The sequence below is a fragment of the Streptomyces hebeiensis genome (genome assembly GCF_052983195.1).
On record NZ_CM129812.1, the window covers coordinates 1,607,350 to 1,665,020 of the forward strand.

The window sequence follows — 57,671 nt, forward strand, 5'->3', positions numbered from 1 at the left end:
GGTCGCCGCGCCACCGCCGGTTCGGCTGGGCCTCGGCCCGCCTCGACGACCTCGCCGGATGGCCGGGCGCCCGGCTGACGGCCGCCCTGGCCGTGGTGGCGGGCGGCGATCCGCGCGGCGCGCTACGGGCGCTGCGCACGGACGCGCACCGTCACCCGAGCCCGAACGCGGGGCCGGTGGAGGCGGCGTTCGCCGGCGCGCTGGGCGTACGGCTCGGGGGCACCCTGGCGTACGCCGGGCGCGTGGAGCACCGGCCCGTCCTGAACGGCGAGGGGCGGCCCGTCGAGGTCTCGGACATCGAGCGGGCCGTGCGGCTGTCCGGCCGGGTGTCCGCGCTCGCCCTGGTGACCTGTGTCGCGGGGCGGTTCGCGTACGGCGCGCTGCGGCGCGCCGCGGAACGGCGTACGACGTCAGCGGGGAAGGGGCGCGGGGAATGAGCCGGAACGGGCGGGGGCGCGGGGGCGGGTTGCTGATCGCCGGGACCACCTCCGACGCGGGCAAGAGCGTGGTGACGGCGGGAATCTGCCGCTGGCTCGTGCGCCGGGGCGTGAAGGTGGCCCCCTTCAAAGGGCAGAACATGTCGCTGAACTCGTTCGTGACCCGTGAGGGCGCGGAGATCGGCCGGGCGCAGGCGATGCAGGCACAGGCGGCACGGGTGGAACCGACCGCGCTGATGAATCCCGTCCTGCTGAAACCGGGCAGCGACCGCAGCAGCCAGGTGGTACTGATGGGCCGTCCGGTGGGCGAGCTCAGTGCCCGCGGTTACCACGGCGGGCGGCAGGAGGCGCTGCTCGGGCCGGTCCTGGAGTGCCTGGAGGAGCTGCGGAGCAGCTACGACGCGGTGATCTGCGAGGGAGCGGGCAGCCCGGCGGAGATCAATCTGCGCCGTACCGACATCGTGAACATGGGCATCGCGCGGGCCGCGCGGCTGCCGGTGGTCGTGGTCGGGGACATCGACCGCGGCGGGGTCTTCGCCTCCTTCTTCGGGACGACCGCGCTGCTGAGCCCCGAGGACCAGGCGCTGGTGGCGGGTTATCTGGTCAACAAGTTCCGGGGGGACGTGTCCCTGCTGGAGCCGGGGCTCGACATGCTGCGCGCGCTGACGGGGCGGCCCACGGTGGGCGTCCTGCCGTGGCGGCACGGCCTGGGCATCGACGAGGAGGACGGCCTGCGGGTGTCGCTGCGCGGGGCGGTGCGCGAGTCGCGGCCGGCGGCCCCGTACGGCGAGGACGTGCTGCGGGTCGCGGTCTGCGCCGTACCGCTCATGTCCAACTTCACGGACGTGGACGCGCTGGCCGCCGAACCGGGGGTCGTGGTCCGCTTCGTGGACCGGCCGGAGGAACTGGCGGACGCGGACCTCGCCGTGGTGCCGGGCACGCGCGGCACGGTGCGGGCCCTGGAGTGGCTGCGCGAGCGCGGCCTCGCCGACGCGCTCGCCCGACGGGCCGCCGAGGGGCGCCCGGTGCTGGGGATCTGCGGGGGCTACCAGATCCTGGGCGAGCGCATCGACGACGAGGTGGAGTCACGGGCCGGCACGGTGACCGGGCTGGGACTGCTGCCCGTACGGGTCCGGTTCGCGCGTGAGAAGACGCTGGCCCGGCCGGCCGGTGTGGCGCTCGGCGAACCTGTCGAGGGGTACGAGATCCACCATGGCGTCGCCCGGGTGCTCGGCGGCGAGGCGTTCGCCTCCGACGAGGCGGGGCGCGCGCTGGACGGCTGCCGGGTGGGGTCCGTGCAGGGCACGCACTGGCACGGGGCGCTGGAGAGCGACGCGTTCCGGCGGGCGTTCCTGACGGAGGCGGCGCGGGCCGCGGGCCGGCGTTTCGTACCGGCGCCCGACACGAGCTTCGGCGTGCTGCGCGAGGCACAGCTCGACCTTCTCGGTGATCTGGTCGAGGAGCACGCGGACACGGACGCGCTGTGGCGGCTGATCGAGGAGGGGGCGCCCGGGGGACTGCCGTTCGTCCCGCCGGGGGCGCCGTCGTGACCTCTCGACATCCGCCCCGGCCCGACCGACCCGCCCACTCTGCCCGTTACACCCTCTCCACCCGTTCTGCCCTCTCCATCCGTTCCGCCCGCTCCGTCCACCCTGACCGCCGCACCCAAGCTGCCGTACGCGAACCCCTCGAAGGAGCGATCAGCATATGAGCACCCCTTTCCCGTTCACCGCCGTGGTGGGGATGGACGATCTGCGGCTCGGCCTGCTGCTGAACGCGGTCAGCCCGGCGGTGGGCGGAGTCCTGGTCCGGGGCGAGAAGGGCACGGCGAAGTCCACGGCCGTGCGCGCCCTGGCCACGCTGCTGCCCGAGGTGTCGGTGGTCGGCGGGTGCCGGTTCAGCTGTGATCCCGCCGCGCCCGATCCGCGCTGCCCGGACGGACCGCACGAACCCGGGCGCCCCGGTGCGGCCCGGGCCGCCCGGATGGTCGAACTGCCGGTGGGCGCGTCGGAGGACCGGCTCGTCGGCGCGCTGGACATCGAACGCGCCCTGGCGGAGGGCGTGAAGGCGTTCGAGCCGGGGCTGCTCGCCGAGGCGCACCGCGGGGTGCTGTACGTCGACGAGGTCAACCTGCTGCACGACCACCTGATCGACTCGTTGCTGGACGCGGCGGCCATGGGGTCGTCGTACGTCGAGCGCGAGGGCGTCTCCGTACGGCACGCCGCGCGTTTCCTGCTCGTCGGGACGATGAATCCGGAGGAGGGGGAGCTGCGGCCGCAGCTGCTCGACCGCTTCGGGCTGACGGTGGAGGTCGCGGCCTCGCGCGAGCCGGACGAGCGGGTGGAGGTCGTACGGCGGCGGCTCGCGTACGACGACGATCCGGCCGGGTTCGCCGCACGCTGGGCCGACGAGGAGGACGCGCTGCGGACGCGGATCGTCGCCGCGCGCGCGTTGCTGCCGGAGGTACGGCTGGGGGACACCGCGCTCCGGCAGATAGCCGCGACCTGCGCCGCGTTCGAGGTGGACGGGATGCGGGCGGACATCGTGATGGCGCGGACCGCCGTGGCGCTGGCCGCGTGGGCGGGGCGCACGGACGTCACGGCGGCGGACGTACGGCAGGCCGCGCTGCTGGCGCTCCCCCACCGGCGGCGGCGCTCGCCCTTCGACGCGCCGGGGCTGGACGAGGACAAGCTGGACGAGACGCTGGAGGAGTTCGCCGGGGACGACGACCCGGGCCCGGAGGACCCGGACGGCGGTCCGGACGGCGGCGGCCCCGGCCCGGACGGCCCCGGGGACGGGGGCGGGGGCGGGAACGGCGGTCCCGCGGACGGGGACGGCCCGCCGCCGCAGGCCGGTCCTCGGGAGCCGGCCGCGCCCGGACAGGACGAGGCACCCGGCGAGGACGGTACCGCGCCCGGCACCGCGGAGCAGCGGCCCGGTCAGGAACGGCCCCGGGCCCCGGGCGGCTCGGGCCCGGCGGCCGGGCCCGGAGCCGGGGAACGGTCCGCCGTACGGGCCGGGGAACCGTTCCGTACGAAGACGCTCAGCGTGCCGGGGCTCGGCGAGGGCGCGGCCGGGCGCCGCTCCCGGGCCCGTACGGAGCACGGCAGGACGACGGGGTCCCGGCGCCCCCGAGGCGTCCTGACGAAGCTTCACCTGTCGGCCACGGTCCGGGCGGCGGCACCGCACCAGCGGGCGCGCGGGCGCTCCGGCCCCGGGCTGGTGGTCCGCCGGGACGACCTGCGGCAGGCGACCCGGGAGGGCCGCGAGGGGAACCTGGTGCTGTTCCTGGTCGACGCGTCCGGGTCGATGGCGGCCCGACAGCGGATGAGCGCGGTGAAGGGTGCGGTGCTCTCGCTGCTGCTGGACGCCTATCAGCGGCGCGACAAGGTCGGCCTGGTCACCTTCCGGGGGAAGGAGGCGGCGCTCGCGCTGCCGCCGACGTCGTCGGTCGACGCGGCGGCCGCCCGGCTGGACGCGCTGCCGACGGGCGGGCGGACACCGCTCGCCGCCGGGTTGCTGAAGGCCCATGACGTCCTGCGGGTGGAGCGGCTGCGGGATCCCGTGCGGCGCCCGCTGCTGGTGGTCGTGACGGACGGGCGGGCGACGGGCGGCGGGGACCCGCTGGGGCTGGCGACGCGCGCGGCGCGGCTGCACGCGGTGGAGGGGACGGCGGCGGTGGTCGTGGACTGCGAATCGGGGCCGGTACGGCTCGGGCTGGCCGGAACGCTCGCGGGCGCGCTGGGCGGTACGGCCGTCACCCTGGACGAACTGCGGGCCGACAGCATCGCCGGGCTGGTCAGGGACGTCCAGGGCGAATTCGGAACGCGAGGGGCCGGAGCCCGGGGTGCCGGGCGCCGGGGGGCCGACGGCAGGAAGGCCGGCGTACGGGTTCCCGGGGCGGCTTCCGTGTCCGCCGCCGCGACGGGCGGGACCAGGACAACCGACCGGACCGAGAAGACCGGTGGGACCGGTAAGACCGGTAAGACCGTCAAGAACACGACCAGGAGGGCCGCGTAATGCCGAAAGGACAACCGGAGACCGTCCCGGACGACGGACTGACGACCCGTCAGCGCCGCAACCGTCCGCTGGTCCTCGTCCACACCGGCACCGGAAAGGGCAAGTCGACGGCGGCCTTCGGGCTCGCGCTGCGGGCATGGACCCAGGGCTGGCCGATCGGTGTGTTCCAGTTCGTGAAGTCCGCGAAGTGGCGGGTCGGCGAGGAGAAGGCGCTCACCGTGCTGGGGGCGAGCGGCGAGGGCGGCAGCGTCGTCTGGCACAAGATGGGCGAGGGCTGGTCGTGGGTGCAGCGCGACAGCCAGCTCTCCAACGAGGAGGCGGCGCGCGAGGGCTGGGAGCAGGTCAAGCGGGACCTCGCGGCCGAGACGCACAAGCTGTACGTGCTGGACGAGTTCGCGTATCCGCTGCACTGGGGCTGGGTGGACACGGACGAGGTGATCGAGGTGCTGCGGGACCGCCCGGGCGGCCAGCACGTCGTGATCACCGGTCGCAACGCGCCGGAGAAGCTCAAGGGCTTCGCGGATCTCGTCACGGAGATGACGAAGATCAAGCACCCGATGGACGCGGGCCAGAAGGGGCAGAGAGGCATCGAGTGGTGAACGTCCCGCGCCTGGTCGTCGCCGCGCCCTCCTCCGGCAGCGGCAAGACCACCGTCGCGACGGGCCTGATGGCGGCCTTCTCGGAACGCGGTCTGGCCGTCTCCCCGCACAAGGTGGGGCCGGACTACATCGATCCGGGCTACCACGCGCTGGCGGTGGCGTCCGGCTCGCCGGTTCCGTCGGCGTCCGGCGGGTCCGGGGCGGCGACCGGGTCCGGGCCGCGGCCCGGCCGGAACCTCGACGCGTACATGTGCGGTCCCGGTCTGATCGGGCCGCTGTTCGCGCACGGGGCCGCGGGCGCGGACCTGGCGGTCGTCGAGGGGGTCATGGGGCTCTACGACGGTGCGTCCGGGCAGGGGGAGCTGGCCTCCACCGCCCAGGTCTCGAAGCTGCTGCGCGCGCCGGTGGTGCTGGTGGTGGACGCCTCGTCCCAGTCCCGTTCGGTCGCGGCGCTGGTGCACGGTTTCGCGTCGTGGGACCCGGAGGTGCGGATCGGCGGGGTGATCCTCAACAAGGTCGCCACGGACCGGCACGAGCGGCTGCTGCGGGACGCGCTGGACGGGTCGGGCGTACCGGTGCTGGGCGTGCTGCGCCGGACCGACCGGTTGGGCACGCCCTCCCGGCACCTGGGACTGGTCCCGGTCGCCGAGCGGCACACGGACGCGGTGCGGTCGATGCGTGCGCTGGCCGACCGGGTGCGGGCGGGCTGCGACCTGCCCGCGCTGCTGGCGCTGGCGCGCAGCGCGCCGCCGCTGGACGCGGTGGCGTGGCAGCCGGGGATCGAACCGATCGCCGACGCGGACCGCGCGGGGCGGCCCGTGGTCGCCGTCGCCGGCGGTTCCGCGTTCACGTTCTCGTACGCGGAACACACCGAGCTGCTGACGGCGGCGGGCGCCGAGGTCGTGCCGTTCGACCCGTTGCGGGACGAACGGCTGCCGGAGGGCACCAAGGGGCTGGTCATCGGGGGCGGCTTCCCCGAGGTGTACGCGCCGGAGCTGTCCGCCAACGAGCCCTTGCGCGCGGCCGTCGCCAAACTGGCGCACGCCGGTGCGCCGGTCGCGGCGGAGTGCGCCGGGCTGCTGTATCTCGCGCGCTCCCTGGACGGGAAGCCGATGTGCGGGGTGCTGGACGCCGACGCGCGGATGTCGGAGCGGCTGACGCTGGGCTACCGGGAGGCGGTGGCGGTCGGTGACAGCGCGCTCGCGGCGGCGGGGACCCGGGTGCGCGGGCACGAGTTCCACCGGACCGTGCTGGAGCCGGCGGCGGGGCCGGAGGCGGCATGGGGAGTGGTGCACCCGGCCCGTCGGCTGGAGGGGTTCGTCCGGGGCGGCGTGCACGCGAGCTATCTGCACACGCACTGGGCGGCGACTCCGCACATGGCGCGGCGGTTCGTGGAACGGTGCGCGGCGTGAGCCGGCGAGGGGACGAGGACGGGGCGGCGGCCCGTCGGGCGCGAATCCGTCCGGTACGGGCCTGCCGGGCGCGGGCCTACGGGGCGCGGGCCCGTGGGGCGCGGGTGGGATCCGTACCGTGTCGTGTGCGACGCGGTGGCTCAGCCGGCGACGCCCACCACCAGCCAGATGAAACACACTCCCAGGACCGTGCACAGGAGGGTGGAACGCGCCGGGTGCTCGTGGTGAGCCTCGGGCAGGATCTCGGCGGCGGCGAGATAGAGCAGGGCGCCGCCGAAGAAACCGAGGTAACTGCCGAGCGCCTCTTCGGGGAGGGTGAACAGCAGTGTGGACGCGGCGCCCGCGACCGGCGCGACGGCGTCCGCGAACAGCATCGCGATCGCCTTGCGGCGGCGGTTCCCGTACAGGCTCGTGATCGTGTACGTGTTGAATCCGTCCGCGAAGTCATGGGCGATCACGGCGAGGGCCACGGCGATGCCCATGCCCCCGCCGACCTGGAAGGCCGCGCCGAGCGCGATGCCGTCCATCACGCTGTGGCCGACCATGGCGGCGGCGGCGGTCAGACCGACCTGCGGCACCCGTTCGACGGCGACGGGGGGCGCGGCGTGGTAGTGGGTTCCCGCGGCGCGACTGCTCGTGGTGTGACCGCCCTGGTGATCGGTGCTCCTGCCATCGGTGCTCCTGCCATCGGCGCGCCTGCCATCGGCGCGCCTGCCATCGGTGCCGATGTGATCTGCGCCTGTGTCATCGGTCCGAGTGTCGTCGGTGCCTGCAGGACGGCCGCCCGAGTGAGGGGGCGGCCCCTCCGGGGCACCGCCGTGGGCCGCCTGCCGGCCGGCGAGCAGCCGTTCCACCAGATGGGCGATCAGGAAGCCGCCGACGAAGAGCAGCAGCGCCTGCGGTACGCCGAAGATCTCCTCACCCGCCGCGCTCAGTGCCTCCGGCAGCAGATCGAGGCCGACGACGCCGAGCATCAGCCCTCCGGCCAGGCCCAGCACGAGGTGCCGGCGGTCCGTGACGCGCTGCGCCGTCCAGCCGCCGAACAGCGTCATGAGGAACGCGCCGAGCGCGACGAACACCGCCATGGGCCCCTGCATAGCCCATCGCGGCCGCGTTCCGCACGTTCGGCGGGTGAGTTGGTGGTCGGTATCGGCGCGCGCCGGGGCGTCTCGGCGGAAGACGTGTCCGCGCTGGTCGCGGCGACCCTGCGGGGCGCCGGGCTCCCGCCGCTCGCGGTCGTCGAGCTGGCGACCGTGGCCGCGAAGGCCGCGGAGCCCGGGATCCTGGGAGCGGCGGAGCGGCTCGGGGTGCCGGTACGGGGGTACGCGGCCGAGCTGCTGGCCGGCGTCCGCGTACCGCACCCGTCGGACGCTGCCCTGGCCGCGGTGGGCACCCACTCGGTCGCGGAGGCGGCCGCGCTGGTCGGCGGAGGCGTGCTCCTCGTCCCGAAACGGACGGCGCGGAGCGGGGGCGGTCCCGGGACGGTCACCTGCGCCGTGGCGTGCAGGGGCCACCCGGAAGGCGATCCGGAGTGGAACCGGTCCGTATGGACATGATGTCGATATCGGCAGGAAGAACAGGAAACACAGGGGGCACACGCGATATCGCGTGTGCCGTGGTGACAGGGCTGCGGTGGTTCCGGAGCCTCAAGGGAGGGAGCACGGTGAACCGCCTCGTCGTCCCGTTGTTCGTCGAGCGCGTGGCCCGTCCGGTCCACCGGCACGGCCCCGTATCCGGAATACCCGGTCACGACCCGCGCGACGGCCATGTACGCGCACGCTGACGGCCACGATCTGCGCCACCACGGTGACGCCGAGGTGCGCGACGGCGCGGCCGGGCTGGTCGACCTCGCGGTCAATGTCCGTACGGGCACACCGCCGGACTGGCTGTGCGTGCGGATCGCCGAGTCGCTGACGGGGCTCGCCGCGTACCCCGACGGCCGGGTGGCGCGGGCGGCGGTGGCGGCGCGGCACGGTCTGCCGGCCGAGCGGGTGCTGCTGACGGCGGGGGCCGCGGAGGCGTTCGTCCTGCTGGCCCGGGCCCTGCCGGAGGGCAGCCGGCCGGTCGTGGTGCATCCGCAGTTCACGGAGCCGGAGGCGGCGCTGCGGGACGCGGGGCACGAGGTGCGGCGGGTGCTGCTGCGGGAGGAGGAGGGCTTCCGGCTGGATCCGGCGGCCGTGCCGGAGGACGCGGACCTGGTGGTGCTGGGCAATCCGACCAATCCGACCTCGGTCCTGCATCCGGCCGGGACGGTCGCGAAGCTCGCCAGGCCGGGCCGGACGCTGGTGGTGGACGAGGCGTTCATGGACGCGGTGCCGGGCGAGCCGGAGGCCCTGGCGGGGCGGGTGGACGTGCCCGGGCTGGTGGTGCTGCGCAGTCTCACGAAGACCTGGGGGCTGGCCGGCCTGCGGATCGGCTACGTACTGGCGGAGCCGGAGACGGTGGCCGCTCTGGAGCGAGCCCAGCCGCTGTGGCCGGTGTCGACCCCGGCGCTGGCCGCCGCCGAGGCGTGCGTGTCGCCCGCCGCGCTGGCGGAGGCGGAGGAGGCGGCGCGACGCACGGCGGTGGAGCGGGCGCATCTGCTCGCGGGGCTGGCGGAGTTCGAGGAGGTGCGGACGGTGGCGGCGGCGCGGGGCCCGTTCGTCCTGCTCCGCACGGCCCGCGCCGACGCGGTCCGCGCCCGCCTGCGCGTCCTGGGCTTCGCCACTCGCCGGGGCGACACGTTCCCGGGCCTGGACGCCCGGTGGCTGCGCCTGGCCGTGCGGGACCGTGCCACGACGAATCGATTCCTCCAGGCCCTGGACCAGTCCCTGACGGCGGTCGGCGAGCCCGGGGGCGGGACCACCGGGGGCTGACGCGGCGGAGCGCCCCGGAACGTGACGCGGATCGTGCCCGGCGCGACGGCCGGAAACGGCCGCGCGTCACCGCCCCCCGGCTCCGGTGGCCGCGTCGTCAGGCGACCACGCGGCCGTTCAGGACGATGCGGCGCGGGGACGTCAGGGTGCGGACGTCCGCTCGGGGGTCCTCCTCGTACACCACCAGGTCCGCCGGGGCGCCCTCCTCCAGGGCCGGTCGGCCCAGCCAGGCGCGGGCGGACCAGGTGGCGGCCGAGAGGGCCGCGAGCGGCGGCAGGCCGGCCGTGACCAGTTCCGCGACCTCCGCGCCCACCAGGCCGTGGGCGAGGCCGCCGCCCGCGTCGGTGCCGGTGAAGACCGGGATGCCCGCGTCGTACGCCGCGCGGACGGTGTCGTAGCGGCGGGCGTGCAGCCGGTTCATGTGCGCCGACCAACGCGGGTACCTGGCCTCGCCGCCCGCTGCGAGCCGCGGGAACGTCGCGATGTTGACCAGCGTCGGCACGATCGCGACGCCGCGCTCGGCGAAGAGCGGGATGGTCTCCTCGGTGAGGCCGGTGGCGTGTTCCACACAGTCGATCCCCGCCTCCACGAGGTCTCGGAGCGAGTCCTCGGCGAAGCAGTGCGCGGTGACCCGGGCCCCGAGCCGGTGCGCCTCCGCGATGGCCGCCTCGACCGCACCGCGCGGCCAGCAGGGGGTCAGATCACCGGCCTCCCGGTCGATCCAGTCGCCGACGAGCTTGACCCAGCCGTCCCCGCGCTTCGCCTCCCCGGCGACGTAGGCGACGAGGTCCTCCGGTTCGATCTCGTGCGCGTAGTTGCGGATGTAGCGGCGGGTACGGGCGATGTGGCGGCCCGCCCTGATGATCTTCGGCAGATCGGCACGGTCGTCGATCCAGCGGGTGTCCGCGGGCGATCCGGCGTCGCGCAGCAGCAGCGCGCCCGCCTCGCGGTCCTCGATCGCCTGCTTCTCGCTGGTCGCCGCGTCGACCGCGCCGTGCCGGTCGAGCCCGACGTGGCAGTGCGCGTCGACCAGACCGGGCAGCGCCCAGCCCTCGACCGTACGGACGTCACGGGCGAGGGAGGGCCGGTCGTAGGTGATCCGGCCGCCCACGACCCACAGCTCGTCCCTGACGTCCTCCGGGCCGACCAGGATCCGTCCCTTCACCCGGAGCGCCACGTGTCCGTCCGCGTGCCTGTCCGCACGCCCGTCGGCGAGTCCGCCCACGTCTCCGTCCGCACCGCCGAATTCCCTCATGAACAGCACTCTACGAGGCCGTGGGTACCCTCGACGAGAGTCCGAACACGGGACCGAACAGCCCGTTCGGGCGGTCCGGCCGGGCACCGTCGGCGGGGCGGTCGGCGCATGGCACCCGCTCGCGGGCACCCGCCGTCCGGCACCCGTTGTCCGGACACTCCCGCCCGGGGCGTCCCGTCCCGGAACCCCGTACGTCCACACCTCGCCGAGGAGACCCCACCGTGCCCCATCCGCTGCTGGACCTGCCCCCGCTGACCGCCGACCGCTTCGCCGCCGTCGAACGCCGGGTGGCCTCGCTCCTCGCCACCGAGAACGATGTCGTGATCATGCAGGGCGAGGCCCTGCTGCCGCTGGAGGGCTGTATCCGCGGTGGCGCGCGGCCCGGTTCCACCGCCCTGAACGTGGTCACGGGACCGTACGGGCAGACCTTCGGCAACTGGCTGCGTGACTGCGGCGCGACCGTCGTGGACCTGGAGGTGCCGTTCCACACCGCCGTGAGCGCCGACCGGATCGAGCGCGCCCTGGGCGCCCACCCCGAGATCGACTTCGTGTCGCTGGTGCACGCCGAGGCCGCGACCGGGAACACCAATCCGGTCGCGGAGATCGGCTCGGTGGTACGGGCGCACGGCGCGCTGTTCATGGTGGACGCCGTCGCCTCCGTGGCCGCCGAGCCGCTGTACACCGACGCCTGGGGCGTGGACCTGTGTGTGATCGGCGCGCAGAAGGCGATGGGCGGCCCGGCCGGGGTCTCGGCGGTGTCCGTGAGCGAGCGCGCCTGGGCGCGGTTCGCCGCCAATCCGCGGGCGCCCCGCCGCTCGTACCTCTCCCTCCTCGACTGGAAGGAGCGCTGGATCGACACGGGCCGCCGGGCTCTGCCGCACGCCCCCGCACAGCTGGAGATGCTGGCCCTGGAGGCGTGCCTGGACCGCATCGAGGCGGCCGGCCTGGCGGCCGTGACCGCCCGGCACGCCGCGACCGCCGCCGCCGTGCGCGCGGGCGCTCTGGCGCTGGGCGGCGGCCTGGAGCCGTACGTCCACGAGGCGGCCGAGGCAGCCCCCGTGGCCACCACGCTCCGTACGCCCGCCGGAACCGACGCCACCGAGCTGGTCGCGAAGGCTCTGGCCGCCGATCCGTCGCTGCCGCTGGTCGCGGGCGGGGGCGCACTGGCGGCGGAGATGATCCGGGTCAACCACTACGGCGCCGCCGCCGCTCCGGACGTCGTACACGCCTGTCTGGGGGCGCTGGGCACCGCCCTGGAAGAGGCGCTCGGCGGAACCGGTCGGCCGGTGGACCAGGAAGCCGCCCGGCGCGCGGCGGACGAGGCGTGGCGCGAGAGCCTGTCGGACGCGGCCACGGACCGGCCGCGTCACGACGGCTGAGCCCCGCTCCGGCGCGACGCGCCCGCGAATCAACAAAGAGAACAAGAGAACATGAATTAATGAATACGGGAAGCTGCTTTATTCCAAGCAGCTTCCCGTATTCTTCTGCCCGCTTTCCCCACCCCTAAACGCATGGGTTTCAGGTGGCTCACCAGCGGCGATTACCCGAGATCTCGATGGCGTTACGGATATGTGACCGGACCCACAAACCTGACCGTTTTGTTCCAACATTTCCACACATGTCCTCCCGCTACTGACCGGTACCGCATGGGCGCACGGGCGCGCGATAACACATACCGCTCCTTCTCCCAACCCCTGACCGAGATGCATCTTTCCAATTTGCTGGGTAAATTCAATCTCCATGACCGCCGCACAAGCAGACCTTGCAGGCGCCCGAAGCGAATTCGCCCGATCCTTCACGATCGACGCCCCACGAGTGGAGGACGGAGCCGCGATCTGGCGCATCGCCCGCGACTCCGAGGTCCTTGACCTCAACTCCTCGTACAGCTACCTGCTCTGGTGTCGTGACTTCGCGGCCACGTCCGCCGTCGCCCGTGACGACGACGGCACGCCGGTCGCCTTCGTCACGGGATACATACGGCCCGAACGTCCCGACGCGCTGGTCGTCTGGCAGGTCGCCGTCGACGGCGGCCAGCGCGGCCGCGGCCTCGCTGGAGCGCTCCTCGACGAGCTGACCGCCCGGGTGGCCCGCGACCTGGGCGTCACGGCCGTCGAAACGACCGTGACGCCGGACAACACCGCCTCGGACCGGCTCTTCACCGCCTACGCCGCGCGCCACGACGCGGTCCTGGAACGCGAGGTCCTCTTCGACGGTGGGCTGTTCCCCGACGGGGTGCACCAGCCGGAAGTGCTGTACCGCATCGGCCCGCTCTCATTCTGAGTCGTCGTGTCCGGTCGTGACCCGTCGCGACTCGTCCGTACCGCCCCCGTCGCGGTACGGACGCCCCCGTGGCACCCCGTACCGACCAGTTCGGGCCCCGACCCGACCGATTCGGACTCGACCCCGAACTGTTCGAGGCCGGTTCCGACTCTTTCCGACTCGATCCGAGCAGCTGAGCGGTCCGGACGGCCCGAACGCTCCCCGCACACGGCCTCCCAGCACACTCCCGCTCCCTCACTCGCACACCCCCATCGGCAGGAGAAACCCGTGACCATCACCCCGCCCGCACTGAGCGTCTTCGAGACCCTGGAGTCCGAGGTCCGCAGCTACTGCCGCGGCTGGCCCGCCGTGTTCGACCGTGCGCAGGGCGCACGCCTCACCGACGAGGACGGCCATACGTACCTCGACTTCTTCGCCGGCGCCGGCTCACTCAACTACGGCCACAACAACCCGGTACTCAAACGCGCCCTGCTCGACTATCTCGAGCGGGACGGCATCACCCACGGCCTGGACATGGCGACCACGGCGAAACGCGCCTTCCTGGAGGCGTTCCAGAACGTGCTGCTCCGGCCCCGTGACCTGCCGTACAAGGTCATGTTCCCCGGCCCCACGGGCACCAACGCGGTCGAGGCCGCGCTGAAGCTGGCCCGTAAGGTCAAGGGCCGCGAGTCGATCGTCTCCTTCACCAACGCGTTCCACGGCATGTCGCTGGGCTCGCTGGCCGTCACCGGCAACGCCTTCAAGCGCGCCGGCGCGGGCATCCCGCTGGTGCACGGCACGCCCATGCCGTTCGACAACTACCTCGACGGCCAGGTCCCGGACTTCCTCTGGTTCGAGCGGCTGCTGGAGGACCAGGGCTCCGGCCTGAACAAGCCCGCCGCGGTGATCGTCGAGACCATCCAGGGCGAGGGCGGCATCAACGTGGCCAGTCCCGAGTGGCTGCGCGCGCTGGCCGATCTGTGCCACCGCCGCGACATGCTGCTGATCGTCGACGACATCCAGATGGGCTGCGGCCGGACCGGCGCGTTCTTCTCGTTCGAGGAGGCGGGCATCCAGCCGGACATCGTCACGCTCTCGAAGTCCATCAGCGGATACGGCCTGCCGATGTCGCTGTGCCTGTTCAACCCGGAGCTGGACGTCTGGGAGCCGGGCGAGCACAACGGCACCTTCCGGGGCAACAACCCGGCGTTCGTGACGGCCACCGCCGCGCTCAACACGTACTGGGCCGACGGCCAGATGGAGAAGCAGACCATCGCCCGCGGCGAGCAGGTCGAGCGCGCGCTGACGGCGATCCGTGCCGAGAGTCCCGGTACGCCGCCCGACGTCCGGGGCCGCGGCCTGGTCTGGGGCGTGGAGTTCGAGGACAAGAACCGCGCGACGGCCGTCTGCGCCCGAGCCTTCGAGCTGGGGCTCCTGCTGGAGACGTCCGGCCCGCAGAGCGAGGTCGTCAAGCTGCTGCCGCCGCTGACCGTGACCCCCGACGAGCTGGACGAGGGCTTGCGCACGCTGGCCCGCGCGGTCCGCGAGACGGCCTGACCGCCTGATCGCTCGCTCCAGCCGCACCGCCGCACCGCGGCACCGGCCATGCGGACACCACGCACCGCGTGACACGAGCTGAACATCGCGCCCGCCGCCCCGGAGCCCCGACGGCATCCGCGGGTGAACGGCACCACTCCGGCGCGTACGGGGTACGGGGTACTCGACACGGGGGCCGGGGCACCGCCCGACAGAACGGACGGCCGAGCCTCCTGCCCCCTGTCCCGTACCCCGCGCCCCGTACGCGGACGGACACCGGACCATCCACAGGAAAGCGCACGCATAGCGACCGCACAGAAGAGAAAGGCGCCAGCCACCGTGATCGTCCGATCATTCAAGGACATCGAGAACACCGACCGCCATGTGAAGTCGGCCTCGGGCACCTGGGAGAGCAAGCGCATCGTGCTCGCGAAGGAGAAGGTCGGCTTCTCCCTTCACGAGACCGTGCTGTACGCCGGCACGGAGACGTCGATGTGGTACGCCAACCACATCGAGGCCGTTCTGTGCGTGGAGGGCGAGGCCGAGCTCACCAACGACGAGACCGGTGAGACCCACTGGATCGAGCCCGGCACGATGTATCTGCTCGACGGGCACGAGCACCACACGCTCCGCCCGAAGACCGACTTCCGATGCGTCTGTGTCTTCAACCCGCCGGTGACCGGACGGGAGGACCATGACGAGAACGGCGTGTACCCGCTGCTGACCGAGGAGGGCTGATCATGACGACCGCACCCGCACGTACCGACCTTTACCCGACCCGTGGTGCCGCCGAGGTTCTCACCCCGCGCCAGGACCCGGTCGTCTGGTCCGCGCCCGACGCTCCGGGCCCCATCGACCCCGTCGATCTCGGCGCCTTCGAGCGGGACGGCTTCCTCACCGTCGACCAGCTGATCGGCGCGGACGAGGTGGCGCTGTACCGCACCGAACTGGACCGGCTGGTCTCGGACCCCGCGGTACGGGCCGACGAGCGCGCGATCATCGAGCCCCAGTCCCGGGACGTCCGGTCGGTCTTCGAGGTCCACCGCATCAGCGAGGTCTTCGCGAACCTGGTGCGGGACGAGCGGGTGGTGGGCCGGGCCCGCCAGATCCTGGGCTCGGACGTCTACGTCCACCAGTCGCGGATCAACGTCAAGCCGGGCTTCGGCGCCACGGGCTTCTACTGGCACTCGGACTTCGAGACCTGGCACGCCGAGGACGGTCTGCCGAACATGCGGACCGTGTCGGTCTCGATCGCGCTGACCGAGAACTTCGACACCAACGGTGGTCTGATGATCATCCCCGGGTCGCACAAGACGTTCCTCGGCTGCGCGGGCGAGACGCCGAAGGACAACTACAAGCGGTCGCTCCAGATGCAGGACGCGGGCACGCCGTCGAACAGGGCCCTCGCGGAGATGGCCGACAAGGCCGGCATCAAGCTCTTCACGGGCAAGGCGGGTTCGGCGACCTGGTTCGACTGCAACTGCATGCACGGCTCGGGCGACAACATCACGCCGTACCCGCGCAGCAACGTCTTCATCGTGTTCAACAGCGTGGAGAACACGGCCGTCGAGCCGTTCGCGGCGCCCACGCCACGACCGGACTTCATCGGCGCCCGGGACTTCACCCCGGTGCGCTGAGCCGGCCGATCCGCTGAGCGGGATGTGAGCGGGGCGGCACACACGGACGCGGGGCCGGTCGGATCGGACGGCCGGCCCCGCGCCGTACGCGTGGCCGGCCCGGACCCCGAAGGCCCGGGCCGGGCGGTTCAGTCCGCGAGCACGTCCAGCGCGCGGTCCACGTCGGCGGTCGAGTTGTACAGGTGGAACGAGGCCCGTACGTACCCGGCCCGTACCGAGACCGCCACCTTCGCCCGCCGGAGGTCCTCGTGCCGGTCGGCCACCCCCAGGACGGACACGATCGGCGTGGTCCCGGGCACCGCGTCGAGGCCGAGGGCCAGCAGCCCGTCGCGGAAGCGGGCGGCGAGAGCGGTGCCGTGGTCGCGGATCGCGTCGACGCCGATCTCCTCGATCAGCGCGAGGGACCGCTCGGCCGCCTCGTACGAGAGGAAGGACATCGGTTCGTCGTAGCGGCGCGCGGTGGAGGCGAGCCGCTCGACGGGCCCGTAGGTGTTCGCCCACAGCTCCTCGCCGGTGATCCAGCCCGCGTGCGCCGGCACCAGCGACTCCTGCGCCTCCTCGGTGACGGTGAGGAAGGAGGTGCCGCGCGTGCAGAGCAGGTACTTGTACGCACCGGTCACGGTGTAGTCGAACGCCCCGGCGTCCAGCGGCAGCCAGCCCGCCGCCTGGGTGGCGTCCACCAGCGTCCGGGCTCCGTGTGCCGCCGCCGCGGCCCGGATCGCCTCGTCGTCGGCGACCCTGCCGTCCGCGGACTGCACCACGGAGAAGGCGACCAGGTCCGTGCCCGGCCGTACCGCCTCGGCCAGTTCCTCCAGCGGCGCGAACCGCAGCTTGAGATCGCCCCGGACGGCGAACGGATTGACGAGGGAGGCGAAGTCCCCTTCGGGCACGAGGACTTCGGCTCCGGCGGGCAGCGAGCCGGCGATCAGCCCGACGTGCACGGCGACCGAACCGCCCACGGCGACCCGTTCGGCGGGGACCGAGACCAGCCGGGCGAAGGAGGCTCGGGCCCGCCCCACGGTCGCGAAGCTCTCCTCGTCCACCCCGCGCCGCCCGGTGGCGTTCGCCTCGGCCAGCGCCTGTACGGCGGTGACGGACCTGCGGGGCAGCAGGCCGCAGGAAGACGTGTTCAGATACGTCATGTCAGGCGCGAACTCGGCGCCTCCCAGGGAGTCCATGGGTCAACCCTGGAACCGCCGCACCCATACGTCAATCGCCACTCTCCGAAGGGCGGGTCCAAGCGATCCTTATGAGTGCGCCGCCGCATCGGCCGCACGGTCCCGCCACGCCCGTTCCAGCGCCTGGGTGAACACCTCGGCGGGCTGCCCGCCGGAGACCCCGTACTTCCGGTCGAGGACGAAGAACGGTACCCCGTTCGCGCCCAGTTCGGAGGCCTCGCGTTCGTCGGCCCGCACCTCGTCCGCGTAGGCCTCCGGATCCGCGAGCACGCTCCGTACCTCCTGCTCGTCCAGACCGGCCTCGACCGCGAGCACCACCAGCGTCTCCTCGTCGAAGAGGGAGCGCTCCTCCGCGAAGTTCGCCCGGTAGGCGAGGTCGAGCAGCTCGGCGTGGCGGCCGCGGGCCCTGGCGAGGTGGAGCACCCGGTGGACGTCGAAGGTGCTGCCGTGGTCGCGCCCCTCCGACCGGTAGCCGAGCCCCTCGGCGCGCGCGTGGGCGGCGACCTGCTCCTCCATGGCGCGGACCTCCTCGGACGTCCGCCCGTACCTGGCGGCGAGCATGTCCGCCACCCGCACGGTGTCCCCCTTGGCCCGCCCGGGGTCCAGCTCGAACGAACGGTGCACGACCTCGACCTCGTCGCGGTGCGCGAAGTCCGCCAGGCCCTTCTCGAAGCGGGCCTTGCCTATGTAGCACCAGGGACAGGCCACATCGGCCCAGATCTCCACGCGCATGGTCGGTTCTTCTCCAGAGTCACGGTCACGGGCTGTCGGTCTGCCGGACGGATACGGCGCTTCCGCGCACGGTGTGTCGTCCGGTGGACGGAGCCGTGCGGTACGGAGGCGCCCTCCGCCGGTACGGGAACGCACCCGGTGTCACACGCATTCCCCGGCCCCGCACGGCCTGTGCCCATGGAGTCCTCGGGGCCGCCCTCAGATCACCTGGCGGAGGTAGAGCGCGCCGCACGTGTGGCAGAAGGGCTGCCCTTCGGGGGTGCCCCAGGCGTCGGGGGTCTGGGTGGCGGCCGCCTCGTCCAGATCGATGCCGCACATGGCCGTGGTCTCGTGGTCACGTGTCATGTGCCAGCACTCGAACCGCGCGCCCGCCTCACGGGGCGAGGCGTCACCCGCGTACTCCGCCCGCATCTCGTACTCCATGGCGTGCCTCCCGGATCCTCCGCGGGTCCTTCATGGGTATGCCGCTGGTCGCTCGTCGTCGGGCCGGCCGGTGCGCGATACGCCCCGATCGACACGAAACACCCTCGGCACGACATTAAGCCCCCGCCCGGGACGGCGCCCCCTTCCCCAGGGGTGCCGGCCGAGGTGCACGCGGCCGACCGGAGACACGGTCCGTGAGGCGGTCGAGGACGGATCGGGCGGGACCGTGTCCGGGAGGCCGATCGAGGCGGGGCGGACGAGGGCGGCCCGCCACGCGTACGACGCACTGCCCCCTCCGGGCCGTACGACCGGAGGGGGCAGGCGGTTCGGCGGCGGCCCGTCGACGGCCCGCGTCGGTCAGGGCCGGGGGCGTGAGGAATCCGGGACCGTGAGGACCGGGGCCGGGGCCGGGGCCGCGAGGACCGGGGCCGGGGCCGCGAGGACCGGGGCCGCCAGGTCCGTCCGTCGGCGTCGGGGCCGCGGCGTCAGTTCTCCCGGCGGCCGTCGACCCGGCGCGGCAGGCCCAGAGGGTTGTCGTCGCGCAGTTCCGGCGGGAGCAGGGCCTCCGGCGTGGACTGGTACGAGACCGGGCGCAGCCAGCGCTCGATCGCCGTGGCGCCGACCGAGGTGGAGGTGGACGTCGTCGCCGGGTACGGCCCGCCGTGGTGCTGGGCGGGTGCGACGGCGACGCCGGTCGGCCAGCCGTTGACCAGGACCCGGCCCGCGAGCGGGGTGACCTCGGCGAGCAGGCCGGCCGCGCCGGAGGCGGCGTCGGCGTCGCCGCCGTCCGTCTCCGCGTCGGCGAGGTGGAGCGTGGCCGTCAGGTTGCCCGGCAGGCGCGAGAGCACGGCGCTGATCTCCTCGGCCGAGGAGTAGCGGGCCACGACGGCCACCGGTCCGAAGCACTCCTCCAGCAGCAGGTCGTGCGGGCCCTCCTGGGTGAGCAGTTCGGCCGGCAGGGTCAGGAAGCCCGCGTTGACGGTGTGCTCGCCGTCCGCGCCCGGGGTGACGGGGGCCTCGACCCCGGGCAGCTCGGCCCGTTCCCGTACCCCCGCGGCGAAGGCGTCGCGCATCCGGTGGTCGAGCATGACGCCCGGGCCGGTCTCGCTGAGCGTCGCCGTCAGGGACTTGACCAGCGCGTCGCCCGCCTCACCGGTCGGGGCCAGGACGAAGCCGGGCTTGGTGCAGAACTGGCCGACTCCCATGGACATCGAGCCCGCCAGCCCGGCGCCGATCTGCTCGGCGCGCTCGGCGGCGGCGGCCTCGGTGATCACGACCGGGTTGAGGGAGCCCAGCTCGCCGTGGAAGGGAATGGGGGTGGGCCGAGCGGCCGCCGCGTCGTAGAGTGCCCGTCCGCCGCGTACGGAACCGGTGAAGCCGGCCGCTGCCACCAGCGGGTGCTTGACCAGTTCGACGCCCGCCTCGAAGCCGTGCACCACGTTCACCACGTCCGCCGGCAGGCCGGCCTCGACGGCGGCCCGGCGCAGCAGGGAGGCGCACAGTTCGGAGGTGGCGGGGTGGTCCGGGTGGGCCTTGACGACGACGGGGCAGCCGGCCGCGAAGGCGCTGGCGGTGTCGCCGCCGGGGACGGAGAAGGCGAGCGGGAAGTTGCTCGCCGCGTAGACGGCGACCACCCCGAGCGGCAGCTTCATCCGGCGCAGGTCGGGCCAGGGCGGGGTGCGGCCGGCATCGGCGTGGTCGATGTGGATGTCGAGGAAGGCGCCCTCGTCGACGACCTCGGCGAAGGCCCTGAGCTGGGCTGTCGTACGGGCGAGCTCGCCGGTGAGGCGGGCGGCGCCGAGGGCGGTCTCCGCGTCCGCGGCCGCGATGACCTCGTCGCCCGACGCGTCGAGCACATCGGCCGCCGTACGGAGCAGGGCGGCGCGGGCGGAACGGTCGGCGAGCGCCGCGCGAGCGGCGTGCGCGGCGCGCACCGCGCGGTCGATGTCGGCGGCCGTCGCCTCGGCCGCCACCTGCTCGCGCTGCTTCCCCGTGCGGGGGTCGACACTCCAGACTGGTACAGCTGCCACCGCGGCTTCCTTCCCGGCATACGGCCTGACGTACGCACGCCCGACGTACGGGCGTACCCACCGAGCCCCCGGGCCGGGGCGTGGAACCGGAGCGTCGCGATCCGGTGCCGCCCTCCGGAGGCGTTCGGTATTCTGAACAAGATTCTCGATAGTGAATCTGTAGGGACTCTATTTCCGCGCGTTCTGTGTGGTCAAGAGTGGTCAAGTGGGCGAGAAGAGGCGAGGGCGATGTCGGCTGCGGAAACCGGTGGGGCGCAGGTCAAGTCCGCGGTACGGACGGTTGAACTGCTCGAGTACTTCGCGGGGCGACCCGGCATGCACTCGTTGGCCGCGGTCCAGGAGGCGGTCGGTTACCCCAAGTCCAGCCTGTACATGCTGCTGCGCACGCTGGTCGAGCTGGGCTGGGTGGAGACGGACGCCACGGGCACGCGGTACGGCATCGGTGTCCGCGCCCTCCTCGTCGGCACCTCGTACATCGACGGTGACGAGGTCGTCGCCGTCGCCCGTCCCACGCTGGACCGGCTCGCCGACGACACCAGCGAGACCATCCACCTCGCCCGCCTCGACGGCACGAACATCGTCTACCTCGCCACCCGCCAGTCACAGCACTACCTGCGGCCGTTCACGCGGGTCGGCCGGCGGCTGCCCGCGCACTCCACGTCGCTCGGCAAGGCGCTGCTCGCGACGTACAGCGACGAGCAGGTGCGCAAGATGCTCCCGGAGACCCTGCCCGCGCTGACGGAGCACACCCTCACCGACCGGGAGAAGCTGATCGAGGAGCTGCGTTCGATCCGTGAACAGGGCATCGCCGTGGACCGCGAGGAGAACACGCTGGGGCTGCGCTGCTTCGGCGTCGCGATTTCCTACCGGACGCCGGCGCGGGACGCGATCAGCTGCTCGGTGCCGGTGGCGCGGCTCACCCCGGGCCACGAACAGATGATCAAGGACGCGCTGTTCGACGCGCGTGACCGCCTGACGCTCGCGACGCGCCGGCTCTGACGGCTCCGGCCGACGACGTACGGGGCGGGGCTTCCTCCCGCCGGGATGAAGAGTTCCTTAAGAAGCCGTTCGAGGGGAACGACGCTTTCGTCCCGTCCGTCCTCTCACCGGGATGAACAAGACGATCAGACACACAGCCGTCATATGTCTGCTCCTGGTGCTCGCCCTGCTGCTCCGGGCGAGCTGGGTACAGACGTACGAGGCCAAGGCGCTCGCGGACAACCCGGACAACCGGCGGAAGGTCATGGCGCGGTACGCGCAGCCGCTGGGCGACATCATCGTGGCCGGTTCACCGGTCACGGGTTCCCGGAAGACGCATGGCGGTGACCTCGCGTACGCGCGCACCTACACGGACGGCGGCCTGTACGCGCCCGTCACGGGGTACAGCTCGCAGGCGTACGGCTCCACACAGCTGGAAGGCATCTACGCGGATGTACTCGACGGCACGGACCCCCGGCTGAAGAACCCGCTCTCCGCGCTCACCGGCGAGAAGGCCGAACCCGGCGATGTCCTGACGACGATCGACCCCGCCGTGCAGAAGGCCGGATACCGTGCGCTGGGCGGCAAGAAGGGCGCGGCCGTGGCGCTCGACCCGTCGACCGGCCGGGTCCTCGGGGTGGTCAGCACCCCGTCGTACGACCCCTCGCGCATCAGCGGGACGACGGACGGCGCCGCCTGGCGGCAGCTGACCGGGGCGGCGGGCAAACCGATGACCAACCGGGCGCTGCGGCAGCCGCTCCCGCCGGGTTCGACCTTCAAACTGGTCGTCGCCGCGGCGGCGCTGGAGGACGGGCTGTACGGCTCGGTGGACGAGGCGACCGACAGCCCGGACCCGTACACCCTGCCCGGCACGTCGCGGCCCCTGGGCAACGAGAACGCCTCGGCCCCCTGCGAGAACGCCTCGATCCGCACCGCCCTGCGCTACTCCTGCAACACCGTCTTCGCGAAGATGGCCGTTCGGCTCGGGCAGGACAAGGTGCGGGCCATGGCGGAGAAGTTCGGCTTCGACGACACCGAACAGGACATGCCGGTGCGGGCGTCGCCGAGCGTGTACCCGTCGGGCATGGACGACGCGCAGACGGCGCTGTCGGGCATCGGCCAGTTCGACGTGACCGCGACACCGCTCCAGATGGCCATGGTCTCCGCCGCGCTGGCCCATGACGGTCTGCTCGCCGCGCCGCACATGGTCTCCAAGGTGGTGAACGCGAAGGGCGACACCCTGGAGGCCCACCCGGACGGGGACACCAGGCGGATCGTCTCCGCCACCACGGCCGAGCAGTTGCGGAGCGCCATGGTCACGGTCGTGACGGACGGTACGGGCTCGAACGCCCGGATCGACGGGGCCGAGGTGGGAGGCAAGACGGGCACCGCGCAGCACGGCGTGGACAACAGCGGCACGCCGTACGCCTGGTTCACCTCGTACGCGAAGGACTCCGCCACGGGCAGGGAGGTGGCCGTCGCGGTCATGGTCGAGGACTCGGACGCCGCGAGGTCGGAGGTCAGCGGCAATGGCCTGGCGGCACCGATCGCACGGCAGATGATGGCGGCGGCACTGGCGTGAGGACGCTCGGTGAGGACTGCCGAGGACGCTCGTGGGGACTGCCGTGAGGGCCGTGCCGGGACTGGCGCGGAGGCGACACGCTTCACCCGCCGACGCCCCCCAACCCGGTCGAATTCGGTCAATGAAGCGCCATTAACCAACATAATCCCTTCTCTTTTCTCCTCTGATAAGCAATGCGTGATCGATGGGTGCCACCATCGGCCGCATTAACACAGCGATCCCCTTCTCTCGCTTCTTTTACCGCGTCGAGGGACACCCGTCGCGTTATCCACAGACGTGACCGGGTCGACGCACAGCGGACGTCCCCGCTGATTACAATGCGGAAGTCCACGTCTCGCGCCTACGCCCCGCACACACAGGCCCGACGCGAGGCAGGCACGCGGGGATGCCGACGAACAAAGGAACGGGGATCTTGCCGAAGGAAGATTTACTGCGCCCGGCCGCAGCGAAAATCAGAACGATCATGTACGACCCCAATCATCTCAGCCTGACGGGACTGTCTTCCATCCTTCAGGAAGAAGCGACCATTCATGTATCGGGCCGCTTCTCCACCGTGGAGAGCTTTATGGAGGCGACAGCCCGCTCCACCGCGAACGTGGCCCTCGTCTGTATCGACAATCTCCCGGCCCCGGGTATCCAGGAGATCATCGGCGGACTGAGCGCACGGAACGGGAGCCGCGCTCCGCATGTGGCGGCGATGTCCATGTCGGCGACGGAAGCGGCGCACCTGGAGGCGCTGAAGGCCGGCGCCCGGGGCGTGATCCTCAAGAGTTACCCGACCCGCCGGCTGGTGCACGCGATCACGACCGTGGCGGACGGCGGGATCGTCCTGCCCCACGCGACGGCGCGGATCCTGTTGGAACGCTTCTCCCCGGAGCGGACGAACCCGTTCGGTGAGAAGGAGAGCGGAGAACTCGGCCTCACCACCCGGCAGCGGGACGTACTGGCACTGGTGGCCCGTGGACTGTCGAACAGCGAGATCGCCCAGTCCCTGTGCCTGAGCCCGTCGACGGTCAAGACTCATGTGTCCGCCATGCTCCGCAGTCTTGACCTGCGGGACAGGACACAACTCGTCGTCTACGCACACCGCTTCTCGGAAGCCAAGCGGGTCCGAGCGGTCCCACCGGCACCGGCGGTGGTGCCAACGGTCCCGGCAGTCTCGACGGTCCCGGCAGTCCCGGCCACCGAGTCGATGGGACGGCGCTGACGGCGACCGCCGTACCGCGCGCGTACGCGGTACGGCGGTCGCCGTCGCACCGGGAAGCCCGCGAGTTTCACCGAGGGCGGGATGTACCACGGCATACGATGCCCGGGGCCGACACCCGGAGCACCTGGAGGATGCCGATGCGGACCGCGCTGATCGTGCTCTCGTCAGTCCTTGGTCTCCTGTTCGTCGTGACGGGTGGGGTCAAGGTGCTGAGGGTCCGCCAGTCGTTGCGGGTCCGCGAGCGCCTCGGCGTCTCGCCCCGGTTGTGGCCGGTGATCGGTTGCCTCGAAGCCGCGGGCGGTGCCGGGCTGTTGCTGGGTATCGCGGCTCCGGCCCTCGGCCTGGCCGCTTCCCTCGGTCTCGCCGCGCTGATGACCGGGGCGGTCGCCGCACGGCTGAGGTCCCGTGAGCCGGCGTCGGCGGTCGTGCTCGACGTCACGGTCTTCGCACTTGTCGCCATGCCCCTGGTCCTCCACGCCACCACCGGATCCTGACGGACGGGTTCTCGATTGCTCCTGAGCTGTCGTAACTCTCGTACTCCTGAGCTCCCGAACTCCTGCGTGAAAGTCCCTGCCCGCCCTCTCCGGTCTGTGCTCCGGGCGAGGGCGCCCGAGCAGCACCCACCCGCTCACACCACGGATCCGTGCGTCACGTCGGCCGTGCCCGTCCGCTGCTCGCCCACCCGTGCGGCCGGGGCATCGTTCTCCCTGATGCCGTACTTCGCGTAGAACCGGCGGAGCGGACCCGGCGCCCACCAGTTGGCCCCTCCGAGGATCTTCATGGTGGCCGGCACCAACACCATCCGCACCAGCGTGGCGTCCACGAAGATCGCGACAGTCATACCGATACCGATGAGCTTCAGGAAGCTCACTCCCCCGGTGGTGAAGGCCGCCACCACGACAATCAGCAGGAGCGCCGCCGAGGTGATGATTCCTCCCGTGCGCTGCAGCCCGACCACCACCGACCTGGTGTTGTCCCCGCTCTCGTCCCACTCCTCGCGAACCCGGGAGAGCAGGAACACCTCGTAGTCGGTGGCCAGTCCGAAGAGCAGCACAAGGATCAGGACGAGGTTGCTGGCCTCCACCGGCCGTTCGGTGAATCCCAGGATTCCCGCCAGATGGCCGTCCTGAAAGCTCCACACGACGGCCCCGAACGCGGCCCCGATCGACACCAGATTCATCAGCACGGCCTTGATCGGCATCAGCACCGACCCGAACGCGAAGAACAGCATCACCAGGGTCACCCCGACCACGACCAGCGCGAGCCAGGGCAGCCCGTCGGCGATGACCTCCATCTGATCGTTGACCTGGGCCGCCAGACCTGAGACATGGAGGGTGACGCCGTCCGGCGCGGCCAGTCCGGTCAGGTCCTCGGCCAGTTCCCGGGTGCCGGGGCCCTGTTCTCCGTCCGAGGACCTGACCTGGAGCAGCGTCGCGTCCGCGTGGGCCACGACCGGCGTCACCGACACCACATGGTCCATGTCCTGGACCGTGGTGCCGACGGCTCGCGCCGCGTCCCGGCCGCCGCCGTCCACCATCAGCAGCAGCGTCCCGTCGGAGCCTCCGGGGAACTCCTCCTTCAGCCGCTCGGAGACGACCCGGCTCTCCGTTCCCACCGGAAGCACCCGCTCGTCCACGGTCTCGAACGTGGCGTGCAGGAACGGTGCCGCGGCCACGGTCAGCACGGCCAGCACACCGACCAGATACGCGACCGGCCTGCGCATCACGGCGGATCCGACACGGCCCCAGACGCCGTGTTCGTCACCGTCCGGCGCGGTGCGCCGCGCGCCGAGGCGGCCGGGCATCCGCAGGGCGTCGACGCGCTTGCCGAGGACGGCCAGTACGGCCGGCAGGACGACCAGCGCGCTGACGACCGCGACGCCGATCGCCGCGCCGCCGCCCAGGGCGATGCCGTGCAGGAAGGGCAGTGGAATGATCAACAGGCCGCTCAGGGCCAGCAGCACCGTCGAGCCGGACACCAGGACGGTCCGCCCGGCGGTGGACATGGTGCGGACGATCGCGGTCCGCTCGTCCGCACCCGCCCTCATCTCCTCGCGGAACCTGCTGATGATGAACAGCGAATAGTCGATCGCGAGACCGAGCCCGATGATCGTGATCACATTGATGGCGAACACGGACACATCGAGTGCGTACGTCAGCAGCCTGGTGATCACAAAACCACCGAGGACCGCCAGAACACCGATCACCAGCGGCATGCAGGCGGCGACCACGCCTCCGAAGATGATCAGCATGAGGATCGTGAGGACCGGGGTCGCGATGATCTCGGCGGTGAGCAGGCCCTCTTCGGTCTTCTCGTTGAATTCGGCGAGTGCCGCCTCCCGGCCGCCGACGAGCGTGGTCGTGTCCGGAACCGGGAGAGCCCGTTTGACCTTCTCGTACTGATCGGTACGCGTCTTCTCGTCGGTGCCGGTCAGGCTGATGGTGGCGAAGGTGGACTGCCCGTCCTCCGACACGAAGGCGGGCGCCTTGGTCGTGAAGTAGGAACGCACCTCGGCGACTTCGGGCCGGTCCGCCAGCTCGGTCAGTGTGTGGGACACCCGCCGGGTGAACTCCGGGTCGGCCACGGTGCCTCGGCCGGCCGCCGCGTAGAGCACCACCACATCGGCGCTCTGGCGGCCGAACTCCTGCTCGATTCGGTGATCGGCCTGGGCACTCGGGCCGTTTGTGGGGTAGAAGCCGCCGTCACTCAGCGAGTCGACGGCCCGCGTCCCCCAGACCGCGCCGAAGGCAACGACCCCGATGGCCAGGGCGATCACCAGCCAGCGCATGCGGACGACCAACTCGCCCAGTCGTGCGAACATCTAGCGGTCCCTTTCCAGTGACAAGCACACCGCGTCGTCCTGGCAAGCGTGTCGCCAGGACGACGGTCGTGCTCCGGTGAACCGGCGCCGGATCACATCAGCGCCGGTAAGTCGTGCCCGTACGCCCAGCCGGTGACTCAGCGCCGGGTCAGGAGTCCGTCGAGCTCCCGGTCCTCGCCGGCCAGACTCTGCTGGACATCTCCGATGGCCGTCTCATAGGCGGCGATCTGCTCGGAGAGGAAGGCCGCGTCGAACACCCCGTACTGCCGCTTGCCGTCCCGGGCCCTGTGCACCCGGTCGGCCAGCTGCCGTTCGGTCCAGAAGGCGGTGTACTGGTCGAGCTCCGTACCGGTGGACCGGGCCGTGTGCTCCGTCATGGCGGCCAGCATCCCCCAGCAGGCCAGCTCGCCCGTGATGTTCGCCAGGATGTGCCTGTTGCGGCGCGCGGTCCGCGTCACCTTGTCCGAGGCCGGCAGCCCGGCCATGAGGTCGACATACGTAGTGCCGAGCAGGTCAAGGGTCGATCGAGCCCCGTACCGGTCGCCGATCAGCTCGGCCAGTTGCCGCGGATCCTTGGCGATCACGGATCCCATGTAGACGGTGAGAGTCTCGGTGGCACCTTCGAAAATCCGCAGCAACCGGATGTCCCGGAAGAGCTTCCCCACGACGTTCGTGTCCAGGTAGCCACGGGCGCCGAGGAGTTGGACGGACCAGTCGGCGACCCGGAAGGCCAGCTCGGTCGAGAGGATCTTGCAGGCGGAGAAGAGTTCCGCCGGCACCTCGCGCCCCGCGTCCAGTTCCTCGGCAACCTGTCCGACCAGGATCTCCACGGCGCGGGTGGCCGCCAGGCACTCGCTGAGAATCTGCTGCGCGCGCCCGTTGTCGAGGAGCTTGCCCGTGGCCACGCTCCGGCGCGCAGCGAATCGGGCGGAGAGTTGCAGGCAGCGCTTCATCACGCCGACGCAGGCGCCGCCCAGCATGCCGCGCCCTCCGTAGAACGCGCTCTGCGCGACCGCCATCCCCTGTCCCTCCTCCCCCAGCAGCGCGTCCGCCGGGAGCCGGAGGTCCTTGATGTCGATCCTGTTCTGCGGAAAGCCCCGCATGCCGAGCGTCACGGCCTCCGCGCCGGGCACGAATCCGGTGCTGCGGCCTTCCACGAGAAAGGCGGAGAGGCCTTTGGCCCGGCCGTTCTCATCGGTCGTCTTCGTCAGGAGATTCACATGGCCGGCCCAGGATCCGAGGCTGATCCAGCATTTGGCGCCGTTCACCACATAGCCGCCGGGCACCGATGTCGCGGTGGTGGAAATCCCCTGCACGTTCGATCCGACGTCGGGCTCGCTGGCCGCGAGCGTGGCCAGGCTCGTCCCCCGTGCCAACTGGGGCAGGACATCGGCCTTCACCCGCTGGTCGGCGAAGGAACGAACCGGGGTCACACCGATCGCGTTGTGCACTCCCACTATCAACGCCAGGTTGGTGTCCATGACGGCGGCCTGCGAGAGCACGCGATAGGTGTCGGCGTGGGTGAGTTCCTGACCGCCGTACTTCCGCTCGATCTGGAGCCCGAACAGACCGGCCTTTCCCAGATCCAGGATCGCTCCCGGAGTCACACAGCGCCGGTCGTCCATCAGCGACGAGTTGACCCTTTCATCGGCGTACTGCCGGATGAACGAGATAAGACCGTCGGCGCGCGCCTCGCTTCCCGAGGATTCATTCTTCGCTTCGCAACCGGTCACGTCGAGTAAATCGGCAGGCAGGAGTGCCTGGTCAATGGACATGCGTTTCCCCCGTGCTCAGGTTCGTCGACCCTCTGTCATCCGTCGCAATCGACGCCTCGAACCTAACAGCCGGGCAGGAAAGGCATCTTCCCCCGCCGGATCGAATTTCTGCTTCATCCCACAGCCGAACGGCTCATCCCGGCGCAGGACCCAACTCAACCACGGGACTACTACCTCAGCGCTAATTCATCTGCTGATCGCCCGTGAGCAGACTCTTCGATCACCCTGACCGCTCAGCACCACTCATGCGCGCGAGGGTCCTTGTCCTCCCCGTGGCTCCGTTGCTCGACGCGGCGACGTTCGCGCCGGCGGCCGGAGTTTTCGCGCTGACACTCGTGCGCTCGTCGTGGTCTCACCGGGCCCGTGCCCACTCCGCCGTGTCAGCCGGTGACCGCTCCCGCCAGCTGCGCCGCGACCGCCGCCAGGTCCCCGTCCGAGGCCAGCCCGGCGTGGTACAGGCGCAGCTCCGTCGCGCCCAGTTCCCTCGCCCGCGCCGCGTCACGGGCGAGGGACGAGGGAGCGCCGCCCATGCCGCCGACGACGTTGAAGTTGGCGGCCAGGACGGAGGAATCCGTGCGGCGATCGGCGAACGGCGGCAGGACCGTGTCCGCCGCGCCGCCGGTGCACGGCAGTACGACGCCGTCCGCCACCCCGAGGATGTGCGCCGGGTCGACGCCCGCGTTGGCTCCGGTGCGGTACGGCGCCGGGTCGGCGTGCAGCAGCACCTGGAAGCCGGGCCCCGCGGCCGCCCGCACCGCCGCGACCGCCGACTCCTGGAAGGCGCGCGCGACCTGGGAGCGCCAGTCGAGGGTCAGCGCCGCCCGGTCCGCGCCCAGCAGCTTCTCGACGGCGCCCCAGCCGCTTGCCGAGGAGCCGCCGGCCCGCCATACGGGCTCCAGCCCCCGCGTCACGGAGGCGGCCAGTTCGTCCGGGTCGGCGCCGAGGCCCGCGTATCCCTCCCGGCAGGCGGAACAGAAGCACAGCGACATCAGGTACTGCGCCGCGTCCCCGAGGGCGACCCCGGCGGTCTTGTCATGAGCGTGCAGGTGGGCGAAGCCGTACCAGCCGCAGGATTCCAGCTCGGTGCCGCGCGCCCCGGGCCGTACGGCGGCCTCGGCCGCCAACTCCACCAGGTAGGCGGCGACGGCGGGGCGCGCGATGCAGGGGGCCCAGGGGTAGCGGTCGCCGTACGCGTTGACGACGGAGGTCTCGGGGTGCTCGGCGCCGAGCCGGGAACTGTGCGCCAGGATCACCCAGCTGTGTACGTCGAGACCCGCGGCCGCGAGCTCGGCCGCCGCCTCGCCGTAGGCGTCTCCAGGCGCCCAGTCGCCCGCCGGGTAGGGGCGCGGCTCGCGTCCCGCCCAGCGGCCGGCGTCCGGCGGGTACAGAACGGCCGCGTGTTCGGCGGTGACGACGCGGTGGCGCGGATGGCGCGGGGTCAGCGCCCGGGTGGAGTGGTAGGCGGCGGCGAGGGTGACCTGCCGGACGCCGAGGTCCACGATCCGGGCGGCGGCGCCGGGGTCACCGATGATGTCCCAGGGGTAGAGGAAGACGGATGTCCTCACGCGCTCTCCTGCCTTTCCGTCGCGCGGTTCTCCTCCGCGCGGTTCCCGTCCGCGCCGCTTCCCGTCGCGCGGCCGGCCACCAGGGCCCGGCCGCGCTCGATGATGCCGACGAGCTCCTCCAGGTGCGCGGCGGCAGGCTCGGTCAGGGGCGTCCGTACCTCCCCCACGTCGAGCCCGCGCAGCCGGACACCGGCCTTGACGAGCGAGACGGCGTATCCGTGTCCCTTGGCGCGCAGTTCGACCAGGGGACGGTAGAAACCGTCCAGCAGGCGGTCGACGGTCGCGTCGTCGCCGGTGGTCAGGGCCCGGTGGAAAGCACCGGCGATCTCCGGCGCGAAGCAGAAGACGGCGGAGGAGTAGAGCGTGATGCCGATGCCCCGGTAGGCGAGGCCGGTGAGTTCGGCGGTGGGAAGACCGTTGAAGAAGAGGAAGTCGCGGCCGGGCAGTTCGGTGCGCACGGCGCTGACGATGCGCTGGATCAGTTCCAGGTCACCGCACCCGTCCTTGAGCCCCACGATGTTCTCCACCCGGGCGAGTTCGACCACGGTCTCGGGGGTGAAGACCACGTTGTCGCGCTGGTAGACGATCACGTCGAGGGTGGTGGCGGCGGCCAGCGCGGCGTAGTGGCGTGACAGTCCCTCCTGCCCCGCGCGAACGAGATAGGGCGGGAGGGCGAGGAGCCCGTCGGCGCCGGCCTCCTCGGCGATCCGCGCGTACTGGACCGCCAGGGCCGTGCCGTAACCCGCGCCCGCCACGACGGGCACCCGACCCGCGGTCTCCTCCACGGCGGCGGCCACACAGGCGCCGAACTCCTCCTGGGTCAGGGCGTGGAACTCGCCCGTACCGCAGCAGGCGAAGACCGCGGCGGCGCCCGCGTCCACGCCTTGGCGGACGTGCGCGCGGAAGGCGTCCAGGTCGAGGCCGCCGTCAGGGCCGTACGCGGTGACGGGGAAGAACAGCGGACCGGCCGCACCACTGAGGCGGGTGACGAGCGGGGCTGAGGTCACGGGGGTGCTCCCTTGGCCTGGTACCGGGCAGTGAGCGGCCGGCACCCGGCGCTCGTGCGCGGCCGCGACGCGTGCACAGCCACGAGGTCGTGCACAGCTATGATCGGCGTCTGTATTTCTGAACAACGTCACGCTAAGGGAGCACTGGTTCACCGTCAACACCGCGCACCTCTTGACGCTCCATCGCCGCAGTCCTTAGCGTGTCCGCGCTTGTGAATCATGTCCACGCACATGCGCCTGCCCCAGGACATGAAGGACGAGGACACGAGCCGACCCGCGCCGCAGCCGGCCCGGTCGGCACCGCGACACCGCGACACCGCGACACCGCCGATCAGCACCGCCACACCGCCCGAGTCGAGGGGACCCCGCCCATGCCCGCACCCCGTACCGTCCTGCTCACCGGCGCCGCCGGCGGTGTCGGCACCCTGATGCGGGACCTGCTGCCCGCGTACGGTTACGAACTGCGGCTGTTCGACGTCGCGCCGGTCGACGGCGAACCGGACGCCATCACCGCCGATCTCGCGGACAAGGCGGCCCTGCGCGAAGCCGTCCGGGGCGTGGACGCGATCATCCACCTCGCGGGCATCTCACTCGAAGCCTCCTTCGACAAGATTCTGCGCGCCAACATCGAGGGCACGTACAACCTGTACGAGGCGGCGCGCGAAGAGGGCGTACGGCGTACCGTCTTCGCCTCCAGCAACCACGCGGTGGGCTTCACCCCCCGCCCCCAGGGCGACGATCCGCTGATCCCCGTCGACACGCCACGCCGCCCGGACACCTACTACGGGCTCTCCAAATGCTTCGGAGAGGACCTGGCCCAGCTCTACTGGGACCTGCACGGTCTGGAGACCGTGTCCGTACGGATCGGCTCGTGCTTCCCGGAGCCGACCACGGTCCGCATGCTCTCCGTCTGGATGAGCCCCGAGGACGGCGCCCGGCTCTTCCACGCCGCGCTGACCGCCGAGAACGTCGGCCACACCGTGGTGTACGGCTCCTCCGCCAACACCCGGCTGTGGTGGGACCTGTCGAGCGCGCGGGCGCTGGGCTACGAACCACGGGACGACTCCGAGGTCTACGCGGCGAAGCTCGTCGCGGAGCAGGGCGAGCTGGACCCCGGGAACCCGGAACACGCGCATCTGGGCGGCGCGTTCACCACGAACCCGCCGCGCTGGCCCCACTGACCGGACATGCCTCTTTTCCGGACAGAAGACCCGGAAAAGCAGACGGGCGAAAGAGGGAATGGTAAGGGAACGGCAAAGCCGACCCGTTCGTTACGCCTGGCATGACAGCTATGACCCCCGGCTCGAATCTCCCCCTGCCCACCGCCCAGGTGACGGTGGACGTCGCCGCACCCGTGCGGCTCGACGTGTCGGGCCTCCTGCTCACCGCCGACGGCAAGGTGCGCTCGGACGACGACTTCATCTTCTACAACCAGCCGAGCGGTCCCGGCGTCAGCCACCGCTCGGGCGGGGGTGCCTCGCCCGACGCGATCACGGTCGACACCGCCGCCGTCCCGGCCGCCATCGAGAAGATCGTCGTGACCGCGAGCCCGGACGCGGCGGGGCAGACCTTCCAGGGCATCGAGCCCACCGCCACCGTCCGCGACCCGGCGGGCGGCGCGATCGCCACGTTCACCCCGCCCGGCCTGGGCGCGGAGACCGCCCTGGTGATCGTGGAGATCTACCGGCGGAACGGGGCGTGGAAAGTCCGCGCGGTCGGCCAGGGGTACGCGAACGGGCTGGCGGGGATCGCCACGGACTTCGGCGTATCGGTCGAGGAGCCCGCACCGGCCCCGGCCCCTCCGGTGGCGGCCCCCGCACCGGCCGCGGCCCGGGCGCCCGGCATCACCGACCCGCGGACCTCCGTTCCCCCGGCGCCGCCCGCCGCGCCGCCCGCGCCGACGACCCCGCCCGGAGGCGGCAAGATCAATCTGGACAAGGGCCGGGTCAGCCTCCAGAAGAACCAGACGGTCTCCCTGGTCAAGGGCGGCCGTCCGCTGCTGTCCCAGGTCAAGATGGGCCTCGGCTGGGAGCCGGCGTTCCGTGGCAAGGACATCGACCTCGACGCCTCGGTGATCGCCTACGGGCCGAACCGCAACCACCTGGACAGCTGCTACTTCGGCAAGCTGTCCATCCTCAACGGAGCGATCAAGCACTCCGGTGACAACCTGACGGGCGAGGGCGCCGGCGACGACGAGGTGATCGTCGTGGACCTCGGCAGGCTGCCGGCCGAGGCGACCGGCCTCGTCTTCACGGTCAACTCCTTCTCGGGCCAGAAGTTCACCGAGGTCGCGAAGGCGTACTGCCGGCTGATCGACGCGGCCACGGGCGAGGAACTGGTGCGGTTCGACCTGACCGGCGCCGAGCCGCAGACCGGCGTGATGATGGCCAAACTGATCAAGCAGTTCTCGGGTGAGTGGGAGATGACGGGCATGGGCGAGTTCGTCAAGTCGCGTACGGTACGGGGCATGGTGAAGCCCGCGGGGAAGGCGCTATGACGTAGCGAGGGGCGGAGGCGGCGGGGCGGCAGGCGGCGGGGCGGCCGGGAACACAGCAGCTGTTCGACGGGAGCGGCCGCCCCGAGCGCGTCAGCCGTTCTTGTGCGCGCGCCGCCACGGTCCGGTGATGGCGACCATGATGCCCGGCTCCTGGATGTTCGCGTACAGCGTGCGGCCGTCGGGCGAGAAGACGACACCCGTGAACTCGCTGTCGTTGAGGTCGTTCCGGGCGATCGGGTACGTGCGGCCGCGCTCCGTCGCGCCGAACAGGTGCTGGAGCCCCTCACCGTCCTCCGCGATGACCAGTCCGCCGTACGGGGAGACCGTGATGTTGTCGGGGCCGTCGAAGGCCCCGTCCTTGTCCGGGGCGGGGTTGACGCCCAGCAGCACCTTGAGCGTCAGCGTGCGCCGCCTCGGGTTGTAGAACCACACCTGCCCGTCGTGCGGGGTCCCGGGGCTCTCGTCACGCGCGTAGGAGGAGACGATGTACGCGCCCCCGTCCGCCCACCACATGCCTTCGAGCTTTCTGGCCCGGGTGATGTTCTGGCCCTCGAACTGCTCCCGCACGGCGACGGTCCGCGCGTCCCGGTCGGGAACGTCCACCCAGTCCACGCCGTAGACGGTGCCGGTACGGGTGGCCCGCGAGAGGTCGTCCACGAACCGGCCGCCCGCGTCGTAGCAGCGGGGTGCCTGGAGGACGCCCGCGTCGGCGGCGAGGCGGCGCAGCTGCCGGCGGCCGTGCTTGAAGCCGTGCGGCGGAACCCAACGGTAGAAGAGCCCGTTGGGCTTCGAGTCGTCCTCGGTCAGATAGGCGTGACCGGTACGCGGGTCGATGACCACGGCCTCGTGGTCGAACCGCCCGAACGCCTTGACGGGCCGGGGGTCGCGGTTGGCCTCACGGTCGTAGGGGTCGACCTCGAAGACGTAGCCGTGGTCCTTGGTCATGCCGTTCTGGCCCGCCCGGTCGGAGTTCTCCTCACAGGTGAGCCAGGTGCCCCACGGAGTACGCCCGCCGGCGCAGTTGGTGGACGTGCCGGCGATGCCGACCCACTCGGCGGTACGCCCGTCCTGATGCGCCTCGACCACCGTGCAGCCACCGGCGGCGGCCGGATCGTAGACAAGCCCCTCGGTGAGCGGCACCGGGTGCTCCCAGTCGGCCCTCGGGCCTTTGAGCTCATGGTTGTTCACCAGGAACGTGACACCGCGCGGGCCTTCGAAGGTGGCCGTGCCGTCGTGGTTGGAGGGTGTGTACTCGCCGGAGTCCAGCTTGGTGACACCGCTGTGCGTCACGATCCGGTACGTGAAGCCGGCGGGCAGCGCGAGCACGCCGCGCGGATCGGGGACGAGCGGCCCGTAACCGGGCTCGGGCACGGACCCGCCGACGGCCTCGGGGGTGTCCTGGGCGGCGAGCGCGCCGGGGGCGGTGGCGAGGGCCCCGGCGGCGCCGGTGAGCACGAGGCCCGCGCCGGCGGCGGACCTTCCGGTGAATTCTCTGCGGGTCAGCGTCATGATGCACTCCACGGGGCAGGGACGGGGCGGCGTCGGGGCGCTCCCCGACGTGTCCCGGTGATGTTCCCGGCCGCGCCTGAACACCGGCTGAACGGTGTCCGAAAGGGAGCGACCGCGTTGCCGTGAGCATCTTGGAACAACCGGTGACGGCCCGGGCGGCGCTGTCGCCCCGCTGCCCCGCGCGAACTCGCCTCGCCCCGGCCCACGGGCCCACGTCGCCGGGCCGAACGGCAGCCGCGCCCGTCCCGCCTGTCTCCCTGTCCGCCGATCCCGCCGATCGCCGATCCCGCCGCGGACGGCGCTACGCGCGGGAGCGGGCCTTGAACGCGGCCTTCCGTGCCTCCTTGGCCGCGCCCCGGTCCCGCAGCAGCCGCCCCATCGCCTCCAACACCTCCGCCGTCGCCGGGTGCCCCACCCGCCACGCCGCGTCGAAGAAGCCGCCGTGCTGACCGACCAGCCCCTCGACCAGTTCCTGGAGCTCTTCCGGCTCCCCCTCCGCGTGGAGTTGCGCGGCGATCGTGTCGATGGCCAGCCAGAAGATCATCGACTCGGGTGGCGGCGGCACGTCCGTCGCGCCGAGTTCGGCGAGCCAGACCCGCGCCAGCCCGCCCAGCTCGCCGTCGTCCAGGACCTCCCGTACCGCCGTCTCGGCCTCCGGGCCGACGAGCGAGAGTGCCTGCTGGCAGTGGAGACGGCGCAGCGGTGCCCCCGGGTCGGTGCCGCGCGCGGCGGAGAGCAGGTCGCGCGCGGCCTCGGCGGGGGCCCGTCGGGCCAGCCACTGTTCCGTCTCGGCCCGCGCGGACAGCTCCGGGAAGTACGCGACACCGGCCAGCAGCGCGTGCGCGTCCTTCTCCGCGAGGTCACCGACGAGCGGCGCGTCCGCCCCGGCCTCCAGGAGCCGGGCCCGGATCCCGTAGAGCCCGAGGGGTGTCAGCCGGACCATGCCGTAGCGGGCGATGTCGTCCTCGTCCATCGCGGCCGGCGGGAGCGCCCCGGTGTCCCCCGCCCCGCCCGCGCCCCGCGCGGCGTCCGTGACCTCCGGGCCTCCGGCCCCGCCCGTGTACCCGTCCTCCTCCGCGTCCTCCGTCATCAGCGTCTCGTCCACCGGTACGTACGAGACCAGCCCGATGGACTCCAGCAGCCGGAACTGGTCGTCCAGCCGCATCATGGCCTCGGACACCTGCTCGAGCACATCGTCGGTGGGTTCGCCCATGTCGTCGGGCACGATCACGGACGCGGCGAGGACCGGCAGCGGTACGGGCACCTCGGCGCCGCCCCCGTCCGCCGCGGCGAGGAGGTAAAGGTTGCCGAGAACACCCTCCAGGAACTCCGCCTCCGCCTCCGGGTCCCAGTCCAGCGACGCGAAGTCGATCTCGCCGTCCTCGCCGATGGCGTCGGCCAGGTCGTCCAGGACCGGTGTGGCGGCGTCCGCGAGGGCCACGTCCAGGGCCTCCGACCACAGCGCCAGGACGTCCTGCGGGGATCCACCGCTGACCACCGGGAGCTGCTCTCCGGGCGTGACCCGGCCCTGGTGGTCCTCGTCCGCCCCGTCCGGCGCCTCCGCCGACTCCTCGACCTCGACGAGTCCCGTGTCCACGGCCACCCGCCACGCCTCGCTGGCGTACGCCTCGCCCTCGCCCTCCGCCCGCTCGTCGTCGAAGCCCAGCGCTTCCGCCGCCGCGGGCAGTTGTTCGTCGGCCAACTCGCCGCCCACGCCCACCCGGGTCCCCGGCCCGGCCCAGCGGGCGAGGCGCACGGCTCGGGCGAGCAGCGGCGCGGCGAGCGCGTCCCGCGCCAGCTCCGCGTCCGAGGGCAGTCGCACCGGCGGCAGGGTGGGGCCGTCTGCTGTCATCGGGGAAGTCTCCTTGCGGTCACGAGGTCGAGACGGCCTCCAAGCCTAGACGTATCGGACCTGTTCCACCGGGTTCATGTACCCGACAACGCGTGTGCCCGCCCCGCCCGCTGTCCCGGCCTCGCCCTCGATGTCCACCACCACGGCGCGGCCCGGCGCCGGCCGATCGTTTCCGGCCTCCCCGTCCCCGGCCGGCCGTACCCCACGGCGGTACAACTCGTACGAACGCGCCCCGAAGCGCCCGGCACCTCGGCGGCGGTCTCCGTCACGCGCGCGTCCCGAAAGGTGCGGAGGAAGTCCTGTCACCGGGCGCGGGCGAGGGCCTCGACGGCGGACGGCTGCCGCTCAGGGTGCCGACACGCCAGGTGCTGGCCGTGACGGCACCCCGCCGGAGCGGGTGACCTCGGGGAGAGCGGTGAGCCGTGCGGGCATGGTGGGGCTTCATCGTGGCGCACCCCCGCGGTGCGCCCTCGTTCACCATGCTCGGAAAACACGTGCGGTCGAGGTCAACACGCCAAGTCATGGCCCTCGTCGAGCTCCCGGCCCCCATACACCGGGCGGGCGATCCGCACGCGGAGTCCGTGACGCGCCACGTCACGTCGCCCGGCACCGGCCGGCAGCGCCCGCCTCACCACCGTCATACGACGATGTCGAACCAGGGCCTTCGCGCGGTAGCCCAGTGCGCCACCCAGCCCGCGAAGCCCACCTCCGCCGCGGCCCGGCCGAAGGACGCCCCGAACGGCGCGGCCCCCACGTCGCTGATGTTCCATATCCGGCCGCGCTGCGGACCGGTGACCACCAGCTGCCAGTACATACCGCAGCCGTCCGTGCCCAGCACCACGCTGCCGTAGTTGTAGACCGCGTCGATGAGCGGCTCTATCTCCTCGTACGGCCGGGGGTCGTCCTCCCACACCCATGCCTCGGTCAGCGGGAACGCCTCCGACAGGTCCCGCTGGCTCGGCGCGCAGCCCCAGTCGGCCGGCAGCGCGGCCAGGGGTATCAGCCCGTCGATGTCGGGCGGCCCGTCACCGCACCCGTCGCAGATCTCCGCCACCATCGTGCGGTACGGCTCGGGCAGGACGATGCCCTGCTCGCGCTCGTACGCACGGACCGCGTCCCAGCCCAGCGGCGGCAGACTGCGATCCGCGGGGAAGGCCGCCCGCAGCGCGTCCAGCTCCTCGGGATCGGCCACGTCCTGACCGGCCCGGCGGCCACTGCCCACCGCGTTCTGCCGGGCCCACTCGCCGAGGTCCGTCACCCCTCGCCGTGCCGATTCACCGGCCTCGCGCACCTCACCCCCGTGTGCCTCGCCCCTGTCGGCGTTTTCGGTGCTCATGTTCTCCATGCCCTTCATGCCCTCCATTGGACCAGTCCGCACTGACAGTCCGTACCGGCGATCCGCACGCACAGTCCGCGTTCGCCTCCCGTGCCCGCGGTCCGTACGCGCGGTGCGCACCGGCAGTCCGGCCACGACTACCCCGAGCTGCCTCCGGCACGCTGTCCTCAGACGCCCCGTCGTCCACCGGTGGCAGATCGGGTCATGGGTGCATCCTGCCGCATGACGAACGAGTGGCCGATCACTGTTCGGTGCCGAAATATGAATGGCTGATATACGAGTGGTCGATGGGTTGTCGGTGCACACAAAACCCAACGCCGCCGCTCAAGAAGGCGCAGTTACGGGCTCTTCCGGCCATCGATGCCGAGCACCGAGGGAAGGGACATGGGCGTCCCCTCCCCGGTACGGCGCGCGGCCGTGACCGGGGTCCTCGCCTCCGGTCACGGCCGCGCGACACCGACCGTCCAACGGTCAGTTGTGGCTGTGCAGCACCTCGTTGAGACCGCCCCAGACCGCGTTGTTCGGACGGGCCTCGACGACGCCCGTGACCGAGTTGCGGCGGAAGAGGATGTTGTCCGCGCCCGACAGTTCCCGTGCCTTGACGATCTGTCCGTCCGGCAGTGTGACGCGCGTGCCGGCGGTGACGTACAGGCCCGCCTCGACCACACACTCGTCGCCCAGGGCGATACCGACCCCCGCCTCCGCGCCGATGAGGCAGCGCTCGCCGATGACGATCCGCTCCTTGCCGCCGCCCGACAGGGTCCCCATGGTGGACGCGCCACCGCCGATGTCGGTGCCGTCGCCGATGACGACACCCGCGGAGATCCGTCCCTCGACCATCGAGGTGCCGAGGGTGCCCGCGTTGTAGTTGACGAAGCCCTCGTGCATCACGGTGGTTCCGGCGGCGAGGTGCGCGCCGAGGCGTACCCGGTCGGCGTCGGCGATCCGGACGCCCTTGGGGGCCACGTAGTCGGTCATCCGCGGGAACTTGTCGACCGATGTCACCTGGAGGTGCAGTCCCTCGGCGCGCGCGTTGAGCCGTACGGTCTCCAGCGCGTCGACGGCGACCGGACCCAGCGAGGTCCAGGCCACGTTGGCGAGCAGGCCGAAGATGCCGTCCAGGTTCTGCCCGTGGGGAGCGACCAGGCGGTGGCTGAGCAGGTGCAGGCGCAGGTAGATGTCGTGCGCGTCCAGGGGCTTGTCGTCCAGCGAGGCGACGACCGTACGGACGGCGACGACCTCGACCCCGCGGCGCGTGTCGGGACCGACGGCCTTGCCCGCGCCCGCGCCGAGCAGTTCCGCGGCGCGCTCGGCGGTCAGCCGCTCGGTGCCGGCCGGGCCGGGCTCGGCGACGAGTTCGGGCGCGGGGAACCAGGTGTCGAGGACGGTGCCGTCCTCGGTGACGGTGGCGAGGCCGGTGGCGACGGCGCCGGTGGCACGGGGCGGGAGGGATGAACGCGGAGAAGACGTGTCGGTCATGCTCCGAACTTAACGTTCCTGGTGGCGCCCGGGCGAACCGGTCTCAGGTGACGAGCGCGCGCCGTGCCGTACCGGCTACTCTGCTCCGTTCGAACAGAACAACGGCTGAACGGAGCGGATCGGTGACACAGGGAACGGGGCCGGGCGGCGGACCGTACGGAGGCGCTCCCCCAGGGGGCGGCGGCTCCTACGGAAGCGGCCCTCATGGCGGCGGCCCGCACGGTGGCGGCCCGCACGGCGGCGGCCCGCACGGCGGCGGCCCGCACGGCGGCGGCCCGCACGGCGGCGGCCCGCACGGCGGCGGCCCGCACGGCGGCGGCCCGCACGGCGGCGGCCCGCACGGCGGCGGCCCGCACGGCGGCGGCCCGTACGGCGGCGGCCCGTACGGCTGGGGCGGCTGGCCCCCGCCGCCGCCCAAGCCCGGCGTCATACCCCTCGGCCCGCTCGGCCTGAGCGACATACTCACCGGCGCCTTCGCCACTTTCGGCCGCTACTGGAAGCAGTTGTTCGGTGTCACGGTGGTCGTGTACGCCGTCGCCGCCCTGGTGGTCGCCGCGGCGGCGGGGCTCGCCTACGCCGTGGCCGGCGACGACCTGCGCCACCTCTTCGACCTGCCGTCGGGCCAGGACCCGGACTGGGACGACCTGCGGCCCCTGGTGATCCCCTTCGCCGGTCTGTGCGCCTTCGCCGTGCTGGTGCTGCTCGCCGCGACGGCGATGGTCCAGGCCGTCTGCCCGGCGATAGCCCAGGAGGCCGTGCTCGGCCGCCGCACGACCTTCGGCGCGGTCTGGCGTCGCGCCCTCGCACGCGTCCCGGCCGTGCTCGGCACCGTCGTCCTGATCGGACTGATCGGCCTCCTCCCGGTGGCCCTGCTCCTGCTAGGCATCGGCGCCACCGTGCTCACCTACGCCGTCGCCGAGGCGCGGTGGGCGGGCTGGCTGATGGCGCTCGGGTTCCTGGGCGCGCTGGCCGCGGCCCCGGTGGCCACCTGGCTCTGGATCCGCTACAGCCTGGCCTCGACGGTCGCGGTGACCGAGACCCAGGGCGCCACCGCGTCGCTGCGTCGCTCGGCGGCGCTGGTGCGCGGCGCCTGGTGGCGGATCTTCGGCATCTGCCTGCTGGTCTACCTGATGGCGGGCTTCGCCGGGATGGTCATCCGGCAGTTGCTCACCCTGCTGGGCCTGCTTCCCGGCATGTTCACGGCAGGCGACATCGGCCCGGAGGCGAGTCCCGGCGCGATCGCCCTGGGCATCGGTGGTTATCTGCTCCTGGCTCTGATCGGTCAGCTGGTCAGCCAGGTCATCACCACGACCTTCCCCCAGCTCGTGCTGGCCCTGCTCTACGTGGACCAGCGCATACGCAAGGAGAACCTGGCGCCCGCCCTCGTCGAGGCGGCCTCCGCGCCGGCGCCCTCGTAGGCCGCGCGGACACGGCGAAGGGCCCGACGGCGGGGGACCTCGAGGTCCCCGGCCGTCGGGCCCTTCGCCACGCGTACCGATGGGCCGCCCGTGACGCGGACGGACACGCGTCGCCAGGACGCCGGCCCGGGCGTTGACTCAGCCGTCGAGTCGGACGCCGGCCCGGACCGCGGTCAGACGTTGAAGCCCAGCGCCCGCAGCTGCTCGCGCCCGTCGTCCGTGATCTTGTCCGGCCCCCACGGCGGCATCCAGACCCAGTTGATCTTGAGCTCGTTGACGATCCCGTCCGTCGCCGCCTTCGCCTGGTCCTCGATCACATCGGTCAGCGGACACGCCGCCGACGTCAGGGTCATGTCCAGCGTCGCCGTGTTCGAGTCGTCGATGTGGATGCCGTAGATCAGCCCCAGGTTGACGACATCGATACCCAGCTCGGGGTCGACGACGTCGTACAGCGCCTCCCGGACCTCGTCCTCCGAGGCGGGCTTCATGGTGGCGGTCTCGTTCTCGCTCATGCCGTCTCCTTCGTCACGCTCTCGTCCGTGGCCGGGTTGCCGCCCAGCGCCTGCGCCGTCGCGTCCTTCCACGCCATCCAGCTCAGCAGGGCGCATTTGACGCGGGCGGGGTACTTCGAGACGCCGGCGAACGCGACCGCGTCCTCCAGCACCTCCTCCATCGTGTCGTCCGGCTCGATCTGGCCCTTGGACTGCATCAGCTCCAGGAAGGTGTCCTGGATCCGCCGCGCCTCGGCCACCTCCTTGCCGACGAGCAGGTCGTTGAGCACGGACGCGCTGGCCTGGCTGATCGAACAGCCCTGGCTCTCGTACGAGACGTCCGCGATCCGCGTCCCCTCGTACCGCACGCGCAGTGTGATCTCGTCGCCACACGTCGGATTGACGTGGTGCACCTCGGCGTCGCCGTCCCGCAGACCACGCCCGTGCGGGTGCTTGTAGTGGTCCAGGATGACGTCCTGGTACATCGAATCCAGCTTCACGGACAGCCTCTCAAGTCGTCTTCCCGGTCCTCGTCCGAGTCTCGTCGTCCGGTTGCTCGCCCCCGGCTCCCGCCGGCCCGGGCTCCCCGGGCGGCCGGCACTCCCGGTCGCCCGAGGCCCCGGACCGCCCGGAAACCGCCGGAGGGGTCCTCATCCGAAGAAGTTACGGACGTGCTCCAGGCCCTCGACCAGGGCATCGACCTCGGCCGGAGTGGAGTACAGATAGAAAGACGCCCGCGTCGTCGCGGGAATTCCGTACCGCAGGCAGACCGGCCGCGCGCAGTGGTGGCCGACCCGGACCGCGATGCCCTGCTCGTCCAGTACCTGCCCCACGTCGTGCGGATGGATGTCGCCGAGCGTGAAGGAGATCGTCGCCCCCCGGTCCTCGGCCGTCTCCGGGCCGATGATCCGCAGGTCGGGGACCTCCAGCAGGCGCTTCACCGCGTACTCGGTGATCGCGTGCTCATGCGCGGCGATCCTCTCCATGCCGATCGCGGACAGGTAGTCCACGGCCGCCCCGAGGCCGACGGCCTGGGCGATCGGGGGCGTGCCCGCCTCGAACTTGTGCGGCGCCGGCGCGTAGGTCGAGGAGTGCATCGAGACCGTCTCGATCATCTCGCCACCGCCCAGGAACGGCGGCAGGTCCTCCAGCAGCTCCTGCCGGCCCCACAGCACGCCGATCCCGGTCGGACCGACCATCTTGTGGCCGGTGAAGGCGACGAAGTCCGCCTGGAGCGCCTGCACGTCCAGGACCTGGTGCGGCGCGGCCTGCGAGGCGTCGATGCAGACCAGCGCGCCGACCTCCTGCGCCCGGCGGACGATCGTCTCGACCGGGTTCTGCGTGCCCAGGATGTTGGAGACCAGCACAAAGGAGACGATCTTGGTCTTCTCGGTGATGATCTCGTCGATGTTGGACAGATCGAGCCGGCCGTCGTCGGTGATGCCGAACCACTTCAGCTTCGCGCCCGTGCGCTGCGCGAGCAGCTGCCACGGCACGATGTTGGAGTGGTGCTCCATCTCCGTGGTGACGATCTCGGTCTCGTGGTCCACCCGGTACGGCTCGTCGGCCCAGCCGAGCATGTTGGCCACGAGGTTGAGCGACTCCGAGGCGTTCTTGGTGAAGATCACCTCGTCGCGGCTCGGCGCGTTGATGAACGCGGCGACCTTGTCACGCGCGCCTTCGTACAGCGCCGTGGCCTCCTCGGCGATCGTGTAGACGCCGCGATGGACGTTCGCGTTGTGCTGCTCGTAGTACTCGCTCAGTGCGTCGAGTACCTGGCGCGGCTTCTGCGAGGTCGCTGCGGAGTCCAGGTACACGAGCTTCTTGCCGTCGTGGATCACCCGGTCGAGGATCGGGAAATCCTTCCGGATCGCCTCGTCCAGCAGGCGGCCCGGAGCGGTCGGAAGGCCCGGCAGCTGTGTCACGCGGTAACGCCACCCTTCACGTATGCCTCGTAGCCCTCGTTCTCCAGCTTGTCCGCGAGCTCGGCGCCGCCGGACTCGGCGATGCGGCCCTGCGCGAAGACGTGCACGAAGTCGGGCTTGATGTAGCGGAGGATCCTGGTGTAGTGCGTGATCAGCAGCGTGCCGACCTCGCCGGTCTCCCGGACGCGGTTGACGCCCTCGGAGACGACCCGCAGCGCGTCCACGTCGAGGCCGGAGTCGGTCTCGTCCAGGATCGCGATCTTCGGCTTGAGCAGTTCGAGCTGGAGGATCTCGTGGCGCTTCTTCTCACCGCCGGAGAAGCCCTCGTTGACGTTCCGCTCGGCGAAGGCGGGGTCCATGTGGAGGCGCTCCATGGTCTCCCGGACCTCCTTCACCCAGGTCCGCAGCTTGGGCGCCTCGCCGCGGATCGCGGTGGCGGAGGAGCGCAGGAAGTTGGAGACGGAGACGCCGGGGACCTCGACGGGGTACTGCATCGCGAGGAACACACCCGCGCGGGCGCGCTCGTCGACGGTCATCTCCAGGACGTCCTCGCCGTCCAGGGTCACGGTGCCGCCGGTGATCGTGTACTTGGGGTGGCCCGCGAGGGAGTACGCGAGGGTCGACTTGCCGGAGCCGTTGGGGCCCATGATGGCGTGCGTCTCGCCCTGCTTGACGGTGAGGTCGACGCCCTTCAGGATCTCGCGGGAGGCGTTGTCGGCCTCGACGGAAACGTGCAGGTCGTGGATTTCAAGCGTTGCCATGGGTGACTCAGGACTCCTGGGTGACGGAGACGAGCACATCGTCCCCTTCGATCTTTACGGGGTATACGGGGACGGGGCGCGTCGCGGGCAGACCGGACGGCTTGCCGGTACGGAGGTCGAAGCTGGAACCGTGCAGCCAGCATTCGATCATGCAGTCCTCGACCTCGCCCTCCGAGAGCGAGACGTTGGCGTGCGAGCAGATGTCGTTGATCGCGAACACCTCGCCCTCGGTGCGCACGACGGAGACGGGCGTGCCGTCGATCTCCACCCGCTTCGGGGTGCCCTCCTCCAGCTCGTCCAGCCCACAGACGCGGACGAAGGTCGTCGGGGGGGTCACGACACGGTCTCCAGCTCTGCCTCGATCTTCTCCAGCAGGCGCTCCTCGACGTCCGGGAGCCCGATCTGCTGGACCAGCTCGGCGAAGAAGCCGCGGACGACCAGCCTGCGGGCCTCGGCCTCGGGGATGCCGCGCGCCATCAGGTAGAAGAGCTGCTCGTCGTCGAACCTGCCGGTGGCCGAGGCGTGCCCGGCGCCGGCGATCTCGCCGGTCTCGATCTCCAGGTTCGGTACGGAGTCGACCCGGGCGCCGTCCGTGAGGACCAGGTTGCGGTTCATCTCGTAGGTGTCCGTGCCCTCGGCGGCGGCGCGGATCAGGACGTCGCCGATCCATACGGCGTGCGCGTCCGTGCCCTGGAGAGCGCCCTTGTAGGCGGCGTTGGACTTGCAGTGCGGCGTGTTGTGGTCGACGAGGAGCCGGTGCTCCTGGTGCTGGCCCTCGTCGGTGAAGTAGAGGCCGAGCAGCTCCGCCTCACCGCCGGTGCCCGCGTACTCGACCCGGGGGTGCAGCCGGACGAGGTCACCGCCGAAGGTGACGACGATCGACTTGAACGAGGCGTCGCGGCCGATCAGCGCGTTGTGCTGGGCCACGTGGACGGCCTTGGCGTCCCAGTCCTGGACGGAGACGACGGTCAGCTTGGCGCCGTCCCCGAGCAGGTAGTCGACGTTGGCCGCGAGCACGCCGTCGCCGGAGTGGTCCATGACGACGACCGCCTCGGCGAAGGCACCGAGCTCGATGACCTGGTGGCCGTAGGCCGTACCGCCCTGGCCCCGGACGGCGATCCGGATCGGCTCGGCGAGCACCGCCTCCTTGGGCACGGAGACGACGGATGCCTTCTCGAAGGAGGAGTACGCCTGTGCGACGACCCGGTCCACCGGGACACCGGCCTTGCCGATCCGCGCGTCGTCACGGCCGACGGTCTCGACGGTGACGCCGTCGGGGGCGGTCACCTCGACGGTGACGGCGCCGTCCGCGGCGACCGCGCTGCCGTCGTGCAGCCCGCGCAGCCGCTCCAGCGGCGTGAACCGCCACTCCTCCTCCCGGCCGTGCGGCACGGGGAAGTCCGCCACGTCGTAGGACGGGGGTGCGCTCATGCGCGTGGCGACGGTCGACTCGGCGGCCACCGCGATCGAACCGGTGGTGGTGGAGCCCACCGGAATGTTCTGAGCCTCAGCCATGGCTGTCGTCGTGCTCTCTCTCTGCCTCTGCGTAAGGAATGGGTCGCTGCTTGGGTCGCCGCCGCGGCCGGCGGCCTACGGGGACTACGGGGAGGCCGCCGCCGGGGGCCGGGGGCGCGGGCGCCCGGGAACGAGGCCGGTTCGGCGCTCCGGTTCGCCGGGCCGGTACGGAGCCCGCCGAACGGGACCGGAACCGGCCGCGGCGGGCCGGACCGTCCCCGGCTCGGCCCGGCCGCTAGCCGACGGCGCCTTCCATCTGCAGTTCGATCAGCCGGTTGAGTTCCAGCGCGTACTCCATGGGCAGCTCCTTGGCGATCGGCTCGACGAAGCCGCGCACGATCATCGCCATCGCCTCGAACTCGGAGAGACCGCGGCTCATCAGGTAGAAGAGCTGGTCCTCGGAGACCTTGGAGACGGTCGCCTCGTGGCCCATGGACACGTCGTCCTCGCGGACGTCCACGTACGGGTAGGTGTCGGAGCGCGAGATGGTGTCCACCAGCAGCGCGTCGCACAGCACGTTCGACTTGGAGCCCTCGGCGCCCTCGCCGATCTCGATCAGGCCCCGGTACGACGTACGGCCGCCACCGCGCGCCACCGACTTGGAAACGATGTTCGAGGAGGTGTGCGGGGCCATGTGGACCATCTTGGCGCCGGCGTCCTGGTGCTGGCCCTCGCCCGCGAAGGCGATGGACAGGGTCTCGCCCTTGGCGTGCTCGCCCATCAGGTAGACGGCCGGGTACTTCATGGTGACCTTGGAGCCGATGTTGCCGTCGACCCACTCCATGGTCGCGCCCTCGTAGGCCACGGCCCGCTTGGTGACCAGGTTGTAGACGTTGTTCGACCAGTTCTGGATGGTCGTGTAACGGCAGCGGGCACCCTTCTTGACGATGATCTCGACCACGGCGCTGTGCAGCGAGTCCGAGGTGTAGATCGGGGCGGTGCAGCCCTCCACGTAGTGGACGTAGGCGTCCTCGTCCACGATGATCAGCGTCCGCTCGAACTGGCCCATGTTCTCCGTGTTGATACGGAAGTAGGCCTGGAGCGGGATGTCGACGTGCACGCCCTTCGGCACGTAGATGAACGAGCCGCCCGACCACACGGCCGTGTTCAGCGACGCGAACTTGTTGTCACCGACCGGGATGACCGTGCCGAAGTACTCCTTGAACAGCTCGGGGTGCTCCCGGAGCGCGGTGTCGGTGTCCAGGAAGATGACGCCCTGCTGCTCCAGGTCCTCACGGATCTGGTGGTACACGACCTCGGACTCGTACTGGGCCGCGACACCGGCGACGAGGCGCTGCTTCTCCGCCTCGGGGATGCCGAGCTTGTCGTACGTGTTCTTGATGTCCTCGGGCAGGTCCTCCCAGCTGGCGGCCTGCTGCTCGGTGGACCGGACGAAGTACTTGATGTTGTCGAAGTCGATGCCCGACAGGTCGGAGCCCCAGTTGGGGAGCGGCTTCTTGTCGAACAGGCGCAGGCCCTTGAGCCGCAGCTTCAGCATCCACTCCGGCTCGTTCTTCTTCCCCGAGATGTCGCGGACGACTTCCTCGGAGAGGCCTCGCTTGGCTTCGGCACCCGCGGCGTCGGGGTCGGCCCAGCCGAATTCGTACTTACCCAGGCCCTCGAGCTCGGGGTGAGCGGTCTCCGTGGGGAGCGTCATGCGGGGTTCCTCCCGGCTGTGCTGTCGGATGCGTGATGAGTGGTCGGTGCGGTGGCGCGGGGGATGAACGTCGTGCAGACCCCGTCACCGTGGGCGATGGTGGCGAGACGCTGCACATGGGTCCCGAGCAGCTGGGAGAAGAACTCCGTCTCCGCCTCGCACAGCTGGGGGAACTGCTCGGCGACGTGCGCGACCGGGCAGTGGTGCTGGCAGAGCTGCTCGCCCAGCCGGTTCGGCGCGTCCCGGGCCGTAGCAGCGTACCCGTCGGTGCTCAGCGCCTTGGCCAGCGCCTCTGTACGTTTGTCCGGGTCGGCGGCGTCGACCGCCGACCGGTAGGCCGCCGCCTGCGCGGCGATGCGGGCGCGGGCGAAGGCGGCCACCGCGGCCTCGCCCTGGGCCCCGCCGCCCGCGGTCCGCGCGATCCAGCGCAGGGCGTCGGCGGCGAGCTGGTCGTAGGACTGGTCGAAGGCGTCCCGCCCGCAGTCGGTCAGCGCGAACACCTTGGCGGGCCGGCCGCGCCCCCGCGAGCCGTACACCCGCTTCTCGCGCGGCTCCACCACGGAGTCGGCGGCCAGCGCGTCCAGGTGGCGGCGGACTGCCGCCTGGGTGAGTCCGAGCCGGCCCGCCAGCTCCGAGACGGTCGACGGGCCGTGGTCCAGGATGGAGCGCGCGACCCGGTTGCGCGTGGAGCGCTCACCGGTCGCGAGTTCCTCCTGCGAAGCCTCGCCCACGTATTTCACAACGCCATTGTTGCGTAATTCGTTCGGAAGTGACAACCACGGTATGCAGCCACCAGGGGTGCGCTTAATCACTTAGGGTCACCTAACTGGAGGGCTGTCCGGCCCCACGGCCGGGGTCCCCGCCCGCCCTGCCTAGACTTCCGGCATGCACAGCGTCTTCCCGGGTGACTCCCTGCCCGACGGCCGGTCCGGCAGCGGGCCCGCCCCCGGCCGGACCGGTCCGGCGCCCGCCGCGGAGGCGGCCGGAACACCCGTCGTGGAGGTCCGCGGCCTGGTCAAACGGTACGGCGCGAAGACCGCCGTGGACGGCCTCGACCTGGTGGTGCGCGCCGGTACCGTGACCGCCGTCCTCGGCCCCAACGGCGCCGGCAAGACGACCACGGTGGAGACCTGCGAGGGGTACCGCAGGCCCGACGCCGGCACGGTCCGCGTCCTCGGCCTCGATCCCGTCGCCGACGCCGCCCGGCTCCGCCCCAGGATCGGCGTGATGCTCCAGTCCGGTGGCGTGTACTCCGGCGCGCGCGCCGATGAGATGTTGCGCCACATGGCCCGGCTGCACGCCCACCCGCTCGATGTGGACGCGCTGATCGAACGGCTCGGCCTCGGCGACTGCGGACGTACGGCCTACCGGCGGCTCTCCGGCGGGCAGCAGCAGCGGCTCGCCCTGGCGATGGCCGTCGTCGGCCGCCCCGAGCTGGTCTTCCTGGACGAACCGACCGCCGGTCTCGACCCGCAGGCCCGCCGCGCCACCTGGGAGCTGGTCCGCCGGCTGCGCACCGACGGCGTCGGCGTGGTACTGACCACGCACTTCATGGACGAGGCCGAGGAACTGGCCGACGACGTGGTGATCATCGACGCGGGCCGGGTCATCGCCCAGGACAGCCCGGAGCGGCTGTGCCGGGGCGGCGCGGAGAACACCCTGCGCTTCACCGGCCGCCCGGGGCTCGACCTGGGCTCGCTGCTCAAGGCGCTCCCCGACGGCTCCGAGGCCGCCGAACTGCCGGGCGCGGTCTACCGGGTCACCGGCACGGTGGGCCCGCAGCTGCTGGCCACGGTGGCCTCCTGGTGCGCCCAGCACGGGGTGATGCCGGACACGATCTCCGTCGAGCGGCGCACGCTGGAGGACGTCTTCCTCGAACTGACCGGCAAGGAGCTGCGTTCATGAGTACGGACACGGGCGCGATCGCGGGCGGCGGTACGGGCGTGGACAGCTCGGACGCGGGCGCCGGTGCGTATGCCCCGGCGCCCGGCGCGGCCCCGCTGCTCCGGATGATCGGAGCGCAGACGGCGTTCGAGACGAAACTGCTGCTGCGCAACGGCGAACAGCTACTGCTGACCGTGATCATCCCGTCGCTGCTGCTGGTGCTGTTCTCGACGGTCGACGTCGTCGACACCGGTTCGGGTGAAGCGGTGGACTTCCTCGCCCCCGGCGTCCTGGCGCTGGCCGTGATGTCCACGGCGTTCACCGGCCAGGCCATCGCGACCGGCTTCGAGCGGCGGTACGGCGTGCTCAAGCGGCTCGCCGCCTCGCCGCTGCCGCGCTGGGCCCTGATGACGGCCAAGACGCTCTCCGTCCTGGCCACGGAGGTGCTCCAGGTCGTCCTGCTGACCGTGATCGCCCTCGGGCTCGGCTGGTCTCCGGGCGGCAACCCGCTCGCCGTCCTGCTCCTGCTGGTCCTCGGCACGGCGGCGTTCTCCGGGCTCGGCCTGCTGATGGCGGGCACGCTCCGCGCGGAGGCCACACTGGCGGCCGCCAATCTGGTCTTCCTGCTGCTGCTGGTGGGCGGCGGGGTGATCGTTCCGCTGGACAAGTTCCCCGACGCGGCGGGCTCGGTACTCGGACTGCTGCCCATCTCCGCGCTCTCCGGCGGGCTGCGGGACGTCCTCCAGTCCGGCGCCGGAACGCCCTGGGCGGACCTCGGCGTCCTCGCCGCATGGGCCTTGCTGGGCCTCGGCGCGGCGGCCCGGTTCTTCCGCTGGGAGTGACGTCCGGGCAGGGACGTCGGCGCAGGGGCGTCGGCTCAGGGACATCGGCTCAGGGGCGTCGGTCGGCGGAGTGGGCGCTCCACGCCGCCGGGACACGCCTCCGGTACCCCTCGTGAAAAGCTGCACAAGCTCGCGCCTACCATGGTTGCCGTGCTGAACCCCCTCGCATATATCGCTCAGCGCTGGACGCCCTCGCCGCGTACGCTCCGGCGCGCCACCCTCACCGCCACGCTGATGACGGTCGTCATCATCGTCACCGGTGGAGCGGTCCGGCTGACCGGTTCCGGCCTCGGCTGCGACACCTGGCCCAAGTGCACGGACGACAGCCTCTTCGCCACGCCGGAGCAGGGCCTGCACGGGGCCATCGAGTTCGGCAACCGGATGCTGACGTACGTGCTGAGCGCGGCGGTGGGCTGGGCGATCATCGCCGTTCGCTCCGCCAAGCCGCGGAGGCGCGGGCTGACCCGGCTGGCCTGGTCCCAGTTCTGGATCGTGATGGGCAACGCCGTGATCGGCGGCATCACGGTGTGGGCGGGCCTGAACCCCTGGAGCGTGGCGGGGCATTTCCTGCTCGCCTGCACGCTGCTCACGGTCACCACCCTGACCTGGCTGCGCGCCGGAGAGGGCGACGGCGAGCCGCGCCCTCGCGTGCCGCGCCTCGTACGCAGGCTGTCCTGGGCCCTGGTCGTCAGCTCGGCGGTGCTGATCGCGGTGGGGACGACGGTGACGGGCTCGGGCCGCCACGCCGGTGACAGCAGCGACGTCCCGCGGATGCCCTTCGACTGGGTCACCACCGCCCATGTGCACGCGGTCTTCGCCTGGCTGGTGTGCGCGCTGGCGGTGGCGATCTGGCTGGTGCTGCGGACGGTGGACGCCCCCGTGGACATCCGGGCTCGCGCCCGCGACCTGCTGCTGGTACTGCTCGCCCAGGGCGCCATCGGCTACGTGCAGTTCTTCACCGACTCCCCGGAGATCCTGGTGGGCCTGCACATGCTCGGTTCCGCGCTGGTCTGGATCGCCGTCCTGCGGGTGGCGATGAGCGTACGTGAGCGGCCGGTGACCACGGCGGAGAAACCGGCGCGGCCGGAATCGCCGATGTCGGCGGCGGTCTGAGCCGACCGCACGGCCCGGCGCACCCGGCCCGTGTCCGCGTACGGTCAGCCGCCCGGCAGCCCGTAGAGGCGCCGGGCGTTGTCCGCCGCGATCATTCCGGCGACGCGCCGGGCGTCCCTCGCCGACCAGGCGCCTTCCGCGACCCAGCCACCGAGCACCCGCGCCACCGCCTCCCTGAACACCCGCGCCGCCACCACATGCAGTTCGGGCAGCCCTCGCGCACCGCTGGAGAAGAGCAGCTTTCCGAAGGGCGCGAGTTCCAGGGCCTCCGCGAGCACCGCCGCGGCCCTCGCGCCCGTCCGCGTGAGGCCGGGCCCGAGGTCCGCGTACACATGGGGGAAGAGCGCCGTCATCCGGGCGGCGTGCCGGTGGTACGGCGGGCTGCCGAGCAGGACGAGCGCGACACCCAGACCGGCCGTGGCCGTGGCGAAACCGGTCAGCGCCAGAGGGCCGCCGCCCTCGCCCGGCGCCGGTCCGCCCAGGGCCCCGGTGTGCAGTTGCAGCGGCAGGCGAGCGGTGACCGCCGTCCACAGCAGATGGCGCAGCAGAACGGGATCGGTGAGCGGATCACCCGCCCGCCGCCCTGCCAGCCAGCGCCCGGCGGCGCCCCGTACTTCTCCGGGCCCCGGCGGTTCGGGGGCCAGGGCGGCGCTGCGCACCGCACCGGCCCCGGCGCCGAAGCCGGCGGCCGACGTTCCCGCGGTGTGGACGGCCGCCGCGCACCCGGACAGAAAGCCGCCGACGCAGACCGCGGTGTCGGCGGCCCGTACGGCGAGTGGTTCGAGGCGGACGATCTCCCGGGCGTCGGCGCCCGCCATGGCCGCCATCTCCCCCGGCCCGGCGCGGTCCGGAGCGGCCGGGTCCGGCCCGAGGGGTGCCGCGGCCCCCGCCGTGTTCACCAGATAGGTGGAGATTCCCGTGGACCGCAGCAGCAGCCCGGCGGTCGCCGACGCCCCCAGTTCGCGGCGGCGGGCGAGGTAGCGCGCGGGCGGGCAGTGCGGCTCCAGGCCCAGCAGCGGCGGGCACCAGCGCCGTACCGCGAAACCGGTCTGGGTGTCGAAGAAGCTGGTGCCGACAGCGGGTGGCCCCGTGGTCCCGGGCTGTGCCGTGACGCCGAGCGCCTCGCGGCGCAGCCGGTCCTCGAAGGTGCCGAGCCCCAGTTCCGTACGGAGGACGCCGTGGCAGTACTGGTCCACCAGGGACGCTGTATCGATCATCGAGGTTCCCGTCGTGGACCGTACGGCTCGCTGCTCCTACAGTCCTAACGGGTGAGTTCCCCACCGGTGGCGCCTTTCGGCCTGCGGCGGACCGCGTTCGACCGCCCCGGACCAGGGCCGTCGGCGCACGCCGGACCGGCCGCGCCGGGTCCGGCGTCAGCCCGTACCGCCGCCGAGCTGGATGCCCGCCATCCGGCCCCACTCGTACGCTCCCGTGCGCACCTTCGCCGCGAACTCTCCGTCGAACGAGGCGTGCAGCGTGAGCCCGGCCCGGGTCGCCGCGCCGCGCGCGACGGCGTGCGTGGGGGCGACCAGGTCGCCCCAGGCTCCGTCCTCGCCCACGAGCACGATGCGGGTGCCGGCCTGTCCGAGGTACGCGAGGTGCCCTTCGGCACCGCCGTGGCGCCGGGCGAAGGTGCTGATCCGCTTGGCGAGCCGGGCGGCCCGGCGCTCATCACGTGTCGCGCGGCGGGCCGCCGCGCGCTCCGCCTCCCGCGCCTCGCGCGCGGCCTTCGGATCCTCGGTGCCGTTCTCGTCGCTCTGATCATCCTGCTGGGTTGTGACCATACCTGGATGCTACCCACGGGTAGAGAGACGAAGACGGGCCGGACCGTGGTCTTGACCACGGTCCGGCCCGTCCGGGGAAGGATGCGTCTACCGCAGGAACGGATCCACCGCCACCGCCACGAAGAGCAGCGACACATAGGTGATCGACCAGTGGAACAGCCGCATCTCCTTGAGCTTGCCGCCGACCACGCCGGCCTTGGCGCGGGAGTGCAGGCCGTGCGCCTCCCAGAGCCACAGGCCACCGGCCAGCAGCGCGACCGCCGTGTAGAACCAGCCGGTGTAGCCCAGCGGAGTCAGGAGCAGCGAGACGCCGACCATCACCCAGCTGTAGAGGACGATCTGCCGGGCGACCACCAGGTTGCCCGCGACGACCGGCAGCATCGGCACACCGGCCCGCGCGTAATCGTCCTGCACCCGCATCGACAGCGGCCAGTAGTGCGGCGGCGTCCAGAAGAACATGACGAGAAAGAGGATGACGGCGGCCCAGGACATCGAATTCGTGACCGAGGACCAGCCGATCAGTACGGGCATGCAGCCCGCGATGCCGCCCCACACGATGTTCTGCGCGGTGCGTCGCTTGAGAATCATCGTGTAACCGACGACATAAAGAAGGAGCGCGCCGACAGAAAGGGCCGCGGACAGCCAGTTGACCAGAAAGCCGAACCACACGGTGGAGATCACGGCGAGCGACAGACCGAAGACCAGTCCCTCGCGCGGCGAGACCATGCCCGTGACCAGAGGACGCTGCGCGGTGCGTTCCATCAGCGCGTCGATGTCCCGGTCGACGTACATGTTCAGCGCGCTCGCCCCGCCGGCGGAGAGATAACCGCCGACGCAGGTGACGAGCACCAGCCAGAGGTCCGGGACGCCCCCTTCGGCCAGGAACATCACCGGCACGGTGGTGATCAGCAGCAATTCGATGATGCGCGGCTTGGTCAGCGCCACGAACGCTTTGAGGCGGGCCCCGAACGGCCGCTGGCCCCCCGAGTTCGGAGTCAGGACGACCCCTGCGGGTCGGGACTCGACGGCCGTCACGTACACCCCTGACAGAGAAAATCCCAAGCGAGCCCGTGCGTGAAAGCCCCATAAAGACTCGCGCTTACCACGCCACTCTAGACGTTGCCCAGATGGCGATCCGCGTGGGGGTCCCGCCGACCGGAGAGGTGTTGGGCGGCCCCCGCGGCACCGCCTTGAACGCTTCCGGGACACGGCCCGTACACCCTGCCGGGAGAAGGAGTCCACGCACACGCGGCACCCTGGTAATGCCGTTGAACCGCACTTCAGACGTACTCCGGCCGAGGACATGGCTGCGGGTAGGCTCGGCAGCGAACCGGTGCGACGTACGCCACCGACATGGAAAGCATGTGGAGAGGAGCCCTGACCCAGGGTGAGCACGAAGCCGACCACCACAGACCTTGAGTGGACCGAGCTGGACCAGCGGGCCGTCGACACGGTCCGCGTCCTGGCCGCCGATGCCGTGCAGAAGGTCGGCAACGGCCATCCCGGTACCGCCATGAGCCTTGCCCCCGCCGCGTATGTGCTGTACCAGAAGCTCATGCGGCACGATCCCGCCGACCCGCAGTGGACCGGCCGTGACCGGTTCGTCCTGTCCGCCGGCCACTCCTCCCTGACCCAGTACATCCAGCTCTACCTGGCCGGCTACGGCCTGGAGCTGAGCGACCTGGAGGCGTTCAGGACCTGGGGTTCGAAGACCCCGGGCCACCCGGAGTACGGCCACACCGCCGGCGTCGAGACCACGACCGGCCCGCTGGGCCAGGGCGTGGCGAACGCGGTGGGCATGGCCATGGCCGCCCGCTACGAGCGCGGCCTGTACGACCCGGAGGCGGCCGCCGGCACCTCGCCGTTCGACCACACCGTCTGGGTGATCGCCGGTGACGGGTGCCTCCAGGAGGGCGTCGCGGCCGAGGCGTCCTCCCTCGCCGGGCACCAGAAGCTCGGCAACCTGGTCCTGCTGTGGGACGACAACCACATCTCGATCGAGGGTGACACCGAGACCGCCGTCTCGGAGGACACGATCAAGCGGTACGAGTCGTACGGCTGGCACGTCCAGCGCGTGGCGCAGCTGCCGAACGGCGACCTCGACCCGGCCGGCCTGTACCGGGCGCTCAAGGCGGCGCAGGCCGAGACCGAGCGGCCCTCCTTCATCGCGGCCCGGTCGATCATCGCCTGGCCGGCGCCGAACGCGCAGAACACGGAGGCCTCGCACGGCTCCGCGCTCGGCGCCGACGAGGTCGCCGCCACCAAGCGGGTCCTCGGCTTCGACCCGGAGAAGTCCTTCGAGGTCGGCGACGAGGTCCTCGCCCACACCCGGCGGGCGCTCGACCGCGGCCGTGAGACGCGCGGCGAGTGGGAGAAGGCGTTCGCCGCGTGGCGTACGGCCAACCCGGAGCGCGCGGCCACCTTCGACCGGGTCCGCGCCGGCGAGCTGCCGGCCGGCTGGGAGGAACACCTTCCCGTCTTCGAGACCGGCAAGGCCGTGGCCACCCGCGCCGCCTCCGGCAAGGTGCTCCAGGCGCTCGGCGGGATCATCCCCGAGCTGTGGGGCGGCTCCGCCGACCTCGCGGGCTCCAACAACACCACGATCGACAAGACGTCGTCGTTCCTGCCGCGGGGCAACCCGCTGCCGGAGGCCGATCCGTACGGCCGCACGGTCCACTTCGGCATCCGCGAGCACGCCATGGGCTCGACGATGAACGGCATCGCCCTGCACGGCAACACCCGTGTCTACGGCGGCACGTTCCTGGTCTTCTCGGACTACATGCGCCCGGCCGTCCGGCTGGCCGCGCTGATGCGCGTGCCCGTGACGTACGTGTGGACGCACGACTCCATCGGCCTCGGCGAGGACGGCCCCACCCACCAGCCGGTGGAGCACCTGGCCGCGCTGCGCGCCATCCCGGGGCTGAACGTGGTACGTCCGGCGGACGCCAACGAGACGGTGACCGCCTGGGCGGAGATCCTGCGCCGGCACGACAAGGGCGCGCCGCACGGCCTGGCCCTGAGCCGCCAGGGCCTGCCCACGTACGACGCCAACCCGGACGCCGCGCGCGGCGGTTACGTCCTCTTCGAGGCCGAGGACGCCGACGGGCGGAGCGTGACGCCGCAGGTCGTCCTGATCGGCACCGGCTCCGAGGTGCAACTCGCCGTCGAGGCGCGCGAGAAGCTCCAGGCCGAGGGGGTCGCCGCCCGGGTCGTCTCGATGCCGTCCGTCGAGTGGTTCGAGGAGCAGGATCAGGGGTACCGGGACGCGGTGCTGCCGCCGTCCGTGAAGGCGCGCGTGGCGGTCGAGGCGGGTATCGGGCTGAGCTGGCACCGTTTCGTGGGCGATGCCGGCCGGATCGTCTCGCTGGAGCACTTCGGCGCCTCCGCCGATGCCAAGGTCCTCTTCCGCGAGTTCGGCTTCACGGCCGACGCGGTCGCCTCGGCGGCCCGGGAATCTCTCGCGGCCGTGGCGCGCTGACGCTTCTATACGAACAGTAGGAGATGCAACTCTCATGACAGACGCACTCAAGCGCCTTTCCGACGAAGGCGTCGCGATCTGGCTCGACGACCTGTCGCGTACGCGGATCAATTCCGGCAACCTCGCCGAGCTGATCGACCAGCAGCACGTGGTGGGTGTCACGACGAACCCGTCGATCTTCCAGAAGGCGATCTCCCAGGGCGACGGCTACGAGACCCAGCTCACCGACCTCGCCGCCCGCCGGGTCACCGTCGAGGAGGCCGTCCGCATGATCACCACGGCGGACGTCCGGGACGCCGCCGACATCCTGCGTCCGGTCTTCGACGCCACGCAGGGCCAGGACGGCCGGGTGTCCATCGAGGTCGACCCGCGTCTCGCCCACAACACGCGCGCCACCGTCGCCGAGGCCAAGCAGCTGGCCTGGCTGGTGGACCGGCCGAACACGCTCATCAAGATCCCGGCGACCAGGGCCGGCCTGCCGGCGATCACCGAGACCATCGGCCGGGGCATCAGCGTCAACGTCACGCTGATCTTCTCCCTGGAGCGCTACCGCGAGGTCATGGACGCCTACCTGGCGGGCCTGGAGAAGGCCAAGGCCGCCGGACTGGACCTGTCGAAGATCCACTCCGTGGCGTCCTTCTTCGTCTCCCGCGTGGACACCGAGATCGACAAGCGTCTCGACGCGCTGGGCACCCCGGAGGCCAAGGAGGCCCGCGGCAAGGCGGCCCTCGCCAACGCGCGGCTGGCCTACGAGGCGTACGAGGAGGTCTTCTCCACGGAGCGCTGGGCGGCCCTGGACAAGGCCCAGGCCAACAAGCAGCG

49 protein-coding genes (2 of these 49 only partly in view) are annotated in these 57,671 nt (G+C 71.9%); 24 read left to right on the top strand and 25 right to left on the bottom strand.

Going from position 1 to position 57,671, the window contains the following annotated elements:
* From ACU6P3_RS06965 to ACU6P3_RS06985, 5 genes are all read left to right on the top strand, one after another.
* Positions 1-437, top strand: the final stretch of a protein-coding gene (locus ACU6P3_RS06965; protein ID WP_447196365.1) for a cobalamin biosynthesis protein. It extends 712 nt beyond the left edge of the window; only the last 437 of its 1,149 coding nucleotides appear in the window; its start codon lies beyond the left edge, outside the window; the stop codon is at positions 435-437.
* On the top strand, positions 434-1,987 hold the full coding sequence (locus tag ACU6P3_RS06970) for a cobyric acid synthase (protein WP_447196366.1): 1,554 nt from the start codon (positions 434-436) through the stop codon (positions 1,985-1,987). Before ACU6P3_RS06965 ends, ACU6P3_RS06970 begins: the two co-directional genes overlap by 4 nt.
* A gap of 157 nt (positions 1,988-2,144) precedes the next feature.
* Positions 2,145-4,457 (top strand): putative cobaltochelatase, encoded by a 2,313-nt coding sequence (locus ACU6P3_RS06975; RefSeq protein WP_447196367.1) that lies wholly within the window; start codon positions 2,145-2,147, stop codon positions 4,455-4,457.
* Complete coding sequence (cobO, locus tag ACU6P3_RS06980; protein WP_447196368.1) at positions 4,457-5,056, top strand: cob(I)yrinic acid a,c-diamide adenosyltransferase; 600 nt, start codon at positions 4,457-4,459, stop codon at positions 5,054-5,056. Before ACU6P3_RS06975 ends, cobO begins: the two co-directional genes overlap by 1 nt.
* Positions 5,050-6,468 carry a cobyrinic acid a,c-diamide synthase CobB gene (locus tag ACU6P3_RS06985; RefSeq protein ID WP_447196369.1) on the top strand — a complete coding sequence of 473 codons (1,419 nt, stop codon included), beginning with the start codon at positions 5,050-5,052 and terminating at the stop codon, positions 6,466-6,468. Before cobO ends, ACU6P3_RS06985 begins: the two co-directional genes overlap by 7 nt.
* Before the next feature lie 140 nt (positions 6,469-6,608).
* Here the strand turns inward: ACU6P3_RS06985 and ACU6P3_RS06990 are convergent, their stop codons facing one another.
* Positions 6,609-7,553 carry a ZIP family metal transporter gene (locus ACU6P3_RS06990; RefSeq protein ID WP_447196370.1) on the bottom strand — a complete coding sequence of 315 codons (945 nt, stop codon included), beginning with the start codon at positions 7,551-7,553 and terminating at the stop codon, positions 6,609-6,611.
* Positions 7,554-7,607: 54 nt separating this feature from the next.
* On the opposite strand from ACU6P3_RS06990, the gene ACU6P3_RS06995 reads away from it, so the two are divergent.
* Positions 7,608-8,024, top strand: coding sequence for a cobalamin biosynthesis protein (locus tag ACU6P3_RS06995; protein ID WP_447196371.1), 417 nt, complete (start codon positions 7,608-7,610; stop codon positions 8,022-8,024).
* Positions 8,025-8,234: 210 nt separating this feature from the next.
* Positions 8,235-9,323, top strand: a complete 1,089-nt coding sequence (gene cobC / locus ACU6P3_RS07000; protein WP_514414741.1) for an Rv2231c family histidinol phosphate aminotransferase CobC — start codon at positions 8,235-8,237, stop codon at positions 9,321-9,323.
* A 97-nt stretch (positions 9,324-9,420) separates the two neighbouring features.
* Here cobC and ACU6P3_RS07005 read toward each other — a convergent pair whose 3' ends face one another.
* Positions 9,421-10,500, bottom strand: coding sequence for an amidohydrolase family protein (locus ACU6P3_RS07005; RefSeq protein ID WP_447197793.1), 1,080 nt, complete (start codon positions 10,498-10,500; stop codon positions 9,421-9,423).
* Positions 10,501-10,799: 299 nt separating this feature from the next.
* On the opposite strand from ACU6P3_RS07005, the gene ACU6P3_RS07010 reads away from it, so the two are divergent.
* From ACU6P3_RS07010 to thpD, 5 genes are all read left to right on the top strand, one after another.
* Positions 10,800-11,957 (top strand): pyridoxal-phosphate-dependent aminotransferase family protein, encoded by a 1,158-nt coding sequence (locus ACU6P3_RS07010; protein WP_447196372.1) that lies wholly within the window; start codon positions 10,800-10,802, stop codon positions 11,955-11,957.
* A 361-nt stretch (positions 11,958-12,318) separates the two neighbouring features.
* Positions 12,319-12,858, top strand: coding sequence for a diaminobutyrate acetyltransferase (ectA, locus tag ACU6P3_RS07015; RefSeq protein ID WP_078854852.1), 540 nt, complete (start codon positions 12,319-12,321; stop codon positions 12,856-12,858).
* Between the two features lie 267 nt (positions 12,859-13,125).
* Positions 13,126-14,394 carry a diaminobutyrate--2-oxoglutarate transaminase gene (gene ectB / locus ACU6P3_RS07020; RefSeq protein ID WP_447196373.1) on the top strand — a complete coding sequence of 423 codons (1,269 nt, stop codon included), beginning with the start codon at positions 13,126-13,128 and terminating at the stop codon, positions 14,392-14,394.
* Positions 14,395-14,712: 318 nt separating this feature from the next.
* Positions 14,713-15,111 (top strand): ectoine synthase, encoded by a 399-nt coding sequence (locus ACU6P3_RS07025; protein ID WP_030753252.1) that lies wholly within the window; start codon positions 14,713-14,715, stop codon positions 15,109-15,111.
* Positions 15,112-15,113: 2 nt separating this feature from the next.
* A complete protein-coding gene (gene thpD, locus ACU6P3_RS07030) occupies positions 15,114-16,010 on the top strand; it encodes an ectoine hydroxylase (RefSeq protein ID WP_447196374.1) in 897 nt (298 codons plus the stop codon).
* 128 nt (positions 16,011-16,138) lie between these two features.
* Here the strand turns inward: thpD and ACU6P3_RS07035 are convergent, their stop codons facing one another.
* From ACU6P3_RS07035 to ACU6P3_RS07050, 4 genes are all read right to left on the bottom strand, one after another.
* On the bottom strand, positions 16,139-17,188 hold the full coding sequence (locus ACU6P3_RS07035) for an aminotransferase class V-fold PLP-dependent enzyme (protein ID WP_447196375.1): 1,050 nt from the start codon (positions 17,186-17,188) through the stop codon (positions 16,139-16,141).
* Between the two features lie 69 nt (positions 17,189-17,257).
* Positions 17,258-17,920 carry a DsbA family oxidoreductase gene (locus ACU6P3_RS07040; RefSeq protein WP_447196376.1) on the bottom strand — a complete coding sequence of 221 codons (663 nt, stop codon included), beginning with the start codon at positions 17,918-17,920 and terminating at the stop codon, positions 17,258-17,260.
* 198 nt (positions 17,921-18,118) lie between these two features.
* Positions 18,119-18,343: a hypothetical protein gene (locus ACU6P3_RS07045; RefSeq protein ID WP_030753243.1), complete on the bottom strand. Its 225-nt coding sequence runs from the start codon at positions 18,341-18,343 to the stop codon at positions 18,119-18,121.
* 485 nt (positions 18,344-18,828) lie between these two features.
* Entirely contained in the window at positions 18,829-20,373 is a 1,545-nt protein-coding gene (locus ACU6P3_RS07050; RefSeq protein WP_447196377.1) for an aldehyde dehydrogenase (NADP(+)), read from the bottom strand.
* A 228-nt stretch (positions 20,374-20,601) separates the two neighbouring features.
* On the opposite strand from ACU6P3_RS07050, the gene ACU6P3_RS07055 reads away from it, so the two are divergent.
* The 4 genes from ACU6P3_RS07055 (at position 20,602) to ACU6P3_RS07070 (ending at position 24,634) form a co-directional block, all read left to right on the top strand.
* A complete protein-coding gene (locus ACU6P3_RS07055; RefSeq protein WP_344273766.1) occupies positions 20,602-21,372 on the top strand; it encodes an IclR family transcriptional regulator in 771 nt (256 codons plus the stop codon).
* A gap of 112 nt (positions 21,373-21,484) precedes the next feature.
* Complete coding sequence (locus ACU6P3_RS07060) at positions 21,485-22,933, top strand: peptidoglycan D,D-transpeptidase FtsI family protein (RefSeq protein ID WP_447196378.1); 1,449 nt, start codon at positions 21,485-21,487, stop codon at positions 22,931-22,933.
* A 463-nt stretch (positions 22,934-23,396) separates the two neighbouring features.
* The gene (locus ACU6P3_RS07065; RefSeq protein ID WP_447196379.1) at positions 23,397-24,140 is read left to right on the top strand and encodes a response regulator transcription factor; all 744 of its coding nucleotides are present in this window, start codon (positions 23,397-23,399) and stop codon (positions 24,138-24,140) included.
* Positions 24,141-24,277: 137 nt separating this feature from the next.
* Entirely contained in the window at positions 24,278-24,634 is a 357-nt protein-coding gene (locus ACU6P3_RS07070; RefSeq protein ID WP_447196380.1) for a DoxX family protein, read from the top strand.
* Between the two features lie 134 nt (positions 24,635-24,768).
* Here the strand turns inward: ACU6P3_RS07070 and ACU6P3_RS07075 are convergent, their stop codons facing one another.
* From ACU6P3_RS07075 to ACU6P3_RS07090, 4 genes are all read right to left on the bottom strand, one after another.
* Positions 24,769-26,961 carry an MMPL family transporter gene (locus ACU6P3_RS07075; RefSeq protein WP_447196381.1) on the bottom strand — a complete coding sequence of 731 codons (2,193 nt, stop codon included), beginning with the start codon at positions 26,959-26,961 and terminating at the stop codon, positions 24,769-24,771.
* Between the two features lie 137 nt (positions 26,962-27,098).
* Entirely contained in the window at positions 27,099-28,736 is a 1,638-nt protein-coding gene (locus tag ACU6P3_RS07080; RefSeq protein WP_447196382.1) for an acyl-CoA dehydrogenase family protein, read from the bottom strand.
* A gap of 380 nt (positions 28,737-29,116) precedes the next feature.
* A complete protein-coding gene (locus ACU6P3_RS07085; protein ID WP_447196383.1) occupies positions 29,117-30,301 on the bottom strand; it encodes a hypothetical protein in 1,185 nt (394 codons plus the stop codon).
* Positions 30,298-31,308: a 5-dehydro-4-deoxyglucarate dehydratase gene (locus ACU6P3_RS07090; protein ID WP_447196384.1), complete on the bottom strand. Its 1,011-nt coding sequence runs from the start codon at positions 31,306-31,308 to the stop codon at positions 30,298-30,300. Before ACU6P3_RS07090 ends, ACU6P3_RS07085 begins: the two co-directional genes overlap by 4 nt.
* Positions 31,309-31,679: 371 nt before the next feature.
* On the opposite strand from ACU6P3_RS07090, the gene ACU6P3_RS07095 reads away from it, so the two are divergent.
* Complete coding sequence (locus ACU6P3_RS07095; RefSeq protein WP_344273793.1) at positions 31,680-32,489, top strand: NAD-dependent epimerase/dehydratase family protein; 810 nt, start codon at positions 31,680-31,682, stop codon at positions 32,487-32,489.
* Positions 32,490-32,590: 101 nt separating this feature from the next.
* Positions 32,591-33,805 (top strand): TerD family protein, encoded by a 1,215-nt coding sequence (locus ACU6P3_RS07100; RefSeq protein WP_447196385.1) that lies wholly within the window; start codon positions 32,591-32,593, stop codon positions 33,803-33,805.
* Between the two features lie 90 nt (positions 33,806-33,895).
* On the opposite strand, the gene ACU6P3_RS07105 is transcribed toward ACU6P3_RS07100, so the two are convergent.
* From ACU6P3_RS07105 to dapD, 4 genes are all read right to left on the bottom strand, one after another.
* Positions 33,896-35,314, bottom strand: coding sequence for an alkaline phosphatase PhoX (locus tag ACU6P3_RS07105; RefSeq protein WP_447196386.1), 1,419 nt, complete (start codon positions 35,312-35,314; stop codon positions 33,896-33,898).
* 301 nt (positions 35,315-35,615) lie between these two features.
* On the bottom strand, positions 35,616-37,166 hold the full coding sequence (locus tag ACU6P3_RS07110) for a hypothetical protein (RefSeq protein WP_447196387.1): 1,551 nt from the start codon (positions 37,164-37,166) through the stop codon (positions 35,616-35,618).
* Between the two features lie 637 nt (positions 37,167-37,803).
* Complete coding sequence (locus ACU6P3_RS07115) at positions 37,804-38,502, bottom strand: SMI1/KNR4 family protein (protein ID WP_447196388.1); 699 nt, start codon at positions 38,500-38,502, stop codon at positions 37,804-37,806.
* A gap of 471 nt (positions 38,503-38,973) precedes the next feature.
* Positions 38,974-39,981: a 2,3,4,5-tetrahydropyridine-2,6-dicarboxylate N-succinyltransferase gene (dapD, locus tag ACU6P3_RS07120; protein WP_447196389.1), complete on the bottom strand. Its 1,008-nt coding sequence runs from the start codon at positions 39,979-39,981 to the stop codon at positions 38,974-38,976.
* 122 nt (positions 39,982-40,103) lie between these two features.
* Here dapD and ACU6P3_RS07125 point away from each other — a divergent pair, with 122 nt between their 5' ends.
* Positions 40,104-41,399, top strand: a complete 1,296-nt coding sequence (locus ACU6P3_RS07125) for a hypothetical protein (protein WP_447196390.1) — start codon at positions 40,104-40,106, stop codon at positions 41,397-41,399.
* Between the two features lie 173 nt (positions 41,400-41,572).
* Here ACU6P3_RS07125 and ACU6P3_RS07130 read toward each other — a convergent pair whose 3' ends face one another.
* From ACU6P3_RS07130 to ACU6P3_RS07165, 8 genes are all read right to left on the bottom strand, one after another.
* The gene (locus ACU6P3_RS07130) at positions 41,573-41,911 is read right to left on the bottom strand and encodes a metal-sulfur cluster assembly factor (RefSeq protein ID WP_344273813.1); all 339 of its coding nucleotides are present in this window, start codon (positions 41,909-41,911) and stop codon (positions 41,573-41,575) included.
* Positions 41,908-42,390 (bottom strand): Fe-S cluster assembly sulfur transfer protein SufU, encoded by a 483-nt coding sequence (gene sufU / locus ACU6P3_RS07135; RefSeq protein WP_447196391.1) that lies wholly within the window; start codon positions 42,388-42,390, stop codon positions 41,908-41,910. Before sufU ends, ACU6P3_RS07130 begins: the two co-directional genes overlap by 4 nt.
* A gap of 150 nt (positions 42,391-42,540) precedes the next feature.
* Positions 42,541-43,815, bottom strand: coding sequence for a cysteine desulfurase (locus ACU6P3_RS07140; RefSeq protein WP_030753183.1), 1,275 nt, complete (start codon positions 43,813-43,815; stop codon positions 42,541-42,543).
* Positions 43,812-44,576: a Fe-S cluster assembly ATPase SufC gene (sufC, locus tag ACU6P3_RS07145; protein WP_030753180.1), complete on the bottom strand. Its 765-nt coding sequence runs from the start codon at positions 44,574-44,576 to the stop codon at positions 43,812-43,814. The genes ACU6P3_RS07140 and sufC overlap by 4 nt, the downstream gene beginning before the upstream one ends.
* A 7-nt stretch (positions 44,577-44,583) precedes the next feature.
* On the bottom strand, positions 44,584-44,913 hold the full coding sequence (locus ACU6P3_RS07150; protein ID WP_030753176.1) for a bifunctional 3-phenylpropionate/cinnamic acid dioxygenase ferredoxin subunit: 330 nt from the start codon (positions 44,911-44,913) through the stop codon (positions 44,584-44,586).
* Positions 44,910-46,091, bottom strand: coding sequence for a Fe-S cluster assembly protein SufD (gene sufD, locus ACU6P3_RS07155; RefSeq protein ID WP_030753174.1), 1,182 nt, complete (start codon positions 46,089-46,091; stop codon positions 44,910-44,912). The genes ACU6P3_RS07150 and sufD overlap by 4 nt, the downstream gene beginning before the upstream one ends.
* Positions 46,092-46,326: 235 nt before the next feature.
* Positions 46,327-47,748, bottom strand: coding sequence for a Fe-S cluster assembly protein SufB (sufB, locus tag ACU6P3_RS07160; protein ID WP_344273827.1), 1,422 nt, complete (start codon positions 47,746-47,748; stop codon positions 46,327-46,329).
* Entirely contained in the window at positions 47,745-48,488 is a 744-nt protein-coding gene (locus ACU6P3_RS07165; RefSeq protein ID WP_352086183.1) for a helix-turn-helix transcriptional regulator, read from the bottom strand. The genes sufB and ACU6P3_RS07165 overlap by 4 nt, the downstream gene beginning before the upstream one ends.
* A 145-nt stretch (positions 48,489-48,633) precedes the next feature.
* On the opposite strand from ACU6P3_RS07165, the gene ACU6P3_RS07170 reads away from it, so the two are divergent.
* The 3 genes from ACU6P3_RS07170 to ACU6P3_RS07180 all read left to right on the top strand — a co-directional run bounded on the left by ACU6P3_RS07170 (position 48,634) and on the right by ACU6P3_RS07180 (position 51,587).
* Entirely contained in the window at positions 48,634-49,653 is a 1,020-nt protein-coding gene (locus tag ACU6P3_RS07170; RefSeq protein WP_447196392.1) for an ABC transporter ATP-binding protein, read from the top strand.
* A 104-nt stretch (positions 49,654-49,757) separates the two neighbouring features.
* Positions 49,758-50,474, top strand: coding sequence for an ABC transporter permease (locus tag ACU6P3_RS07175; RefSeq protein ID WP_447197794.1), 717 nt, complete (start codon positions 49,758-49,760; stop codon positions 50,472-50,474).
* 141 nt (positions 50,475-50,615) lie between these two features.
* On the top strand, positions 50,616-51,587 hold the full coding sequence (locus ACU6P3_RS07180; protein WP_030753159.1) for a COX15/CtaA family protein: 972 nt from the start codon (positions 50,616-50,618) through the stop codon (positions 51,585-51,587).
* Between the two features lie 44 nt (positions 51,588-51,631).
* On the opposite strand, the gene ACU6P3_RS07185 is transcribed toward ACU6P3_RS07180, so the two are convergent.
* The 3 genes from ACU6P3_RS07185 to ACU6P3_RS07195 form a co-directional block, all read right to left on the bottom strand.
* Positions 51,632-52,804, bottom strand: a complete 1,173-nt coding sequence (locus ACU6P3_RS07185; protein WP_447196393.1) for an amidohydrolase family protein — start codon at positions 52,802-52,804, stop codon at positions 51,632-51,634.
* Between the two features lie 156 nt (positions 52,805-52,960).
* A complete protein-coding gene (locus ACU6P3_RS07190) occupies positions 52,961-53,371 on the bottom strand; it encodes a hypothetical protein (protein ID WP_447196394.1) in 411 nt (136 codons plus the stop codon).
* An 87-nt stretch (positions 53,372-53,458) separates the two neighbouring features.
* Positions 53,459-54,406, bottom strand: a complete 948-nt coding sequence (locus ACU6P3_RS07195) for a heme o synthase (protein ID WP_447196395.1) — start codon at positions 54,404-54,406, stop codon at positions 53,459-53,461.
* 352 nt (positions 54,407-54,758) lie between these two features.
* Here ACU6P3_RS07195 and tkt point away from each other — a divergent pair, with 352 nt between their 5' ends.
* Both tkt and tal read left to right on the top strand, forming a co-directional pair.
* Positions 54,759-56,849 carry a transketolase gene (gene tkt / locus ACU6P3_RS07200; RefSeq protein WP_447196396.1) on the top strand — a complete coding sequence of 697 codons (2,091 nt, stop codon included), beginning with the start codon at positions 54,759-54,761 and terminating at the stop codon, positions 56,847-56,849.
* A gap of 34 nt (positions 56,850-56,883) precedes the next feature.
* Positions 56,884-57,671: the 5' portion of a transaldolase gene (tal, locus tag ACU6P3_RS07205; protein ID WP_030753143.1), read on the top strand. 331 nt of this gene lie beyond the right edge of the window; only the first 788 of its 1,119 coding nucleotides appear in the window; it begins with the start codon at positions 56,884-56,886; its stop codon lies off the right edge, out of view.

Excerpts from the sequence above, each read along its gene's own strand:
- sufD (WP_030753174.1), bottom strand. The coding sequence starts at position 46,091 with ATGGCTGAGGCTCAGAACATTCCGGTGGGCTCCACCACCACCGGTTCG.
- ACU6P3_RS07190 (WP_447196394.1), bottom strand. The coding sequence starts at position 53,371 with ATGGTCACAACCCAGCAGGATGATCAGAGCGACGAGAACGGCACCGAG.
- ACU6P3_RS07045 (WP_030753243.1), bottom strand. The coding sequence starts at position 18,343 with ATGGAGTACGAGATGCGGGCGGAGTACGCGGGTGACGCCTCGCCCCGT.
- thpD (WP_447196374.1), top strand. The coding sequence starts at position 15,114 with ATGACGACCGCACCCGCACGTACCGACCTTTACCCGACCCGTGGTGCC.
- ectA (WP_078854852.1), top strand. The coding sequence starts at position 12,319 with ATGACCGCCGCACAAGCAGACCTTGCAGGCGCCCGAAGCGAATTCGCC.
- ACU6P3_RS07175 (WP_447197794.1), top strand. The coding sequence starts at position 49,758 with ATGATCGGAGCGCAGACGGCGTTCGAGACGAAACTGCTGCTGCGCAAC.
- ACU6P3_RS07130 (WP_344273813.1), bottom strand. The coding sequence starts at position 41,911 with ATGAGCGAGAACGAGACCGCCACCATGAAGCCCGCCTCGGAGGACGAG.
- ACU6P3_RS07080 (WP_447196382.1), bottom strand. The coding sequence starts at position 28,736 with ATGTCCATTGACCAGGCACTCCTGCCTGCCGATTTACTCGACGTGACC.
- cobO (WP_447196368.1), top strand. The coding sequence starts at position 4,457 with ATGCCGAAAGGACAACCGGAGACCGTCCCGGACGACGGACTGACGACC.
- cobC (WP_514414741.1), top strand. The coding sequence starts at position 8,235 with ATGTACGCGCACGCTGACGGCCACGATCTGCGCCACCACGGTGACGCC.
- dapD (WP_447196389.1), bottom strand. The coding sequence starts at position 39,981 with ATGACCGACACGTCTTCTCCGCGTTCATCCCTCCCGCCCCGTGCCACC.
- ACU6P3_RS07100 (WP_447196385.1), top strand. The coding sequence starts at position 32,591 with ATGACAGCTATGACCCCCGGCTCGAATCTCCCCCTGCCCACCGCCCAG.
- ACU6P3_RS07040 (WP_447196376.1), bottom strand. The coding sequence starts at position 17,920 with ATGCGCGTGGAGATCTGGGCCGATGTGGCCTGTCCCTGGTGCTACATA.
- ACU6P3_RS07055 (WP_344273766.1), top strand. The coding sequence starts at position 20,602 with ATGTCGGCTGCGGAAACCGGTGGGGCGCAGGTCAAGTCCGCGGTACGG.
- ACU6P3_RS07180 (WP_030753159.1), top strand. The coding sequence starts at position 50,616 with ATGGTTGCCGTGCTGAACCCCCTCGCATATATCGCTCAGCGCTGGACG.
- sufC (WP_030753180.1), bottom strand. The coding sequence starts at position 44,576 with ATGGCAACGCTTGAAATCCACGACCTGCACGTTTCCGTCGAGGCCGAC.
- ACU6P3_RS07105 (WP_447196386.1), bottom strand. The coding sequence starts at position 35,314 with ATGACGCTGACCCGCAGAGAATTCACCGGAAGGTCCGCCGCCGGCGCG.
- ACU6P3_RS07115 (WP_447196388.1), bottom strand. The coding sequence starts at position 38,502 with ATGAGCACCGAAAACGCCGACAGGGGCGAGGCACACGGGGGTGAGGTG.
- ACU6P3_RS07065 (WP_447196379.1), top strand. The coding sequence starts at position 23,397 with ATGTACGACCCCAATCATCTCAGCCTGACGGGACTGTCTTCCATCCTT.
- ACU6P3_RS07075 (WP_447196381.1), bottom strand. The coding sequence starts at position 26,961 with ATGTTCGCACGACTGGGCGAGTTGGTCGTCCGCATGCGCTGGCTGGTG.
- ACU6P3_RS07095 (WP_344273793.1), top strand. The coding sequence starts at position 31,680 with ATGCCCGCACCCCGTACCGTCCTGCTCACCGGCGCCGCCGGCGGTGTC.
- ACU6P3_RS07110 (WP_447196387.1), bottom strand. The coding sequence starts at position 37,166 with ATGACAGCAGACGGCCCCACCCTGCCGCCGGTGCGACTGCCCTCGGAC.
- ACU6P3_RS06970 (WP_447196366.1), top strand. The coding sequence starts at position 434 with ATGAGCCGGAACGGGCGGGGGCGCGGGGGCGGGTTGCTGATCGCCGGG.
- ACU6P3_RS07170 (WP_447196392.1), top strand. The coding sequence starts at position 48,634 with ATGCACAGCGTCTTCCCGGGTGACTCCCTGCCCGACGGCCGGTCCGGC.
- ACU6P3_RS07035 (WP_447196375.1), bottom strand. The coding sequence starts at position 17,188 with ATGGACTCCCTGGGAGGCGCCGAGTTCGCGCCTGACATGACGTATCTG.
- ACU6P3_RS07185 (WP_447196393.1), bottom strand. The coding sequence starts at position 52,804 with ATGATCGATACAGCGTCCCTGGTGGACCAGTACTGCCACGGCGTCCTC.
- sufB (WP_344273827.1), bottom strand. The coding sequence starts at position 47,748 with ATGACGCTCCCCACGGAGACCGCTCACCCCGAGCTCGAGGGCCTGGGT.
- ACU6P3_RS06990 (WP_447196370.1), bottom strand. The coding sequence starts at position 7,553 with ATGGCGGTGTTCGTCGCGCTCGGCGCGTTCCTCATGACGCTGTTCGGC.
- ACU6P3_RS06975 (WP_447196367.1), top strand. The coding sequence starts at position 2,145 with ATGAGCACCCCTTTCCCGTTCACCGCCGTGGTGGGGATGGACGATCTG.
- ACU6P3_RS07070 (WP_447196380.1), top strand. The coding sequence starts at position 24,278 with ATGCGGACCGCGCTGATCGTGCTCTCGTCAGTCCTTGGTCTCCTGTTC.
- ACU6P3_RS07060 (WP_447196378.1), top strand. The coding sequence starts at position 21,485 with ATGAACAAGACGATCAGACACACAGCCGTCATATGTCTGCTCCTGGTG.